Source organism: Pseudomonas arsenicoxydans, assembly GCF_006438915.1.
Classification (GTDB): Bacteria; Pseudomonadota; Gammaproteobacteria; order Pseudomonadales; family Pseudomonadaceae; genus Aquipseudomonas; species Aquipseudomonas arsenicoxydans_A.
This window is the reverse complement of record NZ_RCZE01000002.1, coordinates 281,520-337,521: the sequence shown is the minus strand read 5'-3', so window position 1 is coordinate 337,521 and position 56,002 is coordinate 281,520. Positions and strand designations below refer to the sequence as shown.

Here is a 56,002-nt window from a genome sequence, read left to right as displayed (position 1 = left end):
GAGACGTTCCGCTGCGGCCGTAAATTGACTGCATTCAGCCACGGCGACGAATTCGTCGATCCCTTCCCAGCGGCTTTCGGCCATCGTTGATTATCCCTGTATGGCAATAATGTTTTGCTTTTGTCCTGATTATTCACTGTAAGGCCGTGTATTACACTCTTCGTCTCGTTTTTATCCACTGGAGAAACCACATGATCAAGTCGCGCGCTGCCGTTGCCTTCGAGGCCAAGAAACCCCTCGAGATCGTCGAAGTCGATGTCGCCATGCCCAAGGCCGGTGAAGTTCTGCTGCGTGTGGTTGCCTCCGGTGTCTGCCATACCGACGCCTACACGCTGTCTGGTGCTGATCCGGAAGGTATCTTCCCGTCGATCCTCGGTCACGAAGGTGGCGCGGTGGTTGAAGCGATCGGCGAGGGCGTGACCTCGGTGGCAGTCGGCGATCATGTGATTCCGCTGTACACCCCGGAATGCCGCCAGTGCAAATTCTGCCTGTCGGGCAAAACCAACCTGTGTCAGGCGATTCGCGCGACTCAGGGCAAAGGCCTGATGCCGGATGGCACTTCGCGCTTTTCCTACAAGGGCCAGCCGATTTTCCACTACATGGGCACTTCGACGTTTTCCGAATACACCGTGTTGCCGGAAATTTCTGTCGCCAAAATTGCTAAAGAAGCGCCACTGGAAAAAGTCTGCCTGCTGGGCTGCGGTGTCACCACCGGCATCGGCGCGGTGCTGAATACGGCCAAGGTGAAACCGGGTGATACCGTGGCCATTTTCGGCCTCGGCGGGATTGGTCTGTCGGCGGTGATTGGCGCGGTAAAAGCCAAGGCTGCACGCATCATTGCGATCGACATCAACCCGGCCAAATTTGAGATCGCCAAGCAACTGGGTGCAACCGACTGCGTGAACCCGAAAGACTTCGACCGTCCGATCCAGGAAGTCATCGTCGACATGACCGATGGTGGCGTCGACTTCTCATTCGAGTGCATCGGCAATGTGCAATTGATGCGCGCCGCCCTTGAGTGCTGCCACAAAGGCTGGGGCGAGTCGGTGATCATCGGTGTCGCCGGTGCCGGCCAGGAAATCTCGACCCGTCCCTTCCAGCTGGTCACCGGTCGCGTCTGGCGCGGTTCCGCGTTCGGCGGCGTGCGTGGCCGTACCGAGTTGCCAAGCTACGTCGAAATGGCCGAGACCGGCGAAATTCCGCTGGACACGTTCATCACTCACACCATGGGCCTGGAAGATATCAACAAGGCGTTCGACCTGATGCATGAAGGCAAGAGCATCCGTTCCGTCATCCATTTCTGAGGTCGGCCATGAGCCTGGAAAATATCTCCTGCCAGAAAAGCTTCGGCGGCTGGCACAAACGTTACCGGCACCGCTCCGACGTGCTCGGCTGCGACATGGTTTTTGCCGTGTACCTGCCGCCGCAAGCGGAGCAGGGTGGCAAGCTGCCGGTGCTGTACTGGTTGTCCGGCCTGACCTGCACCGACGAAAACTTCATGCACAAGGCCGGCGCACTGCGCATGGCTGCCGAACTGGGTTTGATCATCGTCGCGCCGGACACCAGCCCGCGTGGTCCTGATGTACCGGGTGACCCGGATGGCGCCTGGGACTTCGGTCTCGGTGCCGGTTTTTATCTGAATGCCACGCAGGAACCCTGGTCGCGTCACTATCGGATGCATGACTATGTCGTGCAGGAATTGCCGGCATTGGTTGAAGCTCATTTCCCGGCGTCGGACAAGCGCGGCATTAGCGGTCACTCCATGGGTGGCCACGGTGCGCTGGTTTGTGCGTTGCGTAATCCGGGGCGTTATCAGTCGGTGTCGGCGTTCTCGCCGATCAACAATCCGATGGACTGCCCGTGGGGTCAGAAGGCCTTTTCTCGTTACCTGGGCGAAGACCGTTCGAAGTGGCGCGAATGGGATGCATGCGCGCTGATCGCCGAGGCTGACGAGAAGCTGCCGTTGCTGGTCGACCAAGGTGATCGCGACGATTTCCTCGCCACCCAGCTCAAGCCTGAAGCCTTGCAACAGGCGGCAAAATTGGCCGCTCATCCGCTGACGTTGCGTCTGCAACCGGGCTACGACCACAGCTATTTCTTCATCGCCAGTTTCATCGACGAACACTTGCAACATCATGCGCGCGCTCTAGGCGCCTAATGTTCGACAAAGCAGGTAGAATCACGCCCTGACAAAAATCGGGGCGTTTTTTTATGCGTATTGGCCACGGCTATGATGTGCACCGTTTCGCTGAAGGCGATTTCATTACTCTGGGCGGCGTGCGCATTGCACACGGCTTCGGGCTGCTCGCTCACTCCGACGGTGACGTCCTGCTGCACGCCTTGAGCGATGCCTTGCTCGGCGCGGCCGCGTTGGGTGATATCGGCAAACATTTCCCGGACACCGACCCGACATTCAAGGGCGCCGACAGCCGCGTGCTGTTGCGTCACGTCGTCGCATTGATCCACGCCAAGGGCTGGAAAGTCGGCAACGTCGATAACACCATCGTCGCCCAGGCGCCGAAAATGGCCCCGCATATCGAATCGATGCGCGCGCTGATTGCCGCGGATCTTCAAGTTGAGTTGGATCAAGTGAACGTGAAAGCTACCACCACCGAAAAGCTTGGCTTTGTCGGTCGCGAAGAAGGCATTGCTGTGCACTCCGTTGCCTTGTTGCTGCGCGCATGAACGAATCGCAATTGCTGGGCCCGCGGGCCTATGGTGACGCTCTCGGCACCGCTGTTCTGAAAGCCACGGCAGAAGATTTTCAGGTCGATGAAGTGCTCAACATCCCCCTCAGCGGTGATGGCGAGCATTTGTGGATCTGGGTGGAAAAGCGCGGGCTGAATACCGAGGAAGCGGCACGGCGGATTGCCAAGGCAGCGGGCGTGCCATTGCGTACGGTCAGCTATGCCGGGCTCAAGGACCGTCAGGCGCTGACGCGCCAATGGTTCAGCGTGCAGTTGCCGGGCAAGGCTGATCCGGATTTGTCGGCAGCGGAAAACGACACGCTGAAGATCCTCAAGACTGGTCGGCACAAACGCAAGCTGCAACGTGGCGCTCACTCGGCCAATGGCTTCACGTTGCGACTGACGCAATTCGCTGGCGACAAAGCCGCGATTGAAGAGCGACTGCAACTGATCGCCAAGCAAGGTATTCCCAATTATTTCGGCGCCCAGCGTTTCGGTTTTGACGGCGGCAACGTGGTCGATGCCCGTGCCTGGGCGGCACGCAAGGCGTTGCCGGAGCAGCGCAACGTGCGTTCGCGCCTGCTTTCGACGGCGCGCAGTTTTCTGTTCAATCAGGTGTTGGCGGCGCGTGTCGCCGACGGAACGTGGCAGCAAGCCTTGGTCGGCGATCTGCTGGCCTTCACCGACAGCCGCAGCTTTTTCCCGGCCGGTGAAGCGGAGTGCAGCGACCCGCGACTGGCGATTCTCGACTTGCATCCGACCGGCCCGCAGTGGGGCGAAGGTGACTCGCCGGCGACCGGCGTTGTCCATGCACTGGAGCAGGACATCGCCGCTCGCGAAGCGGACTTGCGAGATTGGTTGATTAACGCCGGTATGAGCCACGAACGTCGCATCCTGCGGCTGCCCATTGGCGGGTTGACGTGGCATTATCCCGAGCCTGACATTCTGCAACTGGAATTCGTCCTCCCGGCCGGATGCTTTGCCACCGTATTGGTGCGCGAGCTTGTTGATCTGGTGCCGGTGGGGCAGACGGACAGCCCATGCGTATTCTGATTTCTAACGACGATGGGGTAACCGCACCCGGTCTCGCCGCGCTTTATGCTGCGCTGGCGGATTACACCGAATGCGTGGTTATCGCCCCGGACCAGGACAAAAGCGGCGCCAGCAGCTCGCTGACGCTCGACCGTCCGTTGCACCCGCAAACCCTGGCCAACGGCTTTATCAGCCTGAACGGCACACCCACTGATTGCGTGCACCTGGGCCTCAATGGCTTGCTTGAACGCCAGCCGGACATGGTCGTCTCGGGGATCAACCTGGGCGCCAACCTGGGCGATGACGTGTTGTATTCCGGCACCGTGGCAGCAGCCCTTGAAGGGCGTTTCCTCGAGCGGCCGTCATTTGCCTTTTCGTTGGTCTCACGACAAGTAGAGAACCTTCCCACAGCTGCCTACTTTGCACGCAAGCTGGTCGAAGCCCATGGCGATCTCGACCTGCCGCCACGCACGGTGCTGAATGTGAATATTCCCAATTTGCCACTGGACCATATCCGCGGCATCCAGCTGACACGGCTCGGGCATCGCGCCCGTGCGGCGGCGCCGATGAAAGTGGTCGATCCGCGTGGCAAATCCGGTTACTGGATCGCCGCCGCCGGGGATGCTGAAGATGGCGGCCCGGGCACCGATTTCCATGCGGTCATGCAGGGCTATGTTTCGATCACTCCGCTGCAACTGGATCGCACCTTCAACGATGCCTTCGGAAGTCTCGATGGCTGGCTGGAGGGACTGCGCTAATGTCTCGTGAACAAGACGATATGCTGCGCCGTGGCATCGGCATGACTTCTCAGCGGACCCGCGAGCGCCTCATTCAGCGTCTATATGAAGAAGGCGTATCCAACGCGAAGGTGTTGGAGGTCATTCGCCGTACACCGCGTCACTTGTTCGTCGACGAGGCGCTGGCGCATCGCGCTTACGAAGACACGGCACTGCCTATCGGACACAACCAGACCATCTCCCAGCCTTACATGGTGGCTCGCATGAGCGAGTTGCTGCTGGAAGCAGGTCCGTTGGACAAGGTGATGGAAATCGGCACCGGCTCGGGCTACCAGACGGCCGTGCTGTCGCAGTTGGTCGAGCGGGTATTCTCGGTGGAGCGCATCAAGGTTTTGCAGGATCGGGCCAAGGAACGCCTGGTGGAGCTGAACCTGCGCAACGTGGTGTTTCGTTGGGGCGATGGTTGGGAGGGCTGGCCGGCACTGGCGCCTTACAACGGCATTATCGTCACGGCAGTGGCCACTGATGTGCCGCAGGCATTGCTCGATCAATTGGCTCCGGGAGGGCGCCTGGTCATCCCGGTCGGCTCCGGCGAGGTGCAGCAATTGATGCTGATCATTCGTGAAGAGCAAGGCTTTTCCCGACGTGTTCTGGGGGCGGTTCGATTCGTGCCATTACTCAACGGGCCACTGGCCTGAGCATTTGTTTTGGCGCGCTGAATTCTCTTCGATTAGCTGTGTCTTACAGCGGCATCGATTGGTTAAACGGTATTTATCGTCAGTCAGCAAACGTGTGCGCGGAGCGAATTCGCTTCATTAAAGGTAAAGCCTGTTCGGCCCGTTATACTTGCGACATCTCGAGCCGGAACACGGCAATCCACAATTTCAGCCACCACAAAGGGAGCGGCGGGTGAGTCTCACAGTCATTGCGCAGCGTATGAGTACAACGAGCTTTCAGCGCCTGGTGACTGGCCTTGTCTTGAGCACCTTGCTGGTCGGTTGCTCCAGCACCAAATCGAGTAGCGTAGGCGTCGTCGATCGCAACAACGCGGCCCCCCAACGTCCGGCAACGACGACGGGCCAGTATGTGGTTCGGCCAAAAGACACGCTGTTCTCGATCGCTTTTCGCTACGGCTGGGACTACAAAGCCCTCGCCGCACGGAACAACATTCCTACACCCTATACGATCCATCCGGGTCAGATAATTCGCTTTGATGGTCGCACCGGATCAACGCCGACAGCGGTCGCGAGTACCACCGATTCAACGCCTTCGTCGTCGCTGAAAACCACGGTAATCCGGCGCCAGCCGAATGGCGCAACTACCAGTACCACGGTGGTTGCACCGTCCGTCGCCAACAAACCTGCACCCGCTCCACTGCCTCCTGCCGGCCCGGCCCCGACCGGCTGGGGATGGCCATCTAATGGCATTCTGATTGGAAAATTCTCCTCAAACGGCAGTTTGAATAAAGGAATTGATATCGCCGGAGATTTGGGACAGCCTGTTTTAGCTGCGTCTGATGGGACGGTGGTATACGCCGGGAGTGGCTTAAGGGGCTACGGCGAATTAGTCATCATCAAACACAGCGAAACCTACGTCAGTGCCTACGGACATAACCGCAGGTTGTTGGTTCGGGAGGGGCAGCAGGTCAAAGTCGGACAGACAATTGCCGAAATGGGGTCAACGGGTACAGACCGGGTGAAACTGCATTTTGAGATTCGCCGCCAAGGTAAACCTGTAGATCCGCTGCAATTCCTGCCACGTCGTTGATTTGTTAGCCAGCCTGTTCCGTCACGTAGAGGGGACAGGCTCCAGCGTTGCCAAGGATAAAGGCGCCGCTTGAGCTTGAGGTCGAACTCACCAAAAGGACTATAACAATGGCTCTCAGTAAAGAAGTGCCGGAGTTTGACATCGACGATGAGGTTCTCCTGATGGAGACCGGCATCGCCACGGATTCGATGTCGAATGATGAAGGGGCAGCTCCACCTTCCGTTCGTGCTAAATCCAAACACTCCGCTTCGTTAAAACAGCACAAATACATTGATTACACGCGGGCACTTGATGCGACGCAGCTGTACCTCAATGAAATCGGCTTTTCCCCATTGCTCTCCCCGGAAGAAGAAGTTCATTTTGCGCGCTTGTCGCAAAGTGGCGATCCGGCCGGGCGCAAGCGCATGATTGAAAGCAACCTGCGGCTGGTGGTGAAAATCGCCCGGCGTTACGTCAATCGTGGGCTGTCGCTGCTGGACCTGATCGAAGAGGGCAACCTCGGCCTGATCCGGGCAGTGGAGAAGTTCGACCCCGAACGCGGCTTCCGTTTTTCGACCTACGCAACCTGGTGGATTCGTCAGACCATCGAGCGCGCGATCATGAATCAGACCCGGACCATCCGGTTGCCGATCCATGTGGTCAAGGAGTTGAACGTGTACCTGCGGGCGGCACGGGAGCTGACGCAAAAACTCGATCATGAACCCTCACCCGAAGAAATCGCCAACCTGCTGGAAAAACCAGTGGGCGAGGTCAAGCGCATGCTCGGCTTGAACGAGCGGGTTTCTTCGGTCGACGTCTCGCTCGGTCCGGATTCGGATAAAACCCTGCTGGACACCCTGACTGATGACCGTCCAACCGACCCTTGTGAGCTGCTGCAGGACGACGACCTGTCCCAAAGCATTGATCAGTGGCTGTCGGAGTTGACCGACAAGCAACGCGAAGTGGTTATACGTCGCTTCGGCTTGCGCGGTCACGAAAGCAGCACGCTTGAAGACGTTGGCCTGGAGATTGGCCTTACCCGGGAACGGGTCAGACAGATTCAGGTGGAAGGCCTGAAGCGTCTTCGGGAGATTCTCGAGAAAAATGGCCTGTCGAGCGAGTCGCTGTTTCAATAAGCGATCGGCCCAACTGGTAGTAAAAAACCTCGACTGACTCGGGGTTTTTTATTGCCTGCAAGGTGGGCGGGGATTGCGGAGGGTTTGTAGTCTCGCGCTGTAAGTCATTGCTTACTCTTTCGTAGGTGTTCGTTATTTTTACACGGCAGTCGTCGTCCATCTTCTTACGTGAAAAACTCTATCTTCATGATTTATATACATATTTGTTTTTGTTAAAAGCATATGACAAACGTTTTTGACGATCCCGGTCAATTGCACCTGACAGGGAACCCTCTAGTATCTGAACTGTGTCGACGGACAGACACGCCCTTCAAGGAAGAGGGGAACGGACATCGCAGGAGCGATTCATCAGGACGATGAAAAGGAATACAGGGAATAGGGAAAAAATGTGGGCGGGTCAAACCGCCCCTTTTTTTGCCTGTAGAAAAGCAAAAAGGCCCGCTAGGGGCCTTTTCGGGAACGCGCGGAAAATCAGCGTTCGAGGTCTTTGATCTTGCCTTTGACGCCATCCCACTCTTCAGCGTCTGGCATCGATTCTTTCTTCTCAGTGATGTTGGGCCAGATTTCGGCCAGTTCAACGTTCAGCTGAATGAATTCCTGCATTTCTGCTGGCACTTCATCTTCGGAGAAGATGGCCACGGCCGGGCATTCTGGTTCGCACAGTGCGCAGTCAATGCACTCATCCGGGTGAATCACCAGGAAGTTCGGGCCTTCGTAAAAGCAGTCCACCGGACACACTTCTACGCAGTCGGTGTACTTGCACTTGATGCAGTTGTCGGTGACGACGAAGGTCATTTCTAATTTTCTCCTCAGGCGGCGGCAGCGGAGCCCCTTCACGTTGGGGTCGCCAGGTTCGGGAGCGATAGTCTGCTGGCCAGGCTATTAGCCAGCAGCATCCCAAACCGCGCGAGATTCTAACAGCTTGCAGGCAAGTGCGTTAGATCCGGTTCTTTAGTGTATAGAGCATTTCGAGCGCACGGCGCGGCGTCATGTCATCCAGATTGAGCTTGGTCAATTCATCCAGCACCGGGTGCGGCAGGCTGGCGAACATGTCGCTTTGCTGCGGCGCGGCCGGTTTGCCCTTCGCAGGCGCAGGAACTTCATGGGGCAGGGCAGTGGCTTCCAGGCGACCCAAATGCTCGCGAGCCCGCACAATCACTTCACTGGGCACGCCGGCCAGTTGCGCTACAGCCAAGCCGTAACTCTGGCTGGCTGGCCCAGGCAGCACATGGTGGAGGAACACGATGCGTTCGTTGTGCTCGGTGGCATTGAGGTGAACGTTGGCCACCAGCGGTTGCGCCTCCGGTAACACCGTCAGTTCAAAATAGTGGGTGGCGAACAGCGTGTAAGCGCGCAGGTGTGCCAGTCGCTCGGCAGCTGCCCAGGCCAGGGACAGGCCGTCGAAGGTGCTGGTGCCGCGACCGACTTCGTCCATCAGCACCAGGCTGCGTTCGGTGGCGTTGTGCAAAATGTTCGCGGTTTCGCTCATTTCAACCATGAAAGTCGAGCGGCCGCCCGCCAGGTCATCGCTGGAACCGATCCGGGTGAAGATCCGGTCGACCAGGGACAGTTCGCAACTGGCCGCCGGCACGAAGCTGCCGATATGCGCGAGCAACACGATTAACGCGGTCTGACGCATGTAGGTGGATTTACCGCCCATGTTCGGACCGGTGATCACCAGCATGCGCGTGTTGTCGTCGAGGCTCAGGTCGTTGGCCACGAAGGGCGTGCTCAGCACTTGCTCGACCACCGGGTGACGACCCTGGGTGATGCGCATGCAGGGCTCGTCGACGAAACGTGGGCAGTTCAGGTCGAGGTTCAGCGCCCGTTCGGCGAGGTTGCTCAGTACGTCCAGTTCGGCGAGCGCAGCGGCGGTGTCCTGCAGCGGTGGCAACTGGGCGATCAGGTCTTCGAGCAGGGCTTCGTAGAGCATTTTTTCGCGGGCCAGGGCACGGCTCTTGGCCGACAGGGCCTTGTCCTCGAACGCCTTGAGTTCCGGGGTAATGAAACGCTCGGCTCCCTTCAACGTCTGGCGGCGGATGTAGTCTGCGGGCGCGGACTCGGCCTGTTTGCTCGGCAACTCAATGAAGTAGCCATGAATGCGGTTGTAACCGACCTTCAGGTGCGACAGGCCGGTGCGGGCTTTCTCGCGTGCTTCCAGATCAATCAGGAACTGCCCGGCGTTTTCGCTGAGCGATTGCAGATCGTCGAGTTCGCTGTCGTAACCGGTCTTCAACACGCCGCCGTCACGGATCACCGCAGGCGGGTTGTCGATGATGGCTTTTTCCAGCAGCGCCGCCAGTTCCGGGTAGGTGCTGGTGGTCTTGGCCAGTTGAATAATGTGCGGCGCTTCCAGCTCAGTCATCGCCACTTGCAATTCAGGTAAGGCACCCAGCGCATCGCGCAGACGAGCGAGGTCGCGAGGGCGGGCGTTGCGCAGGCCGATCCGCGCCAGAATCCGCTCGATGTCGCCGATTTCCTTGAGCTGCGGTTGCAGCTTTTCAAAGCGGTAGCCGTCGAGCAGGCAGGTGATCGAAGTCTGACGCGCCAGCAACACGGTCAGGTCCCGCAGCGGGCGGTTCAACCAACGGGTCAGCAAGCGGCTGCCCATGGCGGTCTGACAGCGATCGACCACCGATTGCAGGGTGTTGTCGCGGCCACCGGCCAGGTTGGTGTCCAGTTCCAGGTTGCGACGGCTCGCGCCGTCCAGCACCACAGTGTCATCCAGACGCTCATGACGCAGGCTGCGCAAATGCGGCAGGGCGGTGCGCTGGGTTTCCTTGGCGTAGCTGAGCAGGCAACCGGCAGCGCCGATGGCCAGAGTCAGGTTCTCGCAACCAAAACCTTTAAGGTCCTGGGTGGAAAACTGCTGGCACAGACTTTTCAGCGCCGAGTCGCGCTCGAAATCCCACGGCGCGCGGCGACGAACCCCACGACGTTTTTCCGCCGGCAGGTCTTTTGGCCAATCGTCCGGGATCATCAACTCGACCGGATTGACCCGCTCCAGCTCCGCCAGCAAATTTTCCCAACCCTTGATTTCCAGCACCGTGAAATTGCCGCTGGTGATGTCCAGCACGGCCAGGCCGAACAGGCGCTCGTCACCCAGCACCGCAGCAATCAAGTTGTCCCGACGCTCATCCAGCAGCGCTTCATCACTGACCGTACCCGGCGTGATGATCCGCACTACCTGACGATCCACCGGCCCTTTACTGGTCGCCGGATCACCGACCTGCTCGCAAATCACCACCGACTCGCCGAGCTTGACCAGTTTCGCCAGGTAACCTTCCGCGGCGTGGTAAGGAATCCCACACATCGGAATCGCCTGACCCGCCGACTGCCCGCGGGCGGTCAGGGTGATGTCCAGCAGTTTGGCGGCTTTCTTCGCGTCTTCGTAGAAGATTTCGTAGAAATCGCCCATGCGGTAGAACATCAACTGGTCAGGGTGCTGGTTCTTCAGGCGCCAGTACTGCTGCATCATTGGCGTGTGGGAAGACAGATCGGAGATGGCTTTATTCATCGGAAATTCAGGAAAACTCGTTGAAAGGTGTAGGGCAAAAGGAGGGGCATCGGCCCGGCTTTTCCGCGATGGGCGCAAGATTACCATGGGCGGTCCGCCCGACGCAGGCATGAAAGCCCTGCGGCACACTTCCGCAGGATATGCACGGATTATGCAATACAGCATTTGTCATCGGCGAAAAGAACAAGCACTATGCGCGTTATGCAAAAACGCAACGTTTCTACCGTCTTAAGAGCACTGCTTGATCAACACGGGATCTCCCCCACGGAGCTTCACCGTCGCACCGGCGTGCCTCAATCCACGCTCTCGCGGATCCTCAGCGGGAAGATCGTCGATCCTTCGGATAAACACATCTCGAAGATCGCCGAGTACTTCACCGTGAGCACTGATCAGTTGCGCGGCCGTACGGATGTGTCGGCGACTGCCACTGCCGGGCGCAATCAATCACATTCCGAACTCAAGGACATAAGTCTGTGGGACGACGATACACCCGTCGATGACGACGAGGTGTCGGTTCCCTTTCTTCGCGAGGTTGAATTGGCTGCTGGATCAGGGAGATTCGTCATCGAAGAGAGCGAGCGCTCTAGCCTGCGCTTCGGCAAGCGCAGCTTGCGCCACAACGGCGTGCAGTTCGACCAGGCCAAATGCGTGACGGTGCGCGGCAACAGCATGTTGCCGGTGCTGCGCGATGGCGCCACCGTAGGCGTGAACGCCGGCAAGTGCGGGATTGGCGACATTGTTGATGGCGACCTTTATGCAATCAATCATAACGGCCAGTTGCGGGTGAAACAGCTCTATCGCCTGCCGACCGGCATTCGCCTGCGCAGCTTCAATCGCGATGAACACCCGGACGAGGACTACACCTTCCAGGAAATCCAGGAAGAGCAGATCGTCATCCTTGGTCACGTCTTCTGGTGGGGCATGTACGCCCGTTAACCTCGCCACCGTCAGATAAAACCCGCCATCGAGCGGGTTTTTTTCGCCTGCCAAAAACCACCGGAGCCTTTGATTGCGGGGATTTAATGCATCAGTGCATTAAATGTGTACATATAAATGCATTTGCGCATTGACTGTATATGCATCAATGCATATTCTTTGTCTCAAGCCACTCAACAAAGCGGCTCGACACGAAGTTTTCAATTCCATCACAAAGGCAGCGATGAACCGGCCTCAACAGTTCAGAGGGTTGGCAACTGACCCGGGTGTGCAGCGTAAAGCACCAGAAGCAGTTATCCGGCGGGCAGAGACCGCGGTCGGACAAACACTATGAATGGACTTCTGCCTTCCATCAGGCACTTCAAGAAAACACCGTTTTAGAGAACCCCTCATCAATCAGTCCCGGAGGCGTGACATGACAAACGAGCAATTAGCGTTGCTGGACATGCCGATCTGGCTCGTCATCGTCCTTGCCCTGGTGGGCGGGGTGTCCGGCGAAATGTGGCGCGCCGACAAGGACGGCGCTCGCGGCTGGTCACTGCTGCGACGCCTGGCCCTGCGTTCCGGGGCCTGCATGGTCTGCGGGGTCTCGGCCATCATGCTGCTGTACGCCGCCGGCGTGTCGATCTGGGCGGCTTGCGCCTTTGGCTGTCTGACAGCGATGGCCGGAGCCGACGTGTCCATCGGGCTTTACGAGCGCTGGGCTGCGAAGCGCATTGATGTGTGCGATGTGCCCCCGCGTGACACCCGTCAAGATCGCTGAAACTCAAGACCAATGGATTGGCGAACAGTGGTGCCGACCGGCATCCGACCTGCAAGGACGCAGGTCTCCCACGGCCAGTGCCGTTCATTCAAACCCACCATAAACGGTTTATTGACCGAGGACCTTTTATGCCGCTAACCGATGGGCAACTGCTAACAATCATGCCCAACGCCCGCGTCCAAGCGGGCGTTTTCATTTCTGCTCTCAATACCGCTATGGCTCGTTTCAACATCAATACCCCGAAGCGTATTGCCGTCTTTCTCGCTCAAGTCGGCCATGAGTCCGGGCAGTTGCAATACGTACGTGAACTTGGCAGTGAGCAATATTTGAGCAAATACGACACCGGTGCCTTGGCTGCTCGCTTGGGTAACACTCCTGCGCAGGAGGGTGATGGTCAAAAGTACCGCGGCCGAGGCTTGATCCAGATCACTGGCCGCGATAACTACCGCCAATGCAGTCTTGGACTGTTCGGCGATGATCGCTTGCTGTTTATTCCGCAGCTGTTGGAAAAACCCCAGTGGGCCGCCGAATCCGCGGCCTGGTACTGGGCGCAGAACGGCCTTAACGAACTCGCCGATCACGACCAGTTCAACAGCATCACCCGGCGCATCAATGGCGGGCTGAACGGTTTGCAGGATCGTCTGCAACTGTGGCTGCGGGCGAGGGCGGTGTTATGCCCGACACCGGGGACCGTGGACTGATTGCCTTGCAGGCTTGTCAGGCCTGTATCAGAGCTCTTGCGCCCTCACATTTTGATTGATCTTGCGCCTTGCAAGCGCGATCTGCTCGTGTACGGTAGTTCTCATTCGCTTCCGCTCGCTCAGGAGATGACCGTGAAAGAAATTACCCAACTGGCCGCTGAACTGGGCCGACGTTTGCAGGTGCTCAACGCCCATGTCACGGCCGCCGAGTCTTGCACGGGCGGGGGGATCAGCGAGGCGATCACCCGTATTCCGGGGAGTTCGGCGTGGTTCGAGGCTGGCTATGTCACTTACTCCAATCGACAGAAAACCCAGCAATTGAACGTGCCCGTCGAGTTGTTTTCGACGGTGGGGGCGGTCAGTCGCGAGGTGGTCGAGGCAATGGTCCGCGGCGCCCAGGAACTGAGCCGGGCACATTTTGCCGTGGCGGTCAGCGGTGTGGCGGGGCCGGATGGCGGCTCTGCGAGCAAGCCGGTGGGCACGGTCTGGCTGGCTTGGGGCGTCGGTGAGCAGGTGTTCAGCGAGGTGCAGCACTTCCCTGGCAACCGCGATGAAGTCCGCCGACAAACGGTGAAGGCCGCGCTAGAGGGGCTGCTGCGCCATGCCGCCACAGAAATCTCAAATCAGGGGTAGGCGATCCTGAATCGCTGTGGAATAATACTGGCTACTTATACAGGTGTTGGCCGTCAGGCCTTATTGATTACGTGAGGACTTTAATGGACGACAACAAGAAGAAAGCCTTGGCTGCGGCCCTGGGTCAGATCGAACGTCAATTCGGCAAGGGTGCCGTAATGCGTATGGGCGATCAGGACCGTCAGGCGATCCCGGCTATTTCCACTGGCTCTCTGGGTCTGGACATCGCGCTCGGCATTGGCGGTCTGCCAAAAGGCCGTATCGTTGAAATCTACGGTCCTGAATCCTCCGGTAAAACCACACTGACACTGTCCGTGATCGCCCAGGCTCAAAAAGCCGGCGCGACCTGTGCATTCGTCGATGCTGAACACGCCCTTGACCCTGAGTACGCTGGCAAACTGGGCGTCAACGTTGACGACCTGCTGGTTTCGCAGCCGGACACCGGCGAGCAGGCCCTGGAAATCACCGACATGCTGGTGCGTTCCAACGCCGTTGACGTGATCATCGTCGACTCCGTGGCCGCTCTGGTGCCAAAAGCAGAAATCGAAGGCGAAATGGGCGACATGCACGTCGGCCTGCAAGCCCGTCTGATGTCCCAGGCACTGCGTAAAATCACCGGTAACATCAAGAACGCCAACTGCCTGGTGATCTTCATCAACCAGATCCGTATGAAAATCGGCGTGATGTTCGGCAGCCCGGAAACCACCACCGGTGGTAACGCGCTGAAGTTCTACGCTTCGGTTCGTCTGGACATTCGTCGTACTGGCGCGGTGAAAGAAGGTGATGAAGTCGTCGGCAGTGAAACCCGCGTCAAAGTCGTGAAGAACAAGGTGGCTTCGCCGTTCCGTCAGGCCGAGTTCCAGATTCTTTACGGCAAGGGCATCTACCTCAACGGCGAGATGATCGACCTGGGCGTGCTTCACGGTTTCGTCGAGAAGTCCGGTGCCTGGTATGCCTATGAAGGCACCAAGATCGGTCAGGGCAAGGCCAACTCGGCCAAGTTCCTGGCAGACAATCCGGAAATCGCCGCCAAGCTCGAGAAGCAACTGCGCGACAAGCTGCTGACTCCAGCGCCGGACGTCAAAGCATCGCCAGTCAAAGAGACTGCTGATGACCTGGCTGATGCTGATATCTGATTGATCCGATGACCGCCGTACTCGATACACTCGTCGCGGTGCGGCGAACCGCCATGGACCTGCTCGCACGACGCGAGCACGGTCGAGTCGAGCTGACGCGTAAACTGCGTCAGCGCGGCGCCCTCCCTGAGATGATCGACACAGCACTCGACCGCTTGACGGAAGAGGGCCTACTGTCCGAATCCCGTTACCTCGAAAGCTTTGTTTCCTACCGCGCCCGCTCCGGTTATGGCCCTTTGCGTATTCGCGAGGAGCTTGGCCAACGTGGCCTGCAACGTACCGATATCGAACTGGCGTTACGCGAGAGCGGTATCAACTGGCAGGAGCAACTGGAGGATACCTGGCGGCGTAAATTTTCCGGGCATCTGCCGATAGATGCTCGGGAGCGCGCCAAGCAAGGGCGCTTCCTGAGTTATCGCGGATACTCCATGGAGATGATCAGCCGCTTGTTCAGTGGCCGGGGAATGGATGATTAATAAAAAAATGGCCCGCTATTTCGATAGCGGGCCATTTTTTTTGCCTCACGTTACCTTGGAGGGTTTGCGCATGCGCTGCTGCGTTTGGGGGGGGGACTGCGCCCAATTTTCCGGCAGGTTGATGTAGTCCACCAGTTCACGCAGGCGACCATGATCACGCGCGTTGAAGTTAAAGGCCAGTCGCGCCAGGTGGCTGAACTGCGCTTCATCGTGCTCTTCGCCGCTGTAGGCGTGCTGATGGAAGCGATCGCTCAGGCACAGGTCGGCAAATGCTTCCTGCATGTGGTCGAGCGCTTGCTCACTGAGAGGGTGGTTCATGCGAATCACAAACTGATGTTTGAGCCAGCGGGTGGAGTGGAAGTTGCTGTAGAACTGATTGATCTGTTCCACCGCCTCCTCGGCGCTGTAGACCAGGCTCACGAGCTTCATGTCGGTAGGCAGGATGTAGCGGTTTTCCTCCAGCTGATGGTGAATGAAGTCCAGCGCGCCTTGCCAGAATTTGCCGCCCGGCGCATCCAGTAATACCACCGGCACCAATGGGCTTTTGCCGGTCTGAATCAGTGTCAGTACTTCCAGCGCCTCATCCAATGTGCCGAAACCGCCTGGGCACAGGACCAGCGCATCGGCTTCTTTGACGAAGAACAGCTTGCGGGTAAAGAAGAAGTGGAAGGGCAGCAGGTTGGCACTGCCCTGCATGGTGGGGTTGGCGTGCTGCTCGAAGGGCAGGGTGATGTTGAAGCCCAGGCTGTGTTCCCGGCCGGCACCTTCGTGTGCTGCCGCCATGATGCCGCCGCCAGCGCCGGTGATGACCATCAGGTCCGAGCGCGCCAGCGCGGCGCCCAGTTCTCGGGCCAGACCATACAACGGGTGTTCAATGGGTGTTCGGGCAGAGCCAAACACGGTGACTTTGCGCCGACCGCGAAACTGCTCGAGTACACGGAAGGCGTGCTCCAGTTCGCGCAGGGCTTGAAGGGTGATCTTGGCATTCCAGCGGTTGTGGTCTTCCTGGGCCATGCGCAGCACGGTCAGGATCATGTCACGGTAAATGGGGATGTTGGGGCTGTTGGGTGACACCAGATTGAGTTGTTCTTCGACCTTGCTGGTGAGGTCGTGTCCGCTTTCTTCAAAATGACGGCTTAGCAGGTCATTCGGTTGGTAAGGCATCAAGTTCTCCTTCCATACAGGCTGTGTTTTCCCTTGATTGCAGGAAACATTCGCACAATTGGCACAACAAGACGCGTCGCGGGCGGCCCCTTCCCGACCCGGAAAAGTGAATGGGAACACTATGAATCTAGACCCTCGCAGAGGTTTACGCTGGCTTGATCATTGCGCCGCAAAGTCTTTCCTGGCAACCGCTTATTGACGATTTGCAAGGTGATTTCACCGTTCGTCCGAACGTGCGCCGAGTGTCTGGTGCTCTGATTTACTAAGCTACAGATGCGACACGACTACTTTGCGTCAACGGCAGGACGCGCGGTTCAAAGAGTTGAAGGATTTTTCGCTCACGCAGGGCGAGGAGCAGGGAGGCGGGATGTTATGGCCAGAGTGATTCTGGAGATCGATACGCAACTGTATCGATTGCTCAAGTCATCAGCCGAGACTCATCATTTGAGTCTCGAAGAGGAGTGCTGCCGACGCCTGGAGGGAACAGAGCGACGGTCACATTACTTGCAGGCGTTGCTGGCAGAACTGCGCGCCGAGGATGAACAGCGGCGCGCCAAATCCGGGTGATTACTTTTTCTTCTTGGCCGCCGGTTGCAGGCAATCCGATTCCTTGAAGCGTTCGCTGGCCACCGGACGGTTGGTTTTAACCTCGGTGAACTCGTAGCGCATGGTCGCGCCCTTGGCCATCAGCTTGCGAAAGCCCGGGTTGTTGCACACGGTCGAACCCAGTTGGAAGTAAACCGCTTTGGGGTCGGCACGCATCTTGTCAGCGTGGCTGCTCTGGACGCTGAGGTGGTTGATCAGTTCGGTGCCTTCAACGGTGTAACCCTGATCGAGAATATCTTCGTTGATCGCCCGTGGCGTGCCGACACTGCTCTGGGCGGCTACGTTTTGCAGCATTTTGTTCAGTTCCGTGTCTTTCAGGGACGCAGCCTGAGCGCTGAAGGACGACGCCAGCAGAATGGCAGCGGTGGGGACGATAAGGCGCAGCATGAAACTCTCCTGGTTCAGTGACTGGTGCTTCGACCCGTCACATGACTGTGCGTTCAGTGGCGGCGAATTATAGGGGACGCGCTCCGGACGGTACAGGCTTGCGCCGGATGCTCTGATAAACTGGCGGCACTTTTTGCCCTGCCGAGTGCTTTTCGTGTCGATTTTCTCCTCCTGCCGGCGCTGCCTGCGATGAACCCTGCCATTCCGCCCTTTGCCGCCAACGCCGTGGCCCGCTTGCGCGATTCGCGAGAAGAAGAGGGGATCAAGCCGATTCAGGCCCGAGGCTGGAGGGCGCCGCGTTGCCGTGCCTGCCGCGTCATCGAGAGTCATTGTCTGTGCGCCTGGCGCCCGCAAGTCGAGGCGCGCTCCGGTGTGTGCCTGATCATGACCAACAAGGAAGTGTTCAAACCGAGCAACACCGGTTGGCTGATTGCCGATGTGGTACGCGACAACCATGCGTTTATCTGGTCGCGCACCGAGGTTGATGAGCAACTGCTGGCGCTGCTTGCCGACCCGCAGTGGCAGCCATACTTGGTGTTTCCGGGGGAATACGTCGAACCCGAGCGTGTTACCAATTGCGTCGACACGGAGAGTTCGAAGCGTCCCCTGTTTATTCTGCTGGACGCCACGTGGACAGAAGCCCGAAAGATTTTCCGCAAAAGCCCTTACTTTGATCGCTTGCCAATCCTGAGCTTGCTGCCCGAGAAACTGTCTCGATATCGCTTGCGCAGGTCGACCCGCAGCGAGCATTTGTGCACCGCCGAAGTGGCCGCACTGTGCCTCGATCTGGCAGGGGATACCGCAGCGGCATCGGCGCTGGACGCTTATTTCGACGTATTCAGCCAGCATTACCTGGACGCGAAACGTCAGCTGGACATGAACATTGCAACGCCCGCTCATGCCGAACTGATGCCCTTCGTGCAAAACACCGCGCCGACCATCGGCCCGGAGTCACCCATACTGTAGAAACTGTGGGCCTTGGGTATGAGGCCGCGCAGCTTGACCACCCAGTCTTCGCTGGGCATGCTTGGCGCCGATTGGGGCGCGGCCAGGTTTGATACGCCGTTTTTAGCTGTTATTGGCGTTGAACGTGCCCCATTGGTGCAGCTCCGTGGCTGTGCCTGAGTCGTTTGAAAAACAGGATCATTTGAAAAATGGCCACATACGAAATCCTGATTGCCGATGATCACCCGCTGTTTCGTAGCGCGCTGCATCAGGCCGTGACCTTGGGCCTGGGCCCGGATGTACGTCTGGTGGAAGTGGCGAGCATTGCCGAACTGGAAGCCCGCCTGGATGAAAAGTCCGATTGGGATCTGGTGCTGCTGGACCTGAACATGCCCGGGGCCTACGGTTTTTCCGGGCTCGTGCTGTTGCGCGGTCAGTACCCGCAAATTCCGGTGGTGATGGTGTCCGCACAGGAAGAAGCGTCGATCATGGTCAAGTCCCGTGAGTTCGGCGCCAGTGGGTTCATTCCTAAATCCAGCGACCTGAGCGTGATCCAGAAAGCGGTCCGTGCCGTTCTGAACGGTGACGTATTCTGGCCACCGCAAGCATTTGAAGCGGTCAGCGTTTCCGCCGAAGCCAAGGCCGCCAGCGAAGGCCTTGCGAGCCTGACACCCCAGCAATTCCGGGTGTTGACCATGGTCTGTGAAGGCTTGCTGAACAAACAGATTGCTTATGAGCTGAGTGTTTCTGAAGCAACGATTAAAGCCCATGTCACGGCGATTTTCCGCAAGCTGAATGTGCGGACGCGGACCCAGGCTGCGCTGCTCTTGCAACAACTTGAGTCAATTGCGAGCCACTAAACGGCTACATGTTCACGCTTTTTTGACTTTGCTTAATCTAGCGTTCCCATTCCTATCTGGTCAGTTGCCCACTCTATGTCACCTTTCAAAGGCCAAACCGGCCTCAAACGCATCCTCAATGCCTCCGGTTATTCCCTGGACGGTCTACGCGCAGCCTTCACCGGGGAAGCGGCTTTTCGCCAACTGGTGTTGCTCAACGTCATCCTGATTCCGCTTTCGTTCTTCCTGAACGTCAGCCGCGTCGAGCAAGCGCTGCTGATCGCCGTCTGCCTGTTGGCGTTAATCGTCGAATTGCTGAACTCGGCGGTGGAAGCGGCTATCGATCGTATTTCCCTGGAATTGCACCCGCTGTCCAAGAACGCCAAAGACATGGGCAGCGCGGCTCAATTCGTGGCGTTGAGCATGATCGCGCTGGTCTGGGCCGTCATTCTGCTTTAAGCGATGTTCGGCAGAACGATCTCGTCGCTGCGCTGAACCCCTGCGGTGAAAGCGCGGCACAGGTCGAGGAACTCGCGCATCGCCGACGTTTGATACTTCTGTTTGTGCCAGATGAAATAGAACTGCCGCGCCAGGTCCAGGTCCGGTGTTTCCACTGGCACCAGGCTGCCACGGCGGAACGCATCGCGCAGTGCCAGCCGTGAAATACAACCAATCCCCAATCCTGATTCCACCGCGCGCTTGATCGCTTCGGTGTGCTCCAGTTCGAGCCGGATATTCAGCGAGCTGCGATGGTGACGCATGGCCTGGTCGAAGGTCAGCCGTGTGCCAGAGCCTTGCTCGCGCAATATCCACGCCTCCTGACTAAGCTCTTCCATGGTCGCGATGCCGCGTTTGGCCAATGGATGCTGCGGTGCGCAGAACACCACCAACTCATCCTCGACCCAACTCTGCACTTCGATGTCCGGATGACTGCAGTCGCCTTCGATTAGACCCAGATCAATTTCGTAGTGGGCGACTTGTTGCACGATATTGGCAGTGTTCTGCACGTGCAGCTTCACCTGGCTTTCCGGGTGGCGCTGCATGAAGCTGCCGATCAGCAGGGTGGCCAGGTAATTGCCGATGGTCAGGGTCGCGCCGACCGCCAGTGAACCGAATCCGGACTTGCCGTTGAGCAGGTCTTCGATTTCCTTGGACTGATCGAGCAGGGCCACGGCTTGAGGCAGCAGCTGTTTGCCGAGGGCATTAAGGCTCAGCCGTTTGCCGGCGCGGTCGAACAGCTGGCAGCTGGACTGGCGCTCCAGTTCGGTGATTGAGGTGCTCGCCGCCGATTGCGACAGGTTGAGCAGGCCCGCAGCACGGGATACGCTTTCCTGCTGGGCGACGGCGACGAATACTTGAAGTTGACGGAGAGTAAATCGCATATCTATATAACCGATAACCCTTATCTTAATAATCCATTTAACAGATATTGTCTCTGCCTTTAGAATGCGATGCAATTGCGCACATCAGCGGCGCAGGCAAAATCTCCAGGAGTCCCACGTACATGAGCAACATGAACCACGAGCGTGTCCTCAGTGTTCATCACTGGAACGACACTCTGTTCAGCTTCAAGTGCACCCGTGATCCGGGCCTGCGCTTCGAGAACGGTCAGTTCGTGATGATCGGCCTGCAACAGCCCAACGGCCGCCCGCTTATGCGCGCTTACTCGATTGCCAGCCCGAATTGGGAAGAGCATCTCGAGTTCTTCAGCATCAAAGTGCCTGATGGCCCGCTGACTTCCCAGTTGCAGCACCTGAAGGAAGGCGACGAGATCATCATCAGCAAGAAGCCTACCGGCACCCTGGTGCTGGATGACTTGAAGCCTGGCAAACATTTGTACCTGCTCAGCACCGGTACCGGTCTGGCGCCGTTCATGAGCGTCATCCAGGACCCGGAAACCTACGAGCGTTTCGAAAAAGTGATCCTGTGCCACGGCGTACGTTACGTCAACGAAGTCGCTTACCGCGAGTTCATCACCGAGCACCTGCCGCAGAACGAGTTCTTCGGCGATGCCCTGCGTGACAAGTTGATCTACTACCCGACCGTGACCCGCGAGCCGTTCGAGAACGAAGGTCGCCTGACCGACCTGATGCGCAGCGGCAAGCTGTTCAGCGATATCGGCCTGCCACCAATCAACCCGCAGGACGACCGCGCCATGCTGTGCGGCAGCCCGAGCATGCTCGACGAGACCAGCGAAGTGTTGAACAGCTTCGGCCTGAAAGTGTCGCCGCGGATGCGCGAGCCGGGTGATTACTTGATCGAGCGAGCGTTCGTCGAGAAGTAAGCAAATGCATCACTGAAAAGCCCCATTGCCCTAGCAGGCAATGGGGCTTTTTTATGCCCGACGCAATCCCTGTAGGAGCACGGCTTGCCGGCGATGGCGTCCTTGAGTTCGCCATCGCGAGCAAGCTTTGCTCCTACAAATCAGGTACGGGAATGACTTCCAGGACGCGGATAACCCCGGCCTCGGGATAATGCCAACGCACATCCAGGTCCCAGAACTGCGCGCCATATTCCCGCTCGGGTGTAGGAATCTGGTAAGCCGGGCGTGGGTCTTGTGCCAGACATTGCTCGATCAACGCCACCAAGGGCTCTTCAAGGCGCTGAGCATGGCCATGAGCCTGTTGCAGCGCGGCATCCGTCCACTGCACGGGAATCAGCTGCGGCGCGGCGCTGGCGATGCTGTTGGAGGCGTTGTCGATGATATCGGCGTAAGGCACGTAGGGTTTGATGTCGAGAATCGGTGTGCCGTCCAGCAAGTCGATGCCGGATATCCACAGGCGATTGGCTTCTACCTTGTCCAGCTTGACTACCGATTGACCGATGCCATTGGGCCGATGTGTGGCGCGGGTGGCAAACACCCCCATGGATTTGTTGCCGCCCAGGCGAGGCGGGCGAACCTTCAAACGCGGCTTTTTTTCCAGTGCCTGATGAAACAGGAACAGCAACCAGACGTGGCTGACCTGCTCCAGGCCTTGCACTGCGTCACCCTGATCAAACGGTGCGACCAACTCCAGAACACCGCGAGCGGCCGGGGCCAGTTGCGGTTGGCGCGGAATGGCAAACTTCTCCTTGAAGCAGGAGCGCACGAAGCCGATGGGGGAAACGCTGTAGGTCATGGTCTGGGTCGGAGCGGGGAGAGGGTGGGCATCATAACCTGATCGTCCCTGGATCTGTGGTGCCTACAAGGGACCCTTCGCGAGCAAGCCCGCTCCCACATTTGACCGAGTTCGTCCGGGCAATTCGGTCAAATGTGGGAGCGGGCTTGCTCGCGAAGGCCGCGCCGCGAATCTCAGAGACTGAACCCACCATCCAAAGGAATAATATTCCCGGTCATATACGCCCCCGCCGTACTCGCCAGGCTGATCGCCAGCGCCGCCATCTCTTCCTCCCGACCCCAGCGCTTCATCGGAATCAGCGCCGTATCCTGCGCCAACGCCTGTTCATCATTGCCGATGTGCTGGGTCATTTTGCTCGGGAAACGCCCCGGGGCAATCACATTGACGTTGATGTGCTGGCTCACCAACTCCCGCGCCAGAATTCGCGACAATTGGTGTAAGGCTGCTTTACTCGGCCCGTAGGCATACGCTTGCTCACCAAAGGACGAAATCCCGGCCACAGAGCCGATGTTAATGATCCGCGCCGGATTGGCTTCGGAGCCGGCTTTGCGCAACAGCGGCAAAAACTGCTGAATGCAGTTGAACACCGACGTCACGTTGAGCTGCATGACCTTTTCCCAGCCCTTGACCGGGTAGCTTTCCAGCGGAGCCCCCCAGGTGGTGCCAGCGTTGTTCACCAGAATATCTAGGTGAGTGATCTGCTCGCCCAATCGCGTGGCCAATTGCAGCACACCTTCTTCGGTGGCCAGATTGGCCGCCACCCCATGGCAGCGCCCGAATGCGCTCAATTCGTCAGCGGTTTGCTGGCAGGCTTCAGCATCCCGAGCGCAGACGTACACGGTAGCGCCAGCTTCGACATAAGCCTTGGCGATCATTTTGCCGATACCACGGGTGCCGCCGGTCACCAGTGCGGTGCGGCCTTGCAGGGAAAAGTACGGGTGCATGGCGAATCCTGAGAACTGAGGGTCAATACACCCTAGTCGTCAGCCGCCGTCAGCGGAGCCACTATTTTTGCTAGGAATGAGGGTCCATTCGGCCCAGGCTGCGTCCGCCACTGTAGGAGCACAGCTTGCTGGCGATGGCGATCTTCAAAACGCCATCGCCAGCAAGCTGTGCTCCTACAGGGGATAGGCGCTTACTGCGGGCGAACGCGCAGGGTCAGGCCTTTGAGGAAGTTGCGCAGCAACTGGTCGCCACACGTGCGGTAGTTGGTGTGGCCGAACTTGCGGAACAGCGCGCTCAGCTCAGGCTTGGACACCGGGAACTCGGCAGCCTTGAGGATCGCGTGCATGTCGTCTTCTTTCAGTTCGAAGGCCACGCGCAGCTTCTTCAGGATGATGTTGTTGGTCACCGGGATTTCGATCGGCTGCGGCGGACGGCTTTCGTCCTTGCCGCGCTTGAAGATCACCAGGCCATCAAGGAAGTGCGCCATGACTTCATCCGGGCAGCGGACGAAACCTTCTTCGTCTTCTTCTTTCTTGTCGAGGTACGTCAGCAGGTCTTCCATGGACACGTCCATGCCGCCGAGCTTGATGATCTCGATGACTTTCTTGTCGCTGATATCCAGCATGTAGCGAACGCTGCGCAATACGTCGTTATGAATCATGGTGTGCAATCCTGATATTCAGCAGTGGGCGCCGCAGCAAACAGCGGCGCCGGAATGTGTGGCGGCGGGAGAAGCCTTAAAACTTCTCTTTGCCGGACAGGTAGCGCCATTGTCCCAGCGGCACTTTGCCGATGGACACGCCGCCGATGCGGATACGGCGGATGGCGACGACCTTCAGGCCGACGGCCTGGCAAAACAGGGCGATCACGCCCGGTTGCGGGTTCTTCATCGCAAAGCGCAGGCGGTTTTCGTTCTGCCAACTGGCCTTGACCGGCGGCAGTTCCTTGCCCTTGTACGTCAGGCCGTGGTTCAGGCGGTTGAGGCCGTGAGCCACCATGTCGCCTTCAACCTCGACCACATACTCCTGCTCGATCTTGCTGGCATCGGCAGTGAGTTTGCGCAAGATCTTCCAGTCCTGGGTGAACACCAGCAAACCGCTGGCGTTGGCCTGCAGGTCGGTGCTGGCGGTCAGGCGCAGGAAATGGCCCTTGAGCGGACGTTTGCTGAAGCGGTGTTCTTCGCTCAGGGTCTCGGCGCTCAGGGTGGCCATCGCGGTGTCCGCGTCCATGCCCACCGGCACGTTCAACAAGATAGTCACCGGTTCTGGCGCGGTGGCCTTGGCCTCTGGATCGAGCTCGACTTTTTGCGTGTCGACCTTGAACTGCGGCTCGTCGATGACTTGACCGTCCACGGTCACCCAGCCGCCCTCGATGAACAGCTCAGCCTCCCGACGGGAACAGCCGACGAGTTCGATGAGGCGTTTGGAGAGACGAATCGGGTCAGTCATGACAGGGCCGTAACAAAAAAGGGGTGGGCATTGTACCTGCCTGGCGCCGGTTAATCCCGGCTCCATTTGCGCCGTGTGGCTTTTTGTGGGAGCGGGCTTGCTCGCGAAAGCGGTTTATCAGTCGACATTGATGTTGAAAGTGATGGCCCTTTCGCGAGCAAGCCCGCTCCCACATTTTGTTCTGTGTTGTGTCAGCCGTGTTGTGAGACCTGCTGATTTTGGCGAAAACGCATGTGCAACAGCGGATAAGGCTGGCCCATGCCGTCAAACTCGGAGCGGCCAACCACTTCGAAGCCTTGTTTGAAGTAGAACCCCAGCGCTTGTGGATTCTGTTCGTTGACGTCCAGTTCATCGGCATTCAGGTGTTCCATGGCATAGCGTAGCAACTGTTTGCCCAGGCCTTGGCCGCGATGAGCCGGATCGATGAAGAGCATTTCGATCTTGCCGGCGGCGACGCCGGCGAATCCGGTGATGCGCTGGCGCGCGTCCTTGGTGCAAATCAGCATCACCGCATCGAGGTAGCGCGTCAGTACCAGATCCTTGAGCAACAGGATGTAACTGTTCGGCAGAAAGTCATGGGTGGCGCGCACCGAGGCTTCCCAGACTCGGGTGAGTTCTTCGTAGTCACTGTGTTTCGGGGTGTGGATGACCGAATGATGGCGCATGGCCGGATGCCCTATGTGCAGTGGAGTGTGCGAGTCCTTTCTTCCACAAAACGATAGACGTAAAAAAGCCCCGCATCTCGTCAAGAGAGCAGGGCTTTTCGTATTTTTTGCGTTTAGATCTGTTCAGCCCACAGGTCGTATTCGTCGGCGTCGGTCACTTTGCACCAGACTTTGTCGCCTGGCTTCAAGTTGCTGCCGTTGTCGATGAATACGTTACCGTCGATTTCCGGGGCATCGAAGAAGCAACGGCCAACCGCGCCTTGCTCGTCGACTTCATCGACCAGCACTTCGATTTCACGGCCAACGCGCATTTGCAGACGAGCCGAGCTGATTGCCTGCTGGTGCGCCATGAAGCGGTCCCAACGGTCTTGCTTGACGTCGTCCGGCACGATGGCCGCGTCCAGCAGGTTGGCCGGTGCGCCTTCGACTGGCGAGTACTGGAAGCAGCCGACACGGTCCAGTTGGGCTTCGGTCAGCCAGTTCAGCAGGTACTGGAAGTCTTCTTCGGTTTCGCCGGGGAAGCCCACGATGAAGGTCGAGCGGATGATCAGGTCCGGGCAGATTTCGCGCCAGTTCTTGATGCGGGCCAGGGTCTTGTCTTCGAAGGCCGGGCGTTTCATGGCTTTCAGGATTTTCGGGCTGGCGTGCTGGAACGGGATGTCCAGGTACGGCAGGATTTTCCCGGCGGCCATCAGGGGGATCAGCTCGTCGACGTGCGGGTACGGGTAAACATAGTGCAGACGAACCCAGACACCGAGGGTGCTCAGGGCTTCGCAGAGTTCGGTCATGCGGGTTTTCACCGGCGCGCCGTTCCAGAAACCGGTGCGGTATTTCACGTCGACGCCGTAGGCGCTGGTGTCTTGCGAGATCACCAGCAGCTCTTTGACGCCGGCCTTGACCAGGCGCTGGGCCTCGTCGAGCACATCACCGACCGGACGGCTGACCAGTTTGCCGCGCATCGACGGGATGATGCAGAAGCTGCAGCTGTGGTTGCAGCCTTCGGAAATCTTCAGGTAGGCGTAGTGGCGCGGGGTCAGCTTGATGCCTTGCGGTGGCACCAGGTCGATCAGCGGGTTGTGATCCTGACGTGGCGGCACGGCGTCGTGCACGGCGTTGACCACCTGCTCATATTGCTGCGGACCGGTTACAGCCAGCACGCTCGGGTGAACCTTGCGAATGGCACCTTCTTCGACGCCCATGCAGCCGGTCACGATGACCTTGCCGTTTTCCTTGATGGCTTCGCCGATCACTTCCAGCGATTCAGCCTTGGCCGAGTCGATGAAACCGCAGGTGTTGACCACCACGACATCGGCGTCCTCGTAAGTGGACACAACGTCATAGCCTTCCATGCGCAGCTGGGTAAGGATGCGCTCAGAGTCGACCAGTGCTTTGGGGCAACCTAGGGATACGAAGCCAACCTTTGGATTGGCCGGCGCAGGAGTGGTGGACATGTCTAACCTCGGTATTTGTGACGCCTCCAGCCGAGTCGGCAAGGCGACAAACGGGCGCTTTGTTGCGCCTCTGATCAAAAAGTGCGCAATTCTAGCGATCAGTTGTTCACTTGACCAGCTTTATGCAGGGAAATACGACGAGTGCTGCGCTATGCTTCGCGCCGTTAGGCTTTACCGAATATTTACAGTCAACATATCGTCTGTAACCTGAAGTAAAACAGCGCATGCTGCGTGGCAAAGCATAGTGCTTCTTCCAAAGAAGTCCGTTCTGGGTAGTAGGAGTGGTGGATGGGTCAGGCAAGTAGTCAGGCAGCGAGCGCCGGGCATTCGGCGGCGAAGCCGATCGGCATGCTGGTGGCGGCGGTCGGGGTGGTTTACGGCGATATCGGCACAAGCCCGCTGTACACCCTCAAAGAAGTGTTTTCCGGTGGCTACGGCGTGCCGGTCAACCATGACGGCGTGCTGGGAATACTGGCGCTGATCTTCTGGTCGCTGATCTGGGTCGTTTCGATCAAGTACATGATGTTCGTGCTGCGCGCCGACAACCAGGGCGAAGGCGGGATCATGGCCCTGACGGCACTGGCTCGTCGCGCAGCGTCGGGGTATCCCAAATTGCGAGGGTTGCTGGTGGTCTGCGGGCTGATCGGTGCGGCGCTGTTCTACGGCGACAGCATGATCACCCCGGCGATTTCCGTCCTGTCGGCCATTGAAGGTCTTGGCTTGGCGTTCGATGGCATCGACCATTGGGTCGTGCCGCTGTCGTTGGTCGTGCTGGTGGCGCTGTTCCTGATCCAGAGCCACGGCACGGCGCGGATCGGCATTCTGTTCGGGCCAATCATGGTCACCTGGTTTGTGGTGCTGGGCGCGCTGGGCGTCTACGGCATCCTGCAGCACCCGGAAGTGTTGCAGGCGATGAACCCGGTGTGGGGCGTGCGCTTCTTTGTCGCGCACCCTGGAATGGGTGTGACCATTCTTGGCGCGGTGGTGCTGGCATTGACCGGCGCGGAAGCGCTGTACGCCGACATGGGCCACTTCGGTCGCAAGCCGATTGCCCGCGCCTGGTTCATCCTCGTGTTGCCGGCGCTGGTGTTGAACTATTTCGGCCAAGGCGCGCTGCTGCTGGGCGACCCGGAAGCCGCGCGTAACCCGTTCTACCTGTTGGCGCCAAGCTGGGCGTTGATCCCGTTGGTGGGCTTGTCGACCCTGGCCACGGTGATCGCCTCGCAAGCGGTGATTTCCGGTGCGTTCTCCCTGACCCGTCAGGCGATCCAGCTCGGCTACATTCCGCGCATGCACATCCGCCACACCTCCAGCGCCGAACAAGGTCAGATTTATATCGGTGCAGTGAACTGGGCGCTGATGGTCGGCGTGATCCTGCTGGTGCTGGGCTTCGAATCCTCGGGTGCCTTAGCTTCGGCCTACGGCGTGGCGGTAACCGGCACGATGCTGATGACCACCATCCTGGTGTCGGCGGTGATGTTGCTGCTGTGGAAATGGCCACCGCTTCTCGCGGTGCCGGTATTGATCGGCTTCCTGCTGGTGGACGGCCTGTACTTCGCCGCCAACGTACCGAAAATCGTCCAGGGCGGGGCCTTCCCGGTGATCGCCGGTATTGCGCTGTTCGTGCTGATGACCACCTGGAAACGCGGCAAGCAACTGCTGGTCGAGCGTATGGACGAGGGTGGCTTGCCCCTGCCGATTTTCATCAGCAGTATCGCCGTGCAACCGCCGCATCGCGTGCAGGGCACCGCCGTGTTCCTGACCGCGCGCCCGGACGCCGTACCTCACGCGCTGTTGCACAACCTGCTGCATAACCAGGTGCTGCACGAGCAAGTGGTGCTGCTGACCGTGGTGTACGAAGACATCCCGCGCGTACCGCCGACCCGACGCTTCGAAGTCGATTCCTACGGCGAAGGGTTCTTCCGGGTGATCCTGCACTTTGGCTTCGTCGACGAACCGGACGTGCCACAAGCGCTGAAACTGTGTCACCTCGGTGACCTGGACTTCAGCCCGATGCGCACCACCTACTTCCTCAGCCGTGAGACGGTCATCGCCTCCAAGCTCGAAGGCATGGCCCGTTGGCGAGAGGGGTTGTTTGCGTTCATGTTGAAGAATGCCAATGGCAACTTGCGGTTCTTCAATCTGCCGTTGAACCGGGTGATTGAGCTGGGTACTCAGGTCGAGATGTAAGCGCCCTCAAAAAGCCCCCGTTGCCGTGAAGGTAGCGGGGGCTTTTTTGTGTCCGAACACATAATTTGAAGCCGACGGAGACTCAATGTGGGAGCGGGCTTGCTCGCGAAGGCGGTGTGTCAGTCTCTGTATGTATTGACTGATATACCGCCTTCGCGAGCAAGCCCGCTCCCACAGGGGATTTGCGGTGTTATTTGCTCTGGGGCAGTTCTTTTTCGGATTCGGTCTTTGTTCGGGCCGGTCTAGAGGTCAGGATCTATCGAACGGTATTGACTGCTCGATTTTTCCAATAACACTTGGACTTTCTAGCTTGATGAAGAGTCAAGACATTGAGGAAAATGGAGTCGGGGTCGAATTCGACATACCGTCTACTAGCTGAAAGCGCTTCACATCTGCACATGTAAAAAAGCCCCCGCAACCAAACAGCTGCGGGGGCTTTTTTGTGCGCGACGCTCAGATCACTCCTGCGCCGCCGCCTCTTCCTTGGCCTGTCGCTTGACGATGATGTCCACCAAACGCTGGGCCAGTGCCGGGTAGTTTTCGTCGAAGTGGTGGCCGCCAGGCAGTTTGACCGCTTCGCCCACGGCGGTCTTGTCGGTGCAGCCGCTTTCGTCGACTTCTTCTTCACCGTAGATGCACACCACTTTTTCCGCTGGCAACTTGGCCATTTCCGGGCCGGTGGCGGCTTCTTTGCCAGCGTTGCCGAGCCAGCCTTCGACTTCGATTTCGAAGCTGCCGGTGCGGGCGAAGGCCAACAGGATGATGGCGTCGACGCGTTGCTGTTCCGATTCGGCCAGGCGGTTGTAGATCGCCGGCAGTACGTCAGCGCCGAACGAGTAACCGGTCAGGATGAAGCGCTTGGTGCCCCATTTCTGCCGGTAGTGCTGCATCAGTTCGGCGAGGTCCAGGGCGCTTTGCTCCGGGCTCTTGTGCTGCCAGTAGTAGCGCAGGGTGTCGATGCCGACCACCGGGTAGCCGATCTTGGCCATCTCGCCCGCTACGTCGCGGTCAAGGTCACGCCAGCCGCCGTCGCCGGAGAGGAACAGGGTGACGGTGTCCTTGGCCTGGCCGGCCGGTACTTCAACAACAGGGATCTGCAGGCCACCGGCGGCTTTGTCGCCACCGACGAGGATTTTGCGCAGTTCGTTGTTCAGCACTTGCGGCAGGTTGATGTCGTAGTCGCTGATGCTGGTTTCGGCGTTGGGTTGATCGCGCACGAAGCCGGCGCTGGTGTCGTCCGGGTTGTCGTTCCACGCCACCAGCCAGTGGCCGTGAGCGGCGCTCTTCGGCAGCAGATGGGTGCAGCCCGGTTTTTCCAGGGCCAGGTCGACGGAAACGGCCTGAGCCTTGTCACTCTTCTGTTCGGACAGCCAGCGCCACGCCAGCACGGCGCCAGGGCCGATACCGCTGACCAGCGTCGCCGGGCCTTTGAGTTCTCTCAGGCCCGATTGCAGGGCGCGGCTTTGCAGGAGGCAGTCTTTGGGCAGGATAACCTGGACAATCTGCGCCGAACTGGAGCGGCTCAGGGTCATCAGCTGCTGGTCGCTGAGCTTCTGTTCTTCATTGACCGCCACCAGCACCTGCGCTTTCGGGGTGGTGCCGGGAATCACGCGGGTCATCGCGGCGCCATCGGCGGGCGTCAACAGTTCGAGCGTCGGAGCCGGTGCCGGGCGTTTCAGGTACCAGTAACCGCCACCGAGAATCAGGGCCAGCACTACCAGTGTGGCCAGTACGTACCGCAAGGAGCGTTGAATCATCAGCGTTTCACCAATCCAGTCAAGCCACCCGCAATCAGGGCAGCAGTATCGGCCAGGGCAACCAGCGGATCGAGTCCGGCGGGCACGGCCATATAACGGGGTTCCCAGTCAGGCTGGAACTTGTCTTTGAAGCGGCGCAAGCCTTGGAAGTTGTAGAGCTGCTCACCACGGCGGAAAACCATCGAGCCCAGACGCTGGGTCAGCGGTGCGCCACGACGGGGTTGCAACCCCGACAACGGCACCATGCCCAGGCTGAAGCGCGCGTATCCATGATTTTTATAATGTTGAATCAGGCCGACCATCATGAACTCCATGGTCAGTTTTGGCGCGTCCGGGTGCGCACGCATCAGGTCGAGGCTGGCCAGATCATGGCCATAAGTCTCGAGCAAGTTGGCGAACGCTACCGGGCGACCTTCGAAACGGATCACCGCAATGCGGAAGTGTTTGAGGTAATCATCGCTGAAACGGCCCAGCGAGAAGCCTTTCTCGCGCACGTTTTTGCCGGTCAGCCACGCATCGGAAATCACCTTGAGCTCGTCCATCGGCGCGTGGCCCGGCTCAAAGATCTCCAGCGACAAGCCATCGCGGGTGCCACGGTTCCAGGTGTAGCGCAGGTCTTTCATCTCTTTGCCCTTGGCTTCGAGATCAAAGCGATGCAGATCGACCCGGGCTTCTTCGCCGAGTTTGATCGCGGTCAGGCCGATGTCCATGTAGTACGGCAGGTTCTCGGCGCGCACCTGATAGAACACAGGGCGGGCGTGGTGGACGTCGCAGAGGTCGCGAAACTGCCAGATCATCTCGGCGCGTTGCTGCGTCGGGCCGATCGGGTCGTACAGCGCCACCAGGCTGCGCCCACGGCGGGCGTACATCAGAAACGCCTCGTCGTTAGGGTGGAACAGCAGCGCCTTGTCACCGGTCAGGGCGAGGCCGCCATCCGGTTGGGCGGAACTCATGAGGATCTTTACCGCGCGGTCCAGTTCATCCGGAGTCGGCAAGTGAATGACCGGGCGGGCGGTGCGCAGCAGCCACGTCAGGGACACCACGACCAGCAGCACGGCGGCGCCCAGCAGCGAGCGCAAGCCACGCGGTGCATCGGCGTCGAGGGTGAACTGCCACCAGAGTTGATGGCTGTAGGGAACGTCCTGATACGCAAACAGCAGCAACCAGATCGAGGCACCCAGCACGCACAGGCTGGACACCAGATACAGCGGCGAGAACGGCAGTTCGGTGAGGCGGCTCGGGCGATAGAACGAGCGACGGAACACCCCCAGCAAGCTGGCGATGAAGGTCATCAGGCAGGCTTCTTCCCAGTCAAACCCCTTGAGCAGGGAGAGCAGGGCGCCAACCAACAGCAAAATCGTGGTCAGCATCCAGGCCGCAGACAGCCGCCGACGCAAGCCTTGCGCGAGCAACAGGCACAGCACGCCCACCAGGCTGGCGCCGAAGTGCGAGGCATCGACCAGGCGATGCGGGATCAGGAAACCGATGTGTTCCAGGCGGGTATCGATTTCCGGAGTCACGCCGGAAAACAGCAGCACCACGCCGGACAGGAACACCAGAACCGCGAGAATCGGTGCGGCGAGGCCGGACGCTGCGCGCAGGGACTGACGCGACTGAAACAGTCGCTGGCCTTCGTTGATCAGCAGGAAGATGCAGGCCACCAACAAGGGCAACACCACATAAATCAGTCGATACAGCAGCAGGGCAGCAGCCAGTGGCGCCGCGCCGAGGGAATCGGCAAAGGCAGCCAGCAGGATCGCTTCGAATACGCCGACCCCGCCCGGCACGTGGCTGAGCACACCCGCGGCCAATGCCAGCAAGTACACCAGCAGGAAGGCGCCGAAAGGCGGAGCTTCTGGCAGCAACAGATAGAGCACGGTCGCCGCGGCGGCCACGTCCAGCGCGGTGATGATCAGTTGCAGGAAGGTCAGGCGACGACCGGGCAGGCGCAAGGTTCGACGGCCGACTTTGACCAGCAGGTTGTCCGGTGATGGTTGTTCAGGCAGGCGCCGGCGGTAGATGCCGATGGCCAGCACGCTGAACAGCAGCAGGACCGCTGCGGCAATCGCGCCGAGCAATGTCTCGGACAGACCCAGGGCGGTGGAGGCGGCCGGCAGGTTACTGAGGGTGGCCAGCGCGGCCAGCGGTGGCAGGGCGCAACCGAGCGACAGGCTGGCAAACAGCGTCATGTGGGCGACTTCTGAAGCACCCAGACCATGCCGTGCATATAAACGGTAGCGAACCGAGCCGCCCGAAAGCATCGAAAGGCCGATGGCGTTGCCGATGGCAAAGGCCGTGAAGCCTCCGAGCGCGAGGACTCGCGGCGCCAGCGTTACACCCGCATAGCGGCTGGCCGACCATTCGTAGCCCAGCAGAATGATGAAGCCGACGATAGTCGCGCCCAATGCGCCGAGCAGGGCCGGTTTCGGGACTTCCAGGATCGAGTCGTGCAAAGCGTACAGATCGAGTTCGCTCAGCAGGTGACGACAGGCAATCAGCGCGATCGCGAACAACAACAGCGTGACCGCCAGGCCAATGGGCTGACGGTATTTGCTGACCAGATCGAGCAGGTGCAAACGCCCGGCCTTGATCGGTTGTGTCGCTGTGACGGTGTCTTGTGGATCAGACGAGTTGGCGCGCATCAATCACCTCTTGGATTGTGCGCGACAGGATGGAGGTATCGAGCCAAGTTACCAATCCCTGTAGAAAAAAATAATCACGAATATTAACGCCTCTCACCGGTTTGCGGCGATGGCCGGTCCTGAGTCGTAGAGGGTGCTGCCTGAGTTCCAGCATAGTCTGAACTCGGCAATTTGATGATCCCCGACGCTTCACAACACTGTGACAGATCATTGTTGCGAAAGGACTTTTTCTGCAGATACAAAAAAGGCCACTCTTTCGAGTAGCCTTTTTTGATGTTTGGTTGCGGGAGCCGGATTTGAACCGACGACCTTCGGGTTATGAGCCCGACGAGCTACCAGACTGCTCCATCCCGCGTCTGTGTGGCGGCATTCTATAGAGTATCGCCTTGGTGTCAACCGTTAATCCAGATATGGGCCAAATAAGGGTAAATGAGTGGCGAACGGTAGTAGGGGAGAGCTAAGTTTCGGAATCAGAACGATTTCTCATTTCGGGCCCCAATTGTCTAAAGACTCCATTCCTTCGCTCGCACCTACAAAACAAGCGCGCACAAAAAAGGCCACTCTTTCGAGTAGCCTTTTTTGATGTTTGGTTGCGGGAGCCGGATTTGAACCGACGACCTTCGGGTTATGAGCCCGACGAGCTACCAGACTGCTCCATCCCGCGTCTGTGTGTTGGCATTCTACAGAGGATCGCAGGGGTGTCAACCGCCAATTATGGAAAAACCTGTTCCTGTTCAACCGCTTAGCTTGAAAATTGGGTCTGGATAACGGCTGAGAGGCACGTCCGGCAAGGCTTGCAGCTCTATTGGCTGCTCTCGGTCGATTGATAAAATAAATGCACGACGTACTTTCCTACGTGTGAAAAAGAACATTCAGACTACTGGTGCTATATACAGGTGCCAGTGAGATACTGCTTATCCGACACGCCAACACGCCCTTTCTTCGTCATGAACTGCGCTTTTATATGAATCAGCGAAAAATCATCCACGTCGATTGTGACTGCTTTTACGCCGCCATCGAGATGCGTGACGACCCGCGCCTGGCCGGAAAACCGTTAGCAGTGGGTGGTTCGGCGGATCGGCGGGGTGTGATTGCGACCTGTAACTATGAAGCGCGAGCCTATGGCGTGCGTTCGGCCATGTCTTCCGGGCATGCGTTGAAGCTGTGCCCGGACCTGACCATCGTCAAGCCGCGCATGGATGCCTATAGAGAGGCGTCGAAGGAAATTCACACGATCTTTCGCGATTACACCGACATGATCGAGCCGCTGTCCCTCGATGAGGCCTACCTCGATGTGTCGGACAGCGCGCATTTCGGTGGCAGCGCGACGCGTATCGCCCAGGACATCCGTCGGCGGGTGTCCAATCAATTGCATATCACCGTGTCGGCTGGCGTGGCGCCGAACAAGTTTCTGGCCAAAATCGCCAGTGACTGGAAAAAGCCCAACGGCTTGTTTGTCATCACGCCGGATCAAGTGGAAGACTTTGTCAGCGGTTTGCCGGTGAGCAAGTTGCACGGCGTGGGTAAGGTCACGGCCGATAAGCTGGGCAGGCTTGGCATCGTCGATTGCTCGCATTTACGTGAGTGGGACAAGTTGGCGCTGGTGCGCGAATTCGGCAGCTTTGGCGAACGACTCTGGAGCCTTGCTCGTGGGATCGATGACCGTTTGGTCCATAACGACAGTCGGCGGCAGTCAATCAGTGTTGAAAACACCTACGACGTCGACTTGCCTGACCTGGTGAGTTGCCTGGATAAATTGCCCGAGCTGCTGGAAACCCTGGCGGGTCGCATGGCGCGTATCGATAGCAGCTATCGGCCGGGCAAACCGTTCGTCAAAGTGAAATTCCATGACTTTACCCAGACCACGCTGGAGCAGGCCGGGGCAGGGCGGGATCTGGGGAGTTATCAGCTTTTACTGACCCAGGCGTTCAATCGCGGCGGGAAACCGGTGCGGTTGTTGGGGGTTGGGGTGCGGCTTGAGGATTTGCGGGGCGGGTTTGAGCAGATGGAGTTGTTTGAGCGGTAGTGGCAGGTTTTGATGTCTCGGTGAATGTCAGGCCGCCTTCGCGAGCAAGCCCGCTCCCACATTTGATCGGGTTCATCCAGATGGAATGCGATTAAATGTGGGAGCGGGCTTGCTCGCGAAGCTTTTGACTTTTGCTTTTAGTTCGGTCCCGGATCCGCGACCAAACGCCCGGCATCCTTGGTCAACGACTTGAGGAATTCAGCCTGCAACTCAGGATCATTGCGCGTTAGTTCGATCAGGCTTTGTTCCAGTTCGCTGGCTTCTTCTTCCAGACCCAAATCCGACAGACGCTTGACCCGGTGTACCCACTGGTTCACTTCGTCGTCTTCGAGGTCGTCGTAAATCAGCCCGTGGGCTTCGAGCAGCTTGCCGCGCAAAGAACTGCTGATCGCCAGGGACGAGTCTGTATGTACATCATCCTGGCCATCTTCGACACTGATCAACAGGCGGCTCAAATGATTGATGTCATGTTCGGCGAACGGGCTGTCCAGCAGATTCAGGCGCAGAACACCGTTTTTGTCGGTGCTCAGCTCGAACGTTTCCTTGCCAGCCTTGACCTCTACCGGGCGCTCGCTCCAGGGCAGGCTCGAGTATTCGGTGCGTTTGTCGCGCTGAACCTCGTCAATACCGGCCAGGTTTTGCTGCGCGCGACCGTGGGATTGCACGTTCATGAACGGGTTGAGCCCGGCAAAACCGTAGCTCAGCCAATCCTTGGTCACGCTGTCTGGCAGGTTGCCGAGGGCAAACACGTTGACCACGTTCGCGCCGACACCGGCCACGACGGCCACGGCGCCCAGCGGGATCTCATAGACCTCCCGCCAAGGTTGGTAGGGCGTGTAGCGATCGTAGTGGCGCGTGACTTCGAATTCGGTGACTTCGAAGGTCTTCTGCTCGTGGATTTTCACCCGACGTTGCGGCAGATCAAGCACCTTGGGCTCGCCGACATCGATCTGCAGGCTGTGATCGAGCAATTTGCGCTCGACTCGTTCCTCGTGCTCGCTGCGTTGCGACATGTGATTGGCGCAGCCGCTGACCAGCAGGGTGCCGCACAGGGCGGCGCCACCGAGGCCTAAGGTGTTTCGCTTGAACATGACTTCTCTATCTGGTGTCAGCGGCGGATACGGGCCTGGAGGAAAGACAGCACGTCAGCGACCGGCAGCGCTTGCGCTTCAGGTTCGGTGCGGCTCTTGTATTCCAGATTGCCTTCGGCAAGGCCGCGGTCACTGACCACGATCCGGTGAGGAATGCCGATCAGCTCCATGTCCGCGAACTTGATGCCCGGGCTGGTTTTCTTGTCGCGGTCGTCCAGCAGGACTTCGAAGCCGGCGGCAGTCAGTTCTGCGTACAGCTTGTCGGTCGCTTCGCGAACCTGCTCGTTATCGTAGCGCAGCGGTACCAGGGCAATCTGGAACGGCGCCAGTGTGTCGCTCCAGATGATCCCGTTGGCGTCGTTGTTCTGCTCGATGGCCGCAGCCACCACGCGGGAAACGCCGATGCCGTAGCAACCCATTTCCAGGGTGACCGGCTTGCCGTTGTCGCCCAGCACCTCGCACTTCATCGCCTTGCTGTACTTGTTGCCCAACTGGAAGATATGCCCGACTTCGATGCCGCGCTTGATTTCCAGGGTGCCCTTGCCATCCGGGCTTGGGTCACCGGCGACCACGTTACGCAGGTCGGCAACGGTCGGAACCGGCAGATCACGCTCCCAGTTCACACCGAAGTAGTGCTTGTCGTCGATGTTGGCACCGATGCCGAAGTCGCTCATCAGCTCGACCGAACGGTCGATGATGATCGGCAGGGGCAGGTTCAGCGGGCCGAGAGAACCGGCGCCGGCGCCAATGGCGTCGCGCAGTTCGCTTTCGGACGCCATCACCAGCGGGCTGGCAACGCCAGGCTGGTTGGCGGCCTTGATTTCGTTCAGCTCGTGGTCGCCACGGATGATCAGGGCAATCAGCTTGCCTGCTTCTTCAGCGTGAACCACGAGGGTCTTGATGGTTTTTTCGATCGGCAGATTGAATTTTTCCACCAGTGCGGCAATGGTCTTGGTGTCAGGCGTATCGACCAGACGCAATTCTTCGGCCGGTGCCGGGCGCGACGTTTCGCGCGGCACGGCTTCGGCTTTCTCGATGTTCGCCGCGTAGTCGGAACCGTTGCTGAAGACGATGTCGTCTTCGCCGGATTCGGCCAGTACGTGGAACTCGTGGGAACCGGCACCGCCGATGGAGCCGTTGTCGGCTTCTACAGGGCGGAATTTCAGGCCCAGACGGGTGAACACGTTGCAGTACGCCTGGTGCATGCGGTCGTAGGTGACCTGCAGCGAAGGCTGGTCTGCGTGGAACGAGTAGGCGTCCTTCATGATGAATTCACGGCCGCGCATCAAGCCGAAGCGTGGGCGGATTTCATCACGGAATTTGGTCTGGATCTGGTACAGGTTGATTGGCAGCTGTTTGTAGCTGCTCAACTCGTTGCGCATCAGATCGGTGATGACTTCTTCGTGGGTCGGGCCGGCGCAGAAATCGCGACCGTGACGATCCTTGAAGCGCAGCAATTCAGGGCCATATTCTTCCCAGCGACCGGATTCCTGCCACAGCTCAGCCGGTTGTGTGCTCGGCATCAACACTTCAAGAGAGCCCGCGGCGTTCATTTCTTCACGAACGACGGCTTCGACCTTGCGCATGACTCGCAAGCCCATCGGCAGCCAGGTGTAGAGGCCCGAGGCAAGTTTGCGGATCATGCCGGCGCGCAGCATCAGCTGATGGCTGATCACGACCGCGTCGGAAGGCGTTTCTTTCTGTGTGGCGAGCAAAAATTGACTGGTGCGCATGGTTGGCCGTTGTCGGTTGCTGATGACGAGAAATGACGGAGCATTGTACGGGCGAGATCCGCTGGCGTACAGGCGTGCGGTCGGTGGTGTGGCAGTAGGGCGGGATTCACACCGCCCTTTGCGATGCTTCCTACGATTCTTCCACGATCTGGGTCGGCACCGGTTCCGGCTTCGGCGTCGGACCGGCGCGACGGCTCTCCTGGAACCAGTGCAGGGCGATCAATAGCAGTGTCGGAACGCCGAGCAGGGCGGTGATCAGGAAGAAATTGTGATAGCCGAACTTCTCGACCATAACCCCCGAATAGCCACCGATCAGCCGTGGCAACAGCAGCATGATCGAACTGAGCAAGGCGTACTGGGTGGCGGAGAACTTGAGGTTGGTCAAGCTCGACAAGTAAGCGACGAACGCTGATGTCGCCAGGCCAGAACTGAAGTTGTCCAGGGAAATGGTCAGGATCAGCATGTCCAGGTTGGCGCCCATGTCGGCGAGCATCAGGAACAGCAGATTGGTGCCGGCCGACGCGATGCCGCCGATCAGCAGGATCGGCAGAATGCCGAAGCGCACAATCAGCAAGCCGCCCATGCCTGCGCCGACCAGAGTCATGATCAGGCCGAAAATCTTGCTGACACCGGCAATCTGATCCTTGGTGAAACCCTGGTCGATATAGAACACGTTGGCCATGACGCCCATGACCGTATCGGACATCCGGTAGGTGGCGATCAAGCCCAGCAGCAGGAACGCTTGCCAGCGATACCGCGTAATGAAGTCGTTGACCGGTGTCAGCACCGGCGCCAGGCCGCGGCGGCCCATGGTCGACAGGCACAGGGCGGTGAGCGTGGTGTAGAGGATCGCCCGCAGCAGCGCCCGGTCTTCGAGGACCAGATCGAGCAGGCTTACGCCGCCGAACAGCACGCTGGAAAAGTCAGTGTTATAGAGCTGGGTGAACATGGCAGGTACAGACACCAGCAGCACGATCAGCACAAACACCGATGCCAGTTGATGCACAAAGCTGTAGCGGCCGGCCTGAAGCTGGGTGCGCAGTGGCACGGGTGGTTCGCGCATGAATATCGAGGTGAGCAGCGCCGGGATCATCAAGGCGCCGAACAGCACGTAGGTGCCGGCCCAGGCCGAATGCTGATAGTTGAAACCGGTGGAGCCAAAGCCCTCGGCGAAGAACAGTGCGCCGGCGGTCGCCAGCAACGCGGCGATCCGATAACCGGACATATAGCTGGCGGCGAGGGCAGCCTGGCGACTGTCTTCGGCAATTTCCAGGCGATAGGCGTCTACCGCGATGTCTTGCGTCGCCGAAGCGAAGGCAACGACCACCGCAATAGCAATCAACCAGGACAAATGTTTTTGTGGGTCGCAAAAACCCATGCCGATCAGGCCGAGGATCACCAGCGATTGCGAAAGCACCAGCCACGAGCGTCGTCGCCCCAGCTTGCCGAGAAATGGCAGGCGCCATTGGTCCAGCAACGGGGACCACACCCATTTAAAGGCGTAGGCCAAGCCGATCAGGCTTGCATAACCGATGGTTTCGCGGGCTACACCGGCCTCGCGAAGCCAGACGGAAAGCGTTGAAAACACCAGCATGTAGGGGAGGCCGGCGGCGAAACCAAGCAACAACAACACGAGCGTCGAGGGGCTGGCATAGGCGGCGAGCGCGGCGCGCCAGGTTTTACGGGGCATGGGCTGGAGTCTGCCTCAAGAAATACGGAAACAAAGGGCGCACTCTAACCGCTGTGCTCTACCGGACGCCAGCCATGGCGCTGAATATCAACACGATTATTCAGGACGCTAATGCCTTCAGAGCGCAATCGCGCGCGCTGCTCGTCCCCCGAAGGGCTGCCCACGGGCAGGCTGATCCGACCACCGGCACCCAGCACTCGGTGCCAAGGCAATTTCGTGTCACCCGGCAATTGGCTCAGTGTGCGTCCGACCCAGCGGGCGGCGCGACCGAGTCCGGCCAGCTCTGCCAATTGACCATAGCTCACGACTTTCCCCTCAGGCACTTGAGCCAGGGTCAGGTAGAGTGCCGTGCGTCTGATTTGCGCCGGGCTTTGCGTTTCAGAGGTGGGGTTGATCACGTTCGGGGTTCCTGAAGAAGTTCGCATTGCCGTCTGTAGGGTAAGTCGTGGATCACTGATTGAGAAATGAACTCAATAGAAATAGTCGGGTCAGTCCTTGCTAGGGCCTTATTCGTGAGGATAATGCCGACTTTTTTCGCACTCTTGAGCCTGTATTTGCTTATGTTGTCCAGAACCTTGCTCTGCCTCGCTATTGCCAGTGCCTCCTCACCTTTGCTCGCCGATACCGTGTGGTTGAAGAATGGTGACAAGCTGAGCGGCAAGATCACGCTGTTCGATGGCGGCAAATTGCTGATCCAGACCGAGTACGCCGGTGCGGTTCCGATCGACTGGAAACAGGTCAAAACCCTGGAGAGTGATCAGGAGTTGTTGGTCAAGCAGGATGCCTACACCGGTGAGAAGGCCAAGTCGCTGCATGCGGCAGACGATGGCAAGGTGACGCTGCAAAATGGCGAGGCGCCGAAAACGGTCGAATTGGCCAGTATCCAGCAGATTCTCAAGCCCAAGCCGGTCGTGGAAGATCTGGTGTGGAAGGGCAATATCGATGCAGCGCTGGATTACCAACGGGCGGAAAACGATACCGATGACTACGACATCGACTTCAAGACCACTGCACGCCATGGCAAATGGCGGCACACGGCGGAAGGCGAGTACAACCGTGAATTCCAGGATGGCGTGGTGTCGACTGACAACTGGCGGGCTGAATACTCGCTTGACCGCTTCCTGACCGAGAAATGGTTCTGGCAAGGACGGGCCGTTTATAAGCGCGACAAAGTCGAAGAGCTTTCCCGTCAGCGCACCGTCGGTACCGGTCCGGGTTACCAGTTCTGGGACAACGAATTGGGCGCATTCTCGCTGGGCTCGCTGGTCAACCGAACGGATTACGAGTTCACCGACGGCAGCAAGCAAAACTTCTACGCCCTGGCGATGACGTGGAATTACAACCAATACCTGATCGGCAAGAAGGTCGAGTTTTTCACTAATGGAGAGCTTGGCAAGCCGTTGTCTGGCGTGGCGGATTACGCGCTGGATTCCGAAATTGGCTTGCGCTACAAAGTGACCGAGTGGGCGTCGCTTAACCTGAAGGCCGAGCGGGATATCATCAGCGGTTCCGATGAGGCTGATCTGGACAAGACGCGCTACACCGCAGGGTTTGGCGTGGCTTGGTAAGGCGCCAAAGAAAAATCGCAGCCGCGGGCTGCGATTTTTTTGTGCCTGCAAAAACATACAGGCACAAAAAAGCCCCGCTTTTGAGGGCGGGGCTTTTTACTAAAGCAAGTACAAGTTAGATAACTTGAACTTCTTCAGCTTGCATGCCTTTCTGACCGCGGGTAGCGATGAAAGAAACCTGTTGGCCTTCTTTCAGGCTTTTGAAGCCGTCGGATTGGATAGCTTTGAAGTGAACGAACAGGTCGTCACCGGATTGTGGGGTGATGAAGCCGAAGCCTTTTTCATCGTTGAACCACTTAACGGTACCGGTTTGGCGATTAGACATGGTGTAACTCCTTGAACAAAGATAACTGCGACTCAGGAAGAACCCTGGCCGAGACTGAGTGCAAAGAGCAGGAAAAATTCTTGTAGATGGTTGGATCGAAATTCAACATATCGTGTAGAGATTCTCAGTGACACAAGCAGCACAGTGGCGCCACCTTAACCCTTTTTCCGGGACGTGCCAATGCTTCTTGCGAAGGTTTCTCTGTTTTCAGGACTGACGGTCCATTGAATAACAGGAAAGGCCCCGAATTCACGGGGGATCAGCGAGAATTGTGCCCCGGACTTTGAACCCGGAGCGCGCGCCCGGTAAGATGCCGGACAGAATTTTTCTACCTCGCTATTCAGGACACCCGCCATGAGCATCAAATCGGACAAGTGGATTCGCCGCATGGCGCAAGAGCACGGGATGATCGAACCTTTCGTTGAGCGCCAGGTGCGCGGCAGCGACGATAGCCGTGTGATCTCGTACGGCGTGTCCAGCTACGGCTACGATGTGCGTTGCACCAATCACTTCAAGGTGTTTACCAACATCAATTCGGCGATCGTCGACCCGAAAAACTTCGATGCGGGCAGCTTTGTCGATATCCACAGCGATGTCTGCATCATTCCGCCGAACTCCTTTGCCTTGGCCAGCACCGTCGAATATTTCCGCATTCCGCGCAATGTATTGACCATCTGCCTGGGTAAAAGCACCTACGCGCGCTGCGGCATCATCGTTAACGTCACGCCGCTCGAACCAGAGTGGGAAGGCCACGTGACCCTGGAGTTCTCCAACACCACCAATCTGCCGGCGAAAATCTACGCAAACGAAGGTGTGGCGCAGATGCTGTTCCTTGAGTCTGACGAAGAGTGCGAAGTCTCCTACAAGGACCGTGGCGGCAAGTATCAGGGGCAGCGTGGAGTGACTTTGCCGCGCACCTGATCCGTTCATCTGGCCAGTCAGCGGGAATTCTTGAGCGGGTAGACACTCTATTGGGTGTACTGCCCGGTTCGCGCACAGCGGACGGGGCCTTCGCTCAGGAGTGCTATATGAAGATCGATCCGCGAATAAGTGCCGAACTGGCAAGGCTTGAGCCCAATCAGATTGGCGTTTTGGCCTGGTCCTTGTTGGCACATCCACCCGTCAGCATGGCGGGGGGCATCCCCGGTCAACCCGACCCCGATACCCCGAACGAACAGCCTACGGAACCCGGTGAACCCACGTTGCCGGACGAGCCACCGCCCGCGCCTGTCGCGTGATCTGCTATTGAAAATGAATGGCCAGTCAGCTGATGTCCTCAAAGACTTCAGCTAACTGGCCATATTTCGTTGTCGCCGATCACAAAGATCCTGCAGCTGTCGTCCCGCTCGACCTGATACCCACCGGTAAACGCCCCAAAGGCCGGTAGCAGGCTGACGCCTTCTCCCAGCCTGAAACATGCCAATCGCAGACTTTGCCGACCCCTGCCTCTTAATCGATAAACGGGATGGACGTGTCCGGCAAGCACATGGCGATCAGGATGAGGGTCGGGTTCATGCTGCAAGGCGAATGGCCCCAGTAGCAACGGCTCAGGCACTACCCGGATGTTCAGCGAGGCAGGTGGATCGCCCGCTCGCTTGTCGTGGTTGCCGCGAATCAGCGTCATCGGCAAATCAGCATGCCGAGCCCGCCATTCGGCCAGCGCGCCCAACGTGGCCGCGGCATGGGAGCCGGGCCCGTGTAGAAAATCACCGAGAAAAATCAGCTGCCGACAGGGCAGGGCCGCGAGCAACCCGTCCAGCACCGCGATATTGCTGGCGGTCGTGCCATGAGGCACCGGTTGGCCCAGGCTGCGATACGCCGCCGCTTTACCGAAATGCACATCGGCAATCAGCAGGGCTTGTTGCGCCGGCCAATAGAGGGCTTTTTCCGGCAGCAGCCACATGTCTTCACCCGCCAGACGTACCGGATAGGGCGTACTCATCAGCTTTTCCCGGTTTCGGCGGTTTTCTCGAGGTCGGTGACCATGCGCCGGATACGGTCTGCGAGTTTTTCCGAGCTCATGCTTTCGCGCATACGCTCAACTAACAATGGAAACCCCAGCGGTGTAGGACGTTTGAGCTGATGCAGGTCCAGTTGCAGGCGGTTGATACGCTCCAGCGTCCGTTCCAGACGCTGAATATCCAGTTCTTCTCGTAGGACTTCTTCCCCAGCCTGCGCCAGCAACAGATTTCCGGCGTCGTACTGTTTAAACACTTCAAAGAACAACCCGCTTGACGCCTGAACCTGACGTGTACTTTTCGGCGCGCCCGGATAACCGGCAAACACCAGCCCGGCGATCCGCGCGATTTCCCGAAAACGGCGAAGTGCCAGTTCACCGGCGTTCAGACTGGCGAGCACGTCTTCCAGCAGGTGCTCCGGGCTCAACAGTCCGGGACTCAGAACTTGTGGCCAGTCCACAGGCGTGGCGCTGAGCAACTCCAGCCCATAATCATTCACCGCGATGGAAAACGTTACAGACTGCTGCTGACTCACGCGCCACGCCAACACACTCGCCAGCCCCAGATGCACCTGGCGCCCGGCAAAGGGATACAGGAACAGATGCCAGCCTTCGCGAGACTTGAGCGCTTCGGCCAGCAACGTTGTCGAGGTCGGCAAACCCGACCAGCGTTGCTGCACTGCTACGAGAGGCCGCAGTGCGCGCATTTCCGGGCCGACAAATTCGCCCTGCGCCGCCGCACTGAAACGTTCGACCACCGCTTGCGCGAGCTCATTGGAAAGCGGCATCCGTCCGCCATTCCAGCGTGGCACCGCGGCTTTTTTCGCGGTGCTGCGTTTGACATAAGCGGTCATGTTTTCCACCCGGACCAATTCCAGCAGGCGCCCGGCAAACAGAAAACCGTCGCCCGGTTTCAATCGCGCAATAAACCCTTCCTCGACGCTGCCCAATTGCTTGCCGCCGCCACCCTTGCTCCAGAACTTCAGCTGGATACTCGCATCGCTGACAATGGTGCCGATGCTCATGCGATGTCGCCGCGCCAGTCGCGCATCGGGCACGTGCCACACGCCGTGTTCATCCGGTTCAACCCGGCGGTAGTCCGGATAGGCTGTCAGAGACAACCCGCCATGGCGTACGAACGCCAGTGCCCAGCTCCAATCCGCCAGGGTGAGGTTGCGATACGCCCAGGCACCGCGTACTTCTTCATACAGCTCATCGGGCACAAACCCTCCGCCCAGCGCCATGCTGACCAGGTGCTGAACCAGCACATCCAGCGGTTTATTCGGTGACTCGCGGGGCTCGATGCGCCGTTGCGCCACGGCGTCTTGGGCGGCGGCCGCTTCAATCAACTCCAGACTGTGGGTGGGCACCAGCGTCACCCGTGAAGTTCGTCCGGGTGCATGTCCGGAACGGCCGGCTCGCTGCATCAGCCGCGCCACGCCTTTGGCCGAGCCGATTTGCAGTACCCGCTCCACCGGTAAGAAATCCACGCCCAAGTCCAGACTTGAGGTGCAGACCACCGCTTTGAGTTGACCTTCCTTGAGTGCTCGCTCGACCCAGTCACGGGTATCCCGTGACAGTGAGCTGTGATGCAAGGCGATCAGCCCGGCCCAGTCGGGGCGAGCTTCCAGTAGCGCCTGATACCAGATTTCGGACTGGGCACGCGTATTGGTGAAGACCAGGCTGCCGGGACTGGACTCCAGCTCCGCCACGACTTGCGGCAACATCTTCAAACCGATATGCCCGGCCCAGGGAAAGCGTTCGATGGCGGGCGGTAGCAGCGTGTCCACGAGCAGCGCCTTGGACGTCTGGCCCTGAACGCTGATGCCGCCCCCTTGTGGGATAAGTACCTCTTCAGCGTGAGCCTGATTACCCAGCGTCGCGGAAACCCCCCATACGATCAGCGCCGGATTCCAGCGGCGCAGACGGGCCAGGGCCAGTTGCAATTGCACGCCGCGCTTGTTGCCCAGCAACTCGTGCCACTCGTCCACCACCACCATGCGCAGGGTTGCCAGCGCCGTTTGCGCATCGGCGCGGGCGAGCATCAGCGTCAGGCTTTCAGGCGTGGTGATCAGCGTGGTGGGCAGGCGCCGGCTCTGTCGTGCCCGCTCGCTGCTGCTGGTATCGCCGGTGCGCAGGCCGACACTCCATGGAATCTGCAGGTCGAGCAATGGCGTTTCCAGGGCGCGAGCGGTGTCGGCCGCCAGTGCGCGCATAGGGGTTATCCACAGGACTGTCAGCGGTTGGGCGACCGGTTTTCGTTTACGAGAGGTTTCAACGGCTGTGACAGACGAGGCAAAGCGATTGAGCGCAGCAAACCAGACCGCATAGGTTTTGCCGGCGCCGGTGCTGGCGTGCAGCAATCCGGACTCGCCGCGTTTAACCGCCGTCCATACCTGTTTCTGGAAGGCGAACGGCTTCCATCCGCGGGCGGTGAACCATAGCTTTGCGTAGTCGGGGGAGGTTCCCATGCCGGCGGTGTGCGCTCTGAAAGTCTTCTTTCAGTGACCGTGCAGGGATGCGAAAGGTTTAATGAAACAACGAGACCCTGTAGGAGCACGGCTTGCCGGCGATGGCGGTCTCAAGGATGCTATCGCCGGCAAGCCGTGGTCCTGCAGGGAGGCGTGTTACTTCAGGTTGCCGCTGAGGAACTGCTTCAGTCGTTCGCTCTTCGGATTGCCCAGCACGTCGTCTGGCGCACCTTGTTCTTCCACCAGCCCTTGGTGCAGGAACAGCACCTGGCTTGAAACTTTGCGGGCGAAGCTCATTTCGTGCGTCACCATGATCATGGTCCGGCCTTCTTCAGCCAGGCCCTGGATCACGCGAAGTACTTCACCCACCAGTTCCGGGTCGAGTGCCGAGGTCGGTTCGTCAAACAGCATGACTTCCGGTTCCATCGCCAATGCGCGAGCAATCGCGACACGTTGCTGCTGACCGCCGGACAGGAACGCCGGGTACTGGTCGGCGACGCGCGCGGCCAGGCCCACCTTGTCCAGATAACGCCGGGCACGGTCTTCGGCTTCTTCCTTGCTGCAACCCAACACCCGGCGCGGGGCCATGGTGATGTTTTCCAGCACCGTCATGTGGCTCCACAGGTTGAAGTGCTGGAACACCATGGCCAGGCGCGTGCGGATCTTTTGCAGTTCATTGGCATCGGCCACGTGCATGCCGTGGCGATCCTTGATCATGCGGATGTTCTGCCCGTCCAGGCTCATCGCGCCGTCGTTGGGTTGTTCGAGAAAGTTGATGCAACGCAGAAAGGTACTTTTACCCGAGCCGCTGGCGCCGATCAGGCTGATGACGTCGCCGGTGTTGGCCTTGAGCGAAACGCCTTTGAGGACTTCATGATCGCCGTAGCTTTTATGCAGGCCTTCGATGGTCAGTTTGTACATGGGGCAGACATCCTCAAGGCGAAAGTAGGTAGCCGCTGCGATAGGCTTCGGCGCCCGCGACATGCGCGATCACCATGCCGGCAGTGGCCATGCGCCGTAGCGAGCGGGCGTACATCAACCCGGCGGCGGTGCAATGAACGGGGGTGACACGATCGTTGATCGGGTCAATGATTTCGGCGATCAGTTGCCCGGCCTCCAGGTATTCCCCCGGCAGTGCGGTGAACACCAGCAGCCCGCCGACCGGCGTTTCCACAGGTTCGACGCCGGCCAGCGGCGTGGCCGGGTAGGGCAGCTCGGGCAGTGGCGCCGGTTCGCCGGCGATGGCGCCGAAGTGAATCAGGTAATCGATCAGCGCCTGGCAATCGAGGCTGGCCAGCGGATGATTGACGTCACCCTGGCCGCGCAATTCGACGGTTACCGAGAAACTGCCCAGCGGAATGTCGAAGCGTTCACCGAAGCGCTCCTTCAACTGCCACCAGAGCAGGGTGAAACATTCATCGAACGACTGGCCGCCGGAATCGGTGGCCAGCAAACTTGCTTCGGCACCGATGTAGCGCGCCAGCGGCTCGACCTGCGGCCAGGCTTCGGGCGTGGTGTAGAGGTGCGCGACGGCTTCGAAATCGCAATGCAGGTCCAGCACCATGTCCGCGTCGCAGGCAAGCCGTTGCAGGGTCAGGCGCTGGGATTGCAGTTGGGTGCTGGCGGTTTGTCGGGCGAGGGCGTTGCGCAAACTGTCGCGGATCAGCCCCAGATTGCGCTGCGGATCGTCACTGAGTTGGGCGTCGATCTCATTGCCGACCGTTTCGCTGACATCGACGAACCAGCGGTTGAAGTTTTGGCCGCTTTCGAGCTCGTAACGGCCCAGTGGCACATCCATCACCACTTGCTCCAGACCCACTGGGTTGGCCACGGGGACCAAGACGATTTCGCTGCGCAGCCGGCCGCTGGCTTCAAGTTCCGCCAGGCGTTGCTTGAGGTGCCAGGCCACGAGCATGCCGGGCATTTCGTCGGCGTGCAGGGACGACTGAATGTAGATCTTGCCTTGGGCCGACGTCGGGCCGTAATGAAAACTGTGAATCTGTCGTGCGGTCCCCGGCAGCGGGGCCAGCAGGTCATGAATCTGGTGGCGCATGTCTCTTTATTCCTAAAGCGGGTCCTAGTGGGTCGGCCCGAGGAAGGCCAGCCAGCGGCGTTCGGCGAGACGGAACAGGCCGACCAGCGCGAAGGTCACGGTCAGGTAGATCAGCGCGGCAATGCCGAACGACTGAAAGGTCAGGAAGGTCGCCGAGTTGGCGTCCCGAGCGACTTTCAAGATGTCCGGGATGGTCGCGGTGAACGCCACGGTGGTCGAGTGCAGCATCAGAATCACTTCGTTGCTGTAATAAGGCAACGAACGACGCAGGGCCGACGGCATGATCACGTAGGCATACAGCTTCCAGCCGGTCAGGCCGTAGGCTTTGGCGGCTTCGACTTCACCGTGGTTCATGCTGCGAATCGCCCCGGCGAAAATCTCCGTGGTGTAGGCGCAGGTGTTGAGGGCGAAGGCGAGGATGGTGCAGTTCATCGCATCGCGAAAGAACGCGTCCAGTACCGGTTGTGCACGGATGGCGGCCAGGCTGTAGATGCCGGTGTAGCAAATCAGCAGCTGGATATACAGCGGCGTCCCGCGAAACAGGTAAGTGTAGAACTGCACCGGCCAGCGGATGTAGAAGTGCGGCGAGACCCGGGCGATGGACAGCGGGATCGATACCAGAAAACCGATGAAGATCGAGGCGCTGAGCAGCCACAGGGTCATGGCCAGGCCGGTGATGTTCTGGCCGTCGGTATAAAGGAAGGGTTTCCAGTATTCCTGCAAGAGTTCGATCATCGTACGGCCTCCCGGGAGCCGGCGGCGTAGCGGCGTTCGAGCCAGCGCAGGACGAAGTTGGAAGCGCTGGTAATCAGCAGGTAAATCACCGCGGCCAGCACCAGGAAATAGAACAGTTGATAGGTGCTTTTGCCAGCGTCCTGTGCGGCTTTGACCAGGTCGGCGAGGCCGATGATCGACACCAGCGCAGTGGCCTTGAGCATCACCATCCAGTTATTGCCGATCCCCGGCAGGGCAAAACGCATCATTTGCGGGAACACCACGATCCAGAAACGCTGGCCACGCTTGAGGCCATAGGCGGTTGCGGCTTCGACCTGGCCACGCGGGACCGCGAGAATCGCGCCACGGAAGGTTTCGGTGAAGTACGCGCCATAGATGAAGCCCAGGGTGATGACCCCGGCGCTGAACGGGTTGATCTCGATGTATTCCCATTCCATGAAGTCGGTGAACGACGTCAGCCAGGTTTGCAGGCTGTAGAAAATCAACAGCATCAGCACCAGGTCCGGTACGCCACGAATCAGCGTGGTGTAGACCTGCGCCGGCACGCGCACCAGTTTGACTTTGGACAGCTTGGCACTGGCGCCTAGCAAGCCGAGCAAGACGGCCACCAACAGCGACAACGCCGATAATTTGATGGTCATCCAGGTGCCTTCCATCAGCAACGGACCGAAGCCCTTGAGGCTGAAGGCTGAGAGCCCCAGATTTTGTAATAGGTTTTCGAACATAAATCAGCAACCTGATCGGATGAAAAAAGCGCCCATCGCGAGATGGGCGCCGGGCATTATTTGCCGCTGTACAGATTCAGATCGCCAAAGTGTTTCTTTTGAATCTCGGCGTATTTGCCATCATCGTGTAACGCTTTGATACCTTTATCCAAAAGCGCTTTCAGCTCGGTGTTACCTTTCTTAATACCGACAGCCGTTTTGGCCGGCAACAAAGCGTTGTCGACTGGCTTGGTGACATCGTAATCGGCGCCCTGTGGCGACTTCAGGAAGCCCAGTTCGGCTTGCAGCATGTCCTGAATCCCTGCGTCGAGACGGCCGGAAGTCAAGTCGGCATAGACCTGATCCTGGTTGGCGTAGGCCTGAGTTTTAACGCCGGCCTTGTCCAGAACGGCTTTGGCATAGGCTTCCTGGATGGTGCCTTGTTCGTAGCCGACGGTCTTGCCCTTGAGCGAAGCGACGTCTGCGGTGACGCCAGAACCTTTTTTGAACACGTAGGCGGTCGGGCCGGAGAACAGCTCGCTGGAGAAGTCGATGACTTTTTCGCGGGCTTCAGTGACGGTCATCGAAGAGATCACACCGTCGAATTTATTGGCCTTGAGGCCTGGAATCATGCCGTCGAAATCGCTTTCGACCCATTTGCACTTGACCTTCAACTCGGCGCAGATCGCGTTCCCCAGATCGATGTCGAAGCCTACCAGGCTGCCGTCGGCCGCTTTCGACTCGAACGGTGCGTAGGAAGGGTCAACGCCAAAACGCAGTTCCTTGTATTCCTTTGCCATGGCGGAACCAGCAGCCATGCACAACGCCAGTGCAGAAAGGGTCAGCAATGCTTTTTTCATTATTCAATCCCTAAGAACCAATATGAGCGCTTGTGGCGCAGAATTATTGTTACTGGTAAGCGTAAGACCCATTGAAAGTAGCAATTTCCGAACCAGAGTCCCGAACAAGCGTTTTAAAAGGTCATACAAGAAGTGACTGCGCGGGAATTGTGCACGAAAACGGGCGCGGTGGAAGTGCTGCACCAAGATGAATCAGGCTGCCCCTAATTAATGTAGGAGCCGAGCTTGCTCGCGATGGCGGTTTGTCAGGCACCAAAGGGTGGCTGACACACCGCTATCGCGAGCAAGCTCGGCTCCTACAAGGGGATCGGGTTAACCGAGCAAGTTTTGTAATGTGCCGAGGTTGTCTGCCTCGTCGACTGACTTGTCCTGACGCCAGCGCAGCATCCGCGGAAAACGCACGGCGATCCCGCTCTTGTGGCGTTTTGACAGGGCAATCCCTTCGAAACCCAGTTCGAACACCAGGCTTGGTTTCACGCTGCTTACCGGGCCAAATTTCTCCACCGTGGTTTTGCGCACGATGCTGTCGACCTGGCGCATTTCTTCGTCGGTGAGTCCTGAATAAGCCTTGGCGAACGGCACCAGCGTGCGTTCGCTGGCGTCGGGCGGGCCATCCCAGACCGCGAAGGTGTAATCGCTGTAGAGACTGGCCCGCCGTCCGTGGCCTCGTTGGGCATAGATCAGCACCGCATCGACGCTGAACGGGTCGACTTTCCACTTCCACCACACGCCCATGTCCTTGGTCCGGCCGACGCCGTACAGCGCATCCCGCGCCTTGAGCATCATGCCCTCGACGCCGAGACGGCGGGAGGCTTCCCGTTGCCGGGCGAGGTCGAACCAGTCGTCGCCGGTCAGCATCGGGGAGAGCAGTAACACCGGGTCGTGGCAGGCGGCGATCACCTGCTCCAATTGAGTGCGACGCCTGGCCTGCGGCTGCGTGCGCAAGTCCTCGCCGGCCCACTCCAGCAGGTCGTAGGCGAGAATGATCACCGGCACCTCATCGAGGATTTTCTTGCCGAGGGTTTTACGTCCGATGCGCTGCTGCAACAGGGCAAACGGTTGCACGGAGGGGGCGGCGGGTGAGGCTGGATCGAAGGCATCTTCGGTGTCGGGGCGGGCGCTTTTCCAGGCGACGATTTCGCCATCGATCACGGTGCCGTCAGGTAAGCCGTGTACCAGATGATCAAACTCGGGAAAGCGTTCGGTGACCAATTCTTCACCCCGGGACCAGATCCACAAACGCCCGCCGCGCTTGACCAATTGGGCGCGGATGCCGTCCCACTTCCATTCCACCAGCCATTGGCTGGCGGGGCCAAGCAATCCTTCAAATTGCTCGACCGGTTGCGACAGTGCATGAGCCAGAAAAAAAGGATAGGGCTGACCACCCCGTTCAGCGTGTTCACCCGCAGATTCGGCGGCGATCAGTTTCAGGTAACTCGCCGCTTTTGGACGATGTGTCAGGTCGGTATAACCGACCATGCGTTGAGCCACTCGTTTGCTGTCGAGCCCGGCCATGGCCGCCAGCGCACGGGTCACCAGCAACTTGGAGACGCCAACGCGGAAGCTGCCGGTGATCAGTTTGATGCACAGCATCAGACTGGCGCGATCCAGTTTCGCCCAGAGTTCGGGCAGGCGCTCCGCAAGCACTTCGGGTGACTCGCCGCGCAGTGGCAGCAGCTTGTCTTCAATCCATACTGCCAACCCGTCGGTGGAACGGTAGGGTGATTCGGGCAACACCAGCGAGATGGTTTCCGCCAGATCGCCCACAGCTTGATAACTCTCTTCAAAAAGCCAGGGCTCGAGGCCGGAAAACGCCACCGCCAACTCTCGCAGAGCGCGCACCGGCACCAATTGCCGAGGCCGACCACCGGATAAGAAGTACACCGCCCACGCCGCATCTTCCGGCGAGGCCTGGGCAAAGTAGTGTTGCATCGCGGCCAGCTTGGCATTACTCGACGTGGTGGCGTCGAGTTCGGCATACAGCTCGGCGAATGCTTTCATGCCAGCACCTTGTCTGTCTCAGGTTCGATTCCGGCGTTTTCTTCCTCGTCATCCCCGTACTCGGTGGTGAAACCCTGCGCATCCAGTCCCTTTTCACGCAGATGGCGTACCAGCACGCCGACCGAACCGTGGGTCACCATGACCCGCTCGGCACCGGTCTGTTCAATCGCCCACAGCAGGCCCGGCCAATCGGCATGGTCGGACAGGACAAATCCGCGGTCGACTCCGCGCCGGCGGCGGGTACCACGCAAACGCATCCAGCCGCTGGCGAAGCCGTCGCTGTACTCGCCGAAACGACGCATCCAGGTGCTGGCGCCCGCTGACGGCGGGGCGATGATCAGGGCTTTGCGCATCATCGGGTCGCTTTTTTTGACGTCGCCGGCATAGATCGTGGGCGGCAGATAAACGCCGCTCTGGCGATACACCTGGTTGAGTGGCTCCACGGCACCATGCACCAGAATGGGGCCGAGGCTGGCGTCGATGCCGTGGAGAATGCGCTGGGCTTTGCCGAACGAGTAGCAGAACAGCACGCTGGCGATGTCGGCGGCTGCATTGGCCTGCCACCACTGATTGATCTCGGCAAATACCTCTGCCTGAGGCTGCCAGCGATAGATCGGCAGGCCGAAGGTCGATTCGGTGATGAAGGTTTGGCACCGCACTGGTTCGAAGGGCTCGCAGGTGCCGTCGGCTTCCGTCTTGTAATCCCCCGAAGCGACCCAGACCTCACCCCCGTATTCCAGACGCACCTGGGCCGAGCCGAGCACGTGGCCGGCGGGGTGAAAACTGAGGGTGACGCCATGATGTTGGAGGGGCTGACCGTAAGGCAGGGTTTGCAGGTTGATGTCTGCACCGAGGCGAGCACGCAGGATGCCTTCGCCGGCTGACGCGGCCAGGTAATGTCGATTGCCGCCACGGGCATGGTCGCTGTGAGCGTGGGTGATGATCGCACGCTCGACCGGCCGCCACGGGTCGATGTAGAAATCCCCGGCCGGGCAGTACAAACCTTCAGGACGCGCGATAACAAGTTCCATGTCGTTACCAAAATGGACGGACTTGTTAGCTATGAGGTTGGCGTGAAGCCAGAAGTTCTATCGAGATTTCACTGACAAGAAACATTCCAATGTGGGAGCGGGCTTGCTCGCGAAAGCGATCTGACATTCAACGACGATGCTGAATGTCAGATCGCTTTCGCGAGCAAGCCCGCTCCCACATTTGCTCGGTGGTGAGCCTTACTTTCCGGGTGTCAGGGTCAACTGCGTCTTGCCATACACCTTGTCAAAGTTCTGTGGCTGCATCGGCAGGCTCATGTATTGCCCTTTGAGCCAAGGATCGATGCTGTTCAGATAGTTCGGGCTGGCAGGGTTGCCCGACTGACCGGTGCCGTTCTGGCCCATCAGCGGCTCGGCCTGGCCGAAGTCGACGATGAAGCGCATGGCCGGTGCCAGTGTGGTGTTGAAGTCCTGACCCCAGGCGAACGCCGCCGTGTTCAGCGTGGTGTGGTCCCCGCCTGCCGCGATCGGGCCGCGAACGGTCTGGCCATTGGCGTTTTTCCATTCGTAGCGGTGCAGTTTGCCCCACTGCCAGGCTTTGTGATCGCCACCCAACTGGCTGTCGCCGGCACTGATCGCTGCTGCCAGGCTGCGGGCGAGGATCGCCGGTTTGTCTTCTTTCTGCGGTGTGCGTGCGTCATCCCAGAACGGGCTGTCTTCGCGCGCCAGCAAATGATCGGCCTGCGCCGCGTAGGACAACTTGCCGTTGGCCACGAAGGCTTTCCACGTCGGGCTGCTTTGCGGACCCAGCTCGTCGAGAAAGATTTGCTTCATGCTTTCCTGCAGGAACAATTCGTAAATCGCTGCGTCAGCCGAGGTCGAACTGAGTTTGCCGTCAAACGCCATCAGGCGCGTATACGCCTCCTGAGCCTTGCCGCGATCGGCAACCGGCAGCGCTTCAATCGCCTGCTTGAGCGGCTGGGACATGCCCGGTGCTTCAAACATTTTCTTCAGTTTGGCGGCGAAGGTGGTGGTTTGGTCGTATTGCATCGCGATCACGCTGCGCGTGTCGTGTTTGCCGGCGCCCGCCAGTTCGGCCAGGCGTTCGCCACGCTCCGGCGCTGCCCAGGAATTGGACAGTTGCATGCCGTAGCCATGGGGAATGACGCGCTGGTTGGCGGTGCCGAGCCAGCCTTGGGCCGGGTCCTGGTCGTAGGGGTGCAGCATCGGGTCGGCGTAACCGTCCCAATCGTAGCGACCTTCCCAGCCCGGCGACGGCAGCAGGCCTTCGCCTTCGCGACGGTTGGGGTAGCGGCCGGTGACTTGCCAGCCAATGTTGCTCGCATCGGCGAACACCAGATTCAGGGCGATGGCGCGGATTTCGCGGCTGGCGTCCGAGGCTTTCTCGACGGTCTGGGCCCGGGACAGGTCGAAAAACGCGTCCAGGGTTTTGTCGTCGGTGAAGTTGGGCATTTGCAGGGCCAGGCCGAAACCGTTCGCCAGCGTGGTGCCTTGGGCGCTGTTGAGCAGCGGACCGTGACGGGTTTCGTACACCGCTTCGCGAATCGGCCGCTGGCCTTTGACGAAGTAGGTTTCATTGCGCACGACGGCGGGCTGCCATTTGCCGGCCACTTCGTACGTGAGGCCGTTGCCCCGGCGTTTGATTTTTTCCAGGAACAGGTCCTGGTTGTCGCCCATGACCGTGGTCATGCTCCAGGCCACTTTGCCGTTGAAACCACCGAGCACCATCGGCAAACCGGCAATGGTCACGCCCGCCGCCTGATATTTCGGCGCGCGGATCTGCACATAGCTGAACAGCGACGGCACGCCCAACGGGCCATGGCTGTCACTGGCCAGAATGCTTTTGCCAGTGCGGCTGCGTTGCGGGCCGATCGCCCAGTTGTTCGATGAGGTGGCGCCCAACAGATTCAGGTCGGACAGTTGTCCCGTGGCTTTGCTGATTTCGGCCAGGCCTGGGATCGCGCCGTTGAGTTTGATGCCTTGCAGTTTGTCAGCTTCGCCCTGGGGCAGTTTTTCATCGGGCGCGGACGGCGTCAGCCAGGCGAGTTTGTCGGTAGTGACGGTCTGGGCCAGCATCAACGAGGAAATTTCTTCCGGCAGGTTGGCCGACTGGCTGAAGT

General features: G+C 59.1%; 53 protein-coding genes and 2 tRNA genes (2 of these 55 only partly in view). 24 read left to right on the top strand and 31 right to left on the bottom strand.

What is annotated here, in order from left to right; genetic code table 11:
* Positions 1 to 84: the 5' end (the start) of a LysR substrate-binding domain-containing protein gene (locus EAH78_RS05090; RefSeq protein WP_140666325.1), read on the bottom strand. 813 nt of this gene lie to the left of the window's left edge; the window shows 84 of its 897 coding nt (coding positions 1-84); it begins with the start codon at positions 82 to 84; its stop codon lies beyond the left edge, outside the window.
* Between the two features lie 107 nt (positions 85 to 191).
* Here EAH78_RS05090 and EAH78_RS05085 point away from each other — a divergent pair, with 107 nt between their 5' ends.
* The 8 genes from EAH78_RS05085 to rpoS all read left to right on the top strand — a co-directional run bounded on the left by EAH78_RS05085 (position 192) and on the right by rpoS (position 7,338).
* Positions 192 to 1,304: an S-(hydroxymethyl)glutathione dehydrogenase/class III alcohol dehydrogenase gene (locus EAH78_RS05085; RefSeq protein ID WP_027924991.1), complete on the top strand. Its 1,113-nt coding sequence runs from the start codon at positions 192 to 194 to the stop codon at positions 1,302 to 1,304.
* Positions 1,305 to 1,312: 8 nt separating this feature from the next.
* A complete protein-coding gene (gene fghA, locus EAH78_RS05080) occupies positions 1,313 to 2,158 on the top strand; it encodes an S-formylglutathione hydrolase (protein WP_140666323.1) in 846 nt (281 codons plus the stop codon).
* Between the two features lie 53 nt (positions 2,159 to 2,211).
* Positions 2,212 to 2,685: a 2-C-methyl-D-erythritol 2,4-cyclodiphosphate synthase gene (gene ispF, locus EAH78_RS05075; RefSeq protein WP_010462780.1), complete on the top strand. Its 474-nt coding sequence runs from the start codon at positions 2,212 to 2,214 to the stop codon at positions 2,683 to 2,685.
* Positions 2,682 to 3,740: a tRNA pseudouridine(13) synthase TruD gene (gene truD / locus EAH78_RS05070; protein WP_140666321.1), complete on the top strand. Its 1,059-nt coding sequence runs from the start codon at positions 2,682 to 2,684 to the stop codon at positions 3,738 to 3,740. The genes ispF and truD overlap by 4 nt, the downstream gene beginning before the upstream one ends.
* A complete protein-coding gene (gene surE, locus EAH78_RS05065) occupies positions 3,728 to 4,477 on the top strand; it encodes a 5'/3'-nucleotidase SurE (RefSeq protein WP_140666319.1) in 750 nt (249 codons plus the stop codon). Before truD ends, surE begins: the two co-directional genes overlap by 13 nt.
* 41 nt (positions 4,478 to 4,518) lie before the next feature.
* Entirely contained in the window at positions 4,519 to 5,154 is a 636-nt protein-coding gene (locus EAH78_RS05060) for a protein-L-isoaspartate(D-aspartate) O-methyltransferase (protein ID WP_172901226.1), read from the top strand.
* A 211-nt stretch (positions 5,155 to 5,365) separates the two neighbouring features.
* Positions 5,366 to 6,223 carry a peptidoglycan DD-metalloendopeptidase family protein gene (locus tag EAH78_RS05055; protein ID WP_140666317.1) on the top strand — a complete coding sequence of 286 codons (858 nt, stop codon included), beginning with the start codon at positions 5,366 to 5,368 and terminating at the stop codon, positions 6,221 to 6,223.
* A gap of 107 nt (positions 6,224 to 6,330) precedes the next feature.
* Complete coding sequence (gene rpoS / locus EAH78_RS05050; RefSeq protein WP_054047143.1) at positions 6,331 to 7,338, top strand: RNA polymerase sigma factor RpoS; 1,008 nt, start codon at positions 6,331 to 6,333, stop codon at positions 7,336 to 7,338.
* Positions 7,339 to 7,809: 471 nt separating this feature from the next.
* Here the strand turns inward: rpoS and fdxA are convergent, their stop codons facing one another.
* Together fdxA and mutS are read right to left on the bottom strand one after the other, a co-directional pair.
* A complete protein-coding gene (gene fdxA, locus EAH78_RS05045; RefSeq protein ID WP_140666315.1) occupies positions 7,810 to 8,133 on the bottom strand; it encodes a ferredoxin FdxA in 324 nt (107 codons plus the stop codon).
* 142 nt (positions 8,134 to 8,275) lie between these two features.
* On the bottom strand, positions 8,276 to 10,843 hold the full coding sequence (gene mutS, locus EAH78_RS05040; RefSeq protein WP_193560070.1) for a DNA mismatch repair protein MutS: 2,568 nt from the start codon (positions 10,841 to 10,843) through the stop codon (positions 8,276 to 8,278).
* A 213-nt stretch (positions 10,844 to 11,056) separates the two neighbouring features.
* Between mutS and EAH78_RS05035 the strand changes: the two genes are divergently transcribed.
* From EAH78_RS05035 to recX, 6 genes are all read left to right on the top strand, one after another.
* On the top strand, positions 11,057 to 11,791 hold the full coding sequence (locus EAH78_RS05035; protein ID WP_140666810.1) for a LexA family transcriptional regulator: 735 nt from the start codon (positions 11,057 to 11,059) through the stop codon (positions 11,789 to 11,791).
* A gap of 415 nt (positions 11,792 to 12,206) precedes the next feature.
* Positions 12,207 to 12,554, top strand: coding sequence for a phage holin family protein (locus EAH78_RS05030; RefSeq protein ID WP_140666311.1), 348 nt, complete (start codon positions 12,207 to 12,209; stop codon positions 12,552 to 12,554).
* Positions 12,555 to 12,682: 128 nt separating this feature from the next.
* The gene (locus EAH78_RS05025; protein ID WP_140666309.1) at positions 12,683 to 13,255 is read left to right on the top strand and encodes a glycoside hydrolase family 19 protein; all 573 of its coding nucleotides are present in this window, start codon (positions 12,683 to 12,685) and stop codon (positions 13,253 to 13,255) included.
* Between the two features lie 132 nt (positions 13,256 to 13,387).
* Positions 13,388 to 13,888: a CinA family protein gene (locus EAH78_RS05015; RefSeq protein WP_140666307.1), complete on the top strand. Its 501-nt coding sequence runs from the start codon at positions 13,388 to 13,390 to the stop codon at positions 13,886 to 13,888.
* Positions 13,889 to 13,971: 83 nt separating this feature from the next.
* A complete protein-coding gene (gene recA, locus EAH78_RS05010; protein WP_007907270.1) occupies positions 13,972 to 15,024 on the top strand; it encodes a recombinase RecA in 1,053 nt (350 codons plus the stop codon).
* Between the two features lie 8 nt (positions 15,025 to 15,032).
* On the top strand, positions 15,033 to 15,500 hold the full coding sequence (gene recX, locus EAH78_RS05005) for a recombination regulator RecX (RefSeq protein WP_140666305.1): 468 nt from the start codon (positions 15,033 to 15,035) through the stop codon (positions 15,498 to 15,500).
* 45 nt (positions 15,501 to 15,545) lie between these two features.
* On the opposite strand, the gene EAH78_RS05000 is transcribed toward recX, so the two are convergent.
* Positions 15,546 to 16,664, bottom strand: a complete 1,119-nt coding sequence (locus tag EAH78_RS05000) for a TIGR00730 family Rossman fold protein (RefSeq protein WP_140666303.1) — start codon at positions 16,662 to 16,664, stop codon at positions 15,546 to 15,548.
* 372 nt (positions 16,665 to 17,036) lie between these two features.
* Here EAH78_RS05000 and EAH78_RS04995 point away from each other — a divergent pair, with 372 nt between their 5' ends.
* On the top strand, positions 17,037 to 17,231 hold the full coding sequence (locus EAH78_RS04995; protein WP_123433723.1) for a hypothetical protein: 195 nt from the start codon (positions 17,037 to 17,039) through the stop codon (positions 17,229 to 17,231).
* Here EAH78_RS04995 and EAH78_RS04990 read toward each other — a convergent pair whose 3' ends face one another.
* On the bottom strand, positions 17,232 to 17,657 hold the full coding sequence (locus tag EAH78_RS04990) for a PA3611 family quorum-sensing-regulated virulence factor (RefSeq protein ID WP_027925008.1): 426 nt from the start codon (positions 17,655 to 17,657) through the stop codon (positions 17,232 to 17,234). It abuts the gene before it with no gap.
* Positions 17,658 to 17,846: 189 nt separating this feature from the next.
* On the opposite strand from EAH78_RS04990, the gene EAH78_RS04985 reads away from it, so the two are divergent.
* The 3 genes from EAH78_RS04985 to EAH78_RS04975 all read left to right on the top strand — a co-directional run bounded on the left by EAH78_RS04985 (position 17,847) and on the right by EAH78_RS04975 (position 19,900).
* On the top strand, positions 17,847 to 18,623 hold the full coding sequence (locus EAH78_RS04985; protein WP_140666301.1) for a tRNA-uridine aminocarboxypropyltransferase: 777 nt from the start codon (positions 17,847 to 17,849) through the stop codon (positions 18,621 to 18,623).
* Positions 18,624 to 18,811: 188 nt separating this feature from the next.
* Entirely contained in the window at positions 18,812 to 19,462 is a 651-nt protein-coding gene (gene erdR, locus EAH78_RS04980; RefSeq protein WP_140666299.1) for a response regulator transcription factor ErdR, read from the top strand.
* Between the two features lie 75 nt (positions 19,463 to 19,537).
* Positions 19,538 to 19,900, top strand: coding sequence for a diacylglycerol kinase (locus EAH78_RS04975; RefSeq protein WP_008010143.1), 363 nt, complete (start codon positions 19,538 to 19,540; stop codon positions 19,898 to 19,900).
* Here the strand turns inward: EAH78_RS04975 and EAH78_RS04970 are convergent.
* Positions 19,897 to 20,823: a LysR family transcriptional regulator gene (locus EAH78_RS04970; protein WP_140666297.1), complete on the bottom strand. Its 927-nt coding sequence runs from the start codon at positions 20,821 to 20,823 to the stop codon at positions 19,897 to 19,899. The genes EAH78_RS04975 and EAH78_RS04970 overlap by 4 nt on opposite strands.
* Positions 20,824 to 20,945: 122 nt before the next feature.
* Between EAH78_RS04970 and fpr the strand changes: the two genes are divergently transcribed.
* Positions 20,946 to 21,725, top strand: a complete 780-nt coding sequence (fpr, locus tag EAH78_RS04965; protein WP_008054100.1) for a ferredoxin-NADP reductase — start codon at positions 20,946 to 20,948, stop codon at positions 21,723 to 21,725.
* Positions 21,726 to 21,858: 133 nt separating this feature from the next.
* Here fpr and tsaA read toward each other — a convergent pair whose 3' ends face one another.
* The 6 genes from tsaA to rimO all read right to left on the bottom strand — a co-directional run bounded on the left by tsaA (position 21,859) and on the right by rimO (position 27,069).
* Positions 21,859 to 22,560 (bottom strand): tRNA (N6-threonylcarbamoyladenosine(37)-N6)-methyltransferase TrmO, encoded by a 702-nt coding sequence (gene tsaA / locus EAH78_RS04960; protein ID WP_140666295.1) that lies wholly within the window; start codon positions 22,558 to 22,560, stop codon positions 21,859 to 21,861.
* Positions 22,561 to 22,733: 173 nt separating this feature from the next.
* A complete protein-coding gene (locus EAH78_RS04955) occupies positions 22,734 to 23,504 on the bottom strand; it encodes an SDR family oxidoreductase (RefSeq protein WP_140666293.1) in 771 nt (256 codons plus the stop codon).
* Between the two features lie 191 nt (positions 23,505 to 23,695).
* Complete coding sequence (locus EAH78_RS04950; RefSeq protein ID WP_140666291.1) at positions 23,696 to 24,166, bottom strand: DUF1456 family protein; 471 nt, start codon at positions 24,164 to 24,166, stop codon at positions 23,696 to 23,698.
* A gap of 76 nt (positions 24,167 to 24,242) precedes the next feature.
* Entirely contained in the window at positions 24,243 to 24,953 is a 711-nt protein-coding gene (locus EAH78_RS04945) for an rRNA pseudouridine synthase (protein WP_140666289.1), read from the bottom strand.
* Positions 24,954 to 25,144: 191 nt separating this feature from the next.
* The gene (locus tag EAH78_RS04935) at positions 25,145 to 25,618 is read right to left on the bottom strand and encodes a GNAT family N-acetyltransferase (protein ID WP_140666285.1); all 474 of its coding nucleotides are present in this window, start codon (positions 25,616 to 25,618) and stop codon (positions 25,145 to 25,147) included.
* Positions 25,619 to 25,731: 113 nt separating this feature from the next.
* Positions 25,732 to 27,069 (bottom strand): 30S ribosomal protein S12 methylthiotransferase RimO, encoded by a 1,338-nt coding sequence (rimO, locus tag EAH78_RS04930; protein WP_140666283.1) that lies wholly within the window; start codon positions 27,067 to 27,069, stop codon positions 25,732 to 25,734.
* A 288-nt stretch (positions 27,070 to 27,357) separates the two neighbouring features.
* On the opposite strand from rimO, the gene EAH78_RS04920 reads away from it, so the two are divergent.
* Entirely contained in the window at positions 27,358 to 29,259 is a 1,902-nt protein-coding gene (locus EAH78_RS04920; protein ID WP_140666279.1) for a potassium transporter Kup, read from the top strand.
* A 458-nt stretch (positions 29,260 to 29,717) separates the two neighbouring features.
* Here EAH78_RS04920 and EAH78_RS04910 read toward each other — a convergent pair whose 3' ends face one another.
* The 4 genes from EAH78_RS04910 to EAH78_RS04895 form a co-directional block, all read right to left on the bottom strand.
* Positions 29,718 to 31,016: a virulence factor family protein gene (locus EAH78_RS04910; RefSeq protein WP_140666277.1), complete on the bottom strand. Its 1,299-nt coding sequence runs from the start codon at positions 31,014 to 31,016 to the stop codon at positions 29,718 to 29,720.
* Positions 31,016 to 33,658, bottom strand: coding sequence for a bifunctional lysylphosphatidylglycerol flippase/synthetase MprF (mprF, locus tag EAH78_RS04905; protein ID WP_140666275.1), 2,643 nt, complete (start codon positions 33,656 to 33,658; stop codon positions 31,016 to 31,018). Before mprF ends, EAH78_RS04910 begins: the two co-directional genes overlap by 1 nt.
* Positions 33,659 to 33,936: 278 nt before the next feature.
* Positions 33,937 to 34,013, bottom strand: a tRNA-Met gene (locus EAH78_RS04900).
* A 232-nt stretch (positions 34,014 to 34,245) separates the two neighbouring features.
* Positions 34,246 to 34,322 (bottom strand) — tRNA-Met (locus EAH78_RS04895).
* Between the two features lie 300 nt (positions 34,323 to 34,622).
* Between EAH78_RS04895 and dinB the strand changes: the two genes are divergently transcribed.
* On the top strand, positions 34,623 to 35,684 hold the full coding sequence (gene dinB, locus EAH78_RS04890; protein WP_140666273.1) for a DNA polymerase IV: 1,062 nt from the start codon (positions 34,623 to 34,625) through the stop codon (positions 35,682 to 35,684).
* A 137-nt stretch (positions 35,685 to 35,821) separates the two neighbouring features.
* On the opposite strand, the gene EAH78_RS04885 is transcribed toward dinB, so the two are convergent.
* The 4 genes from EAH78_RS04885 to EAH78_RS04870 form a co-directional block, all read right to left on the bottom strand.
* The gene (locus EAH78_RS04885; protein WP_140666270.1) at positions 35,822 to 36,775 is read right to left on the bottom strand and encodes a hypothetical protein; all 954 of its coding nucleotides are present in this window, start codon (positions 36,773 to 36,775) and stop codon (positions 35,822 to 35,824) included.
* Between the two features lie 17 nt (positions 36,776 to 36,792).
* The gene (locus tag EAH78_RS04880) at positions 36,793 to 38,508 is read right to left on the bottom strand and encodes a proline--tRNA ligase (protein WP_140666268.1); all 1,716 of its coding nucleotides are present in this window, start codon (positions 38,506 to 38,508) and stop codon (positions 36,793 to 36,795) included.
* A 130-nt stretch (positions 38,509 to 38,638) separates the two neighbouring features.
* The gene (locus EAH78_RS04875; protein ID WP_140666266.1) at positions 38,639 to 40,198 is read right to left on the bottom strand and encodes an AmpG family muropeptide MFS transporter; all 1,560 of its coding nucleotides are present in this window, start codon (positions 40,196 to 40,198) and stop codon (positions 38,639 to 38,641) included.
* A 44-nt stretch (positions 40,199 to 40,242) separates the two neighbouring features.
* Positions 40,243 to 40,623, bottom strand: a complete 381-nt coding sequence (locus tag EAH78_RS04870; RefSeq protein ID WP_240051843.1) for an MGMT family protein — start codon at positions 40,621 to 40,623, stop codon at positions 40,243 to 40,245.
* 135 nt (positions 40,624 to 40,758) lie between these two features.
* Here EAH78_RS04870 and EAH78_RS04865 point away from each other — a divergent pair, with 135 nt between their 5' ends.
* A complete protein-coding gene (locus tag EAH78_RS04865; protein ID WP_140666808.1) occupies positions 40,759 to 41,766 on the top strand; it encodes a DUF481 domain-containing protein in 1,008 nt (335 codons plus the stop codon).
* 115 nt (positions 41,767 to 41,881) lie between these two features.
* Here EAH78_RS04865 and EAH78_RS04860 read toward each other — a convergent pair whose 3' ends face one another.
* Entirely contained in the window at positions 41,882 to 42,091 is a 210-nt protein-coding gene (locus EAH78_RS04860) for a cold-shock protein (protein ID WP_002554837.1), read from the bottom strand.
* A 354-nt stretch (positions 42,092 to 42,445) separates the two neighbouring features.
* Here EAH78_RS04860 and dcd point away from each other — a divergent pair, with 354 nt between their 5' ends.
* Together dcd and EAH78_RS04850 are read left to right on the top strand one after the other, a co-directional pair.
* A complete protein-coding gene (gene dcd, locus EAH78_RS04855; protein WP_007904652.1) occupies positions 42,446 to 43,012 on the top strand; it encodes a dCTP deaminase in 567 nt (188 codons plus the stop codon).
* 107 nt (positions 43,013 to 43,119) lie between these two features.
* Complete coding sequence (locus tag EAH78_RS04850; protein ID WP_007947208.1) at positions 43,120 to 43,329, top strand: hypothetical protein; 210 nt, start codon at positions 43,120 to 43,122, stop codon at positions 43,327 to 43,329.
* Between the two features lie 47 nt (positions 43,330 to 43,376).
* Here the strand turns inward: EAH78_RS04850 and pdeM are convergent, their stop codons facing one another.
* The 10 genes from pdeM to EAH78_RS04800 all read right to left on the bottom strand — a co-directional run.
* Positions 43,377 to 44,033 (bottom strand): ligase-associated DNA damage response endonuclease PdeM, encoded by a 657-nt coding sequence (pdeM, locus tag EAH78_RS04845; RefSeq protein WP_140666262.1) that lies wholly within the window; start codon positions 44,031 to 44,033, stop codon positions 43,377 to 43,379.
* Complete coding sequence (locus EAH78_RS04840) at positions 44,033 to 46,519, bottom strand: ligase-associated DNA damage response DEXH box helicase (protein ID WP_140666260.1); 2,487 nt, start codon at positions 46,517 to 46,519, stop codon at positions 44,033 to 44,035. Before EAH78_RS04840 ends, pdeM begins: the two co-directional genes overlap by 1 nt.
* Before the next feature lie 156 nt (positions 46,520 to 46,675).
* Positions 46,676 to 47,440 (bottom strand): ABC transporter ATP-binding protein, encoded by a 765-nt coding sequence (locus EAH78_RS04835; protein ID WP_140666258.1) that lies wholly within the window; start codon positions 47,438 to 47,440, stop codon positions 46,676 to 46,678.
* Positions 47,441 to 47,453: 13 nt separating this feature from the next.
* Positions 47,454 to 48,572, bottom strand: coding sequence for a succinylglutamate desuccinylase/aspartoacylase family protein (locus tag EAH78_RS04830; RefSeq protein WP_140666256.1), 1,119 nt, complete (start codon positions 48,570 to 48,572; stop codon positions 47,454 to 47,456).
* Positions 48,573 to 48,596: 24 nt separating this feature from the next.
* Positions 48,597 to 49,307 carry an ABC transporter permease gene (locus tag EAH78_RS04825; RefSeq protein WP_140666254.1) on the bottom strand — a complete coding sequence of 237 codons (711 nt, stop codon included), beginning with the start codon at positions 49,305 to 49,307 and terminating at the stop codon, positions 48,597 to 48,599.
* Entirely contained in the window at positions 49,304 to 50,032 is a 729-nt protein-coding gene (locus EAH78_RS04820) for an ABC transporter permease (protein WP_033058975.1), read from the bottom strand. Before EAH78_RS04820 ends, EAH78_RS04825 begins: the two co-directional genes overlap by 4 nt.
* 56 nt (positions 50,033 to 50,088) lie before the next feature.
* Positions 50,089 to 50,871 (bottom strand): transporter substrate-binding domain-containing protein, encoded by a 783-nt coding sequence (locus tag EAH78_RS04815; protein WP_140666252.1) that lies wholly within the window; start codon positions 50,869 to 50,871, stop codon positions 50,089 to 50,091.
* Positions 50,872 to 51,183: 312 nt separating this feature from the next.
* Entirely contained in the window at positions 51,184 to 52,872 is a 1,689-nt protein-coding gene (locus EAH78_RS04810; RefSeq protein ID WP_140666250.1) for an ATP-dependent DNA ligase, read from the bottom strand.
* Positions 52,869 to 53,903 carry a ligase-associated DNA damage response exonuclease gene (locus EAH78_RS04805; protein ID WP_140666248.1) on the bottom strand — a complete coding sequence of 345 codons (1,035 nt, stop codon included), beginning with the start codon at positions 53,901 to 53,903 and terminating at the stop codon, positions 52,869 to 52,871. Before EAH78_RS04805 ends, EAH78_RS04810 begins: the two co-directional genes overlap by 4 nt.
* A gap of 198 nt (positions 53,904 to 54,101) precedes the next feature.
* On the bottom strand, positions 54,102 to 56,002 hold the 3' portion of the coding sequence (locus tag EAH78_RS04800) for a penicillin acylase family protein (RefSeq protein ID WP_140666245.1). 550 nt of this gene lie beyond the right edge of the window; only the last 1,901 of its 2,451 coding nucleotides appear in the window; the start codon falls outside the window, past its right edge; the stop codon is at positions 54,102 to 54,104.

What these genes read in the sequence shown, in the direction of transcription:
- recX (WP_140666305.1), top strand. Translation starts at nt 15,033, where the DNA reads ATGACCGCCGTACTCGATACACTCGTCGCGGTGCGGCGAACCGCCATG.
- EAH78_RS04865 (WP_140666808.1), top strand. Translation starts at nt 40,759, where the DNA reads ATGTTGTCCAGAACCTTGCTCTGCCTCGCTATTGCCAGTGCCTCCTCA.
- EAH78_RS04975 (WP_008010143.1), top strand. Translation starts at nt 19,538, where the DNA reads ATGTCACCTTTCAAAGGCCAAACCGGCCTCAAACGCATCCTCAATGCC.
- EAH78_RS05035 (WP_140666810.1), top strand. Translation starts at nt 11,057, where the DNA reads ATGCAAAAACGCAACGTTTCTACCGTCTTAAGAGCACTGCTTGATCAA.
- tsaA (WP_140666295.1), bottom strand. Translation starts at nt 22,560, where the DNA reads ATGACCTACAGCGTTTCCCCCATCGGCTTCGTGCGCTCCTGCTTCAAG.
- dcd (WP_007904652.1), top strand. Translation starts at nt 42,446, where the DNA reads ATGAGCATCAAATCGGACAAGTGGATTCGCCGCATGGCGCAAGAGCAC.
- EAH78_RS04870 (WP_240051843.1), bottom strand. Translation starts at nt 40,623, where the DNA reads ATGCGAACTTCTTCAGGAACCCCGAACGTGATCAACCCCACCTCTGAA.
- EAH78_RS04875 (WP_140666266.1), bottom strand. Translation starts at nt 40,198, where the DNA reads ATGCCCCGTAAAACCTGGCGCGCCGCGCTCGCCGCCTATGCCAGCCCC.
- surE (WP_140666319.1), top strand. Translation starts at nt 3,728, where the DNA reads ATGCGTATTCTGATTTCTAACGACGATGGGGTAACCGCACCCGGTCTC.
- EAH78_RS04955 (WP_140666293.1), bottom strand. Translation starts at nt 23,504, where the DNA reads ATGCACCCGTACTTTTCCCTGCAAGGCCGCACCGCACTGGTGACCGGC.
- EAH78_RS05060 (WP_172901226.1), top strand. Translation starts at nt 4,519, where the DNA reads ATGACTTCTCAGCGGACCCGCGAGCGCCTCATTCAGCGTCTATATGAA.
- EAH78_RS05000 (WP_140666303.1), bottom strand. Translation starts at nt 16,664, where the DNA reads ATGCCTTACCAACCGAATGACCTGCTAAGCCGTCATTTTGAAGAAAGC.
- ispF (WP_010462780.1), top strand. Translation starts at nt 2,212, where the DNA reads ATGCGTATTGGCCACGGCTATGATGTGCACCGTTTCGCTGAAGGCGAT.
- EAH78_RS04825 (WP_140666254.1), bottom strand. Translation starts at nt 49,307, where the DNA reads ATGATCGAACTCTTGCAGGAATACTGGAAACCCTTCCTTTATACCGAC.
- dinB (WP_140666273.1), top strand. Translation starts at nt 34,623, where the DNA reads ATGAATCAGCGAAAAATCATCCACGTCGATTGTGACTGCTTTTACGCC.
- EAH78_RS04995 (WP_123433723.1), top strand. Translation starts at nt 17,037, where the DNA reads ATGGCCAGAGTGATTCTGGAGATCGATACGCAACTGTATCGATTGCTC.
- EAH78_RS04985 (WP_140666301.1), top strand. Translation starts at nt 17,847, where the DNA reads ATGAACCCTGCCATTCCGCCCTTTGCCGCCAACGCCGTGGCCCGCTTG.
- recA (WP_007907270.1), top strand. Translation starts at nt 13,972, where the DNA reads ATGGACGACAACAAGAAGAAAGCCTTGGCTGCGGCCCTGGGTCAGATC.
- EAH78_RS04990 (WP_027925008.1), bottom strand. Translation starts at nt 17,657, where the DNA reads ATGCTGCGCCTTATCGTCCCCACCGCTGCCATTCTGCTGGCGTCGTCC.
- EAH78_RS04910 (WP_140666277.1), bottom strand. Translation starts at nt 31,016, where the DNA reads ATGATTCAACGCTCCTTGCGGTACGTACTGGCCACACTGGTAGTGCTG.
- EAH78_RS04885 (WP_140666270.1), bottom strand. Translation starts at nt 36,775, where the DNA reads ATGTTCAAGCGAAACACCTTAGGCCTCGGTGGCGCCGCCCTGTGCGGC.
- fpr (WP_008054100.1), top strand. Translation starts at nt 20,946, where the DNA reads ATGAGCAACATGAACCACGAGCGTGTCCTCAGTGTTCATCACTGGAAC.
- EAH78_RS04815 (WP_140666252.1), bottom strand. Translation starts at nt 50,871, where the DNA reads ATGAAAAAAGCATTGCTGACCCTTTCTGCACTGGCGTTGTGCATGGCT.
- EAH78_RS04840 (WP_140666260.1), bottom strand. Translation starts at nt 46,519, where the DNA reads ATGGGAACCTCCCCCGACTACGCAAAGCTATGGTTCACCGCCCGCGGA.
- erdR (WP_140666299.1), top strand. Translation starts at nt 18,812, where the DNA reads ATGGCCACATACGAAATCCTGATTGCCGATGATCACCCGCTGTTTCGT.
- EAH78_RS04830 (WP_140666256.1), bottom strand. Translation starts at nt 48,572, where the DNA reads ATGCGCCACCAGATTCATGACCTGCTGGCCCCGCTGCCGGGGACCGCA.
- pdeM (WP_140666262.1), bottom strand. Translation starts at nt 44,033, where the DNA reads ATGAGTACGCCCTATCCGGTACGTCTGGCGGGTGAAGACATGTGGCTG.
- EAH78_RS04860 (WP_002554837.1), bottom strand. Translation starts at nt 42,091, where the DNA reads ATGTCTAATCGCCAAACCGGTACCGTTAAGTGGTTCAACGATGAAAAA.
- EAH78_RS04805 (WP_140666248.1), bottom strand. Translation starts at nt 53,903, where the DNA reads ATGGAACTTGTTATCGCGCGTCCTGAAGGTTTGTACTGCCCGGCCGGG.
- EAH78_RS04820 (WP_033058975.1), bottom strand. Translation starts at nt 50,032, where the DNA reads ATGTTCGAAAACCTATTACAAAATCTGGGGCTCTCAGCCTTCAGCCTC.
- EAH78_RS04850 (WP_007947208.1), top strand. Translation starts at nt 43,120, where the DNA reads ATGAAGATCGATCCGCGAATAAGTGCCGAACTGGCAAGGCTTGAGCCC.
- EAH78_RS04920 (WP_140666279.1), top strand. Translation starts at nt 27,358, where the DNA reads ATGGGTCAGGCAAGTAGTCAGGCAGCGAGCGCCGGGCATTCGGCGGCG.
- EAH78_RS04880 (WP_140666268.1), bottom strand. Translation starts at nt 38,508, where the DNA reads ATGCGCACCAGTCAATTTTTGCTCGCCACACAGAAAGAAACGCCTTCC.
- EAH78_RS04935 (WP_140666285.1), bottom strand. Translation starts at nt 25,618, where the DNA reads ATGCGCCATCATTCGGTCATCCACACCCCGAAACACAGTGACTACGAA.
- EAH78_RS04810 (WP_140666250.1), bottom strand. Translation starts at nt 52,872, where the DNA reads ATGAAAGCATTCGCCGAGCTGTATGCCGAACTCGACGCCACCACGTCG.
- EAH78_RS04950 (WP_140666291.1), bottom strand. Translation starts at nt 24,166, where the DNA reads ATGATTCATAACGACGTATTGCGCAGCGTTCGCTACATGCTGGATATC.
- fghA (WP_140666323.1), top strand. Translation starts at nt 1,313, where the DNA reads ATGAGCCTGGAAAATATCTCCTGCCAGAAAAGCTTCGGCGGCTGGCAC.
- EAH78_RS04945 (WP_140666289.1), bottom strand. Translation starts at nt 24,953, where the DNA reads ATGACTGACCCGATTCGTCTCTCCAAACGCCTCATCGAACTCGTCGGC.
- mprF (WP_140666275.1), bottom strand. Translation starts at nt 33,658, where the DNA reads ATGCGCGCCAACTCGTCTGATCCACAAGACACCGTCACAGCGACACAA.
- fdxA (WP_140666315.1), bottom strand. Translation starts at nt 8,133, where the DNA reads ATGACCTTCGTCGTCACCGACAACTGCATCAAGTGCAAGTACACCGAC.
- EAH78_RS05030 (WP_140666311.1), top strand. Translation starts at nt 12,207, where the DNA reads ATGACAAACGAGCAATTAGCGTTGCTGGACATGCCGATCTGGCTCGTC.
- EAH78_RS04835 (WP_140666258.1), bottom strand. Translation starts at nt 47,440, where the DNA reads ATGTACAAACTGACCATCGAAGGCCTGCATAAAAGCTACGGCGATCAT.
- EAH78_RS04970 (WP_140666297.1), bottom strand. Translation starts at nt 20,823, where the DNA reads ATGCGATTTACTCTCCGTCAACTTCAAGTATTCGTCGCCGTCGCCCAG.
- rimO (WP_140666283.1), bottom strand. Translation starts at nt 27,069, where the DNA reads ATGTCCACCACTCCTGCGCCGGCCAATCCAAAGGTTGGCTTCGTATCC.
- EAH78_RS05025 (WP_140666309.1), top strand. Translation starts at nt 12,683, where the DNA reads ATGCCGCTAACCGATGGGCAACTGCTAACAATCATGCCCAACGCCCGC.
- truD (WP_140666321.1), top strand. Translation starts at nt 2,682, where the DNA reads ATGAACGAATCGCAATTGCTGGGCCCGCGGGCCTATGGTGACGCTCTC.
- EAH78_RS05085 (WP_027924991.1), top strand. Translation starts at nt 192, where the DNA reads ATGATCAAGTCGCGCGCTGCCGTTGCCTTCGAGGCCAAGAAACCCCTC.
- rpoS (WP_054047143.1), top strand. Translation starts at nt 6,331, where the DNA reads ATGGCTCTCAGTAAAGAAGTGCCGGAGTTTGACATCGACGATGAGGTT.